The sequence below is a fragment of the Pyxidicoccus caerfyrddinensis genome, from assembly GCF_010894405.1.
In the GTDB taxonomy this organism is placed as follows: Bacteria; Myxococcota; Myxococcia; order Myxococcales; family Myxococcaceae; genus Myxococcus; species Myxococcus caerfyrddinensis.
Window position 1 is genome coordinate 169,427 of the sequence record NZ_JAAIYA010000021.1, and the last position, 45,639, is coordinate 215,065.

The 45,639-nt window shown below is 70.3% G+C and carries 34 protein-coding genes (1 of these 34 running past the window's edge); 15 read left to right on the plus strand and 19 right to left on the minus strand.

The genetic code is table 11. From position 1 onward, the window contains the following. Positions 1-3,577, minus strand: partial view of a protein kinase domain-containing protein gene (locus tag G4D86_RS53985; RefSeq protein ID WP_163999194.1) — the 5' portion only. Its footprint begins 158 nt before the window's first position; 3,577 of the gene's 3,735 nt are visible here — the first part of the coding sequence; it begins with the start codon at positions 3,575-3,577; its stop codon lies off the left edge, out of view. A gap of 80 nt (positions 3,578-3,657) precedes the next feature. Next, positions 3,658-4,659 carry a DUF1152 domain-containing protein gene (locus G4D86_RS38090; protein WP_240360691.1) on the minus strand — a complete coding sequence of 334 codons (1,002 nt, stop codon included), beginning with the start codon at positions 4,657-4,659 and terminating at the stop codon, positions 3,658-3,660. On the opposite strand from G4D86_RS38090, the gene G4D86_RS38095 reads away from it, so the two are divergent. The 5 genes from G4D86_RS38095 (at position 4,658) to G4D86_RS38115 (ending at position 14,503) form a co-directional block, all read left to right on the plus strand. Then, positions 4,658-5,617, plus strand: coding sequence for a Rossmann-fold NAD(P)-binding domain-containing protein (locus G4D86_RS38095; protein ID WP_163999195.1), 960 nt, complete (start codon positions 4,658-4,660; stop codon positions 5,615-5,617). The two genes, G4D86_RS38090 and G4D86_RS38095, sit on opposite strands and share 2 nt — an antisense overlap. A 299-nt stretch (positions 5,618-5,916) precedes the next feature. Further along, positions 5,917-8,766: an Ig-like domain-containing protein gene (locus G4D86_RS38100; protein ID WP_163999196.1), complete on the plus strand. Its 2,850-nt coding sequence runs from the start codon at positions 5,917-5,919 to the stop codon at positions 8,764-8,766. Positions 8,767-9,113: 347 nt separating this feature from the next. Continuing rightward, positions 9,114-10,844: a chloride channel protein gene (locus tag G4D86_RS38105; protein ID WP_275899194.1), complete on the plus strand. Its 1,731-nt coding sequence runs from the start codon at positions 9,114-9,116 to the stop codon at positions 10,842-10,844. Positions 10,845-10,856: 12 nt separating this feature from the next. Next, positions 10,857-11,150, plus strand: coding sequence for a hypothetical protein (locus G4D86_RS38110; RefSeq protein WP_240360692.1), 294 nt, complete (start codon positions 10,857-10,859; stop codon positions 11,148-11,150). Positions 11,151-11,647: 497 nt separating this feature from the next. Beyond that, the gene (locus G4D86_RS38115; protein WP_163999197.1) at positions 11,648-14,503 is read left to right on the plus strand and encodes an Ig-like domain-containing protein; all 2,856 of its coding nucleotides are present in this window, start codon (positions 11,648-11,650) and stop codon (positions 14,501-14,503) included. A gap of 18 nt (positions 14,504-14,521) precedes the next feature. On the opposite strand, the gene G4D86_RS38120 is transcribed toward G4D86_RS38115, so the two are convergent. From G4D86_RS38120 to G4D86_RS38135, 4 genes are all read right to left on the minus strand, one after another. Beyond that, complete coding sequence (locus G4D86_RS38120) at positions 14,522-15,058, minus strand: imm11 family protein (RefSeq protein ID WP_163999238.1); 537 nt, start codon at positions 15,056-15,058, stop codon at positions 14,522-14,524. A 51-nt stretch (positions 15,059-15,109) separates the two neighbouring features. Beyond that, a complete protein-coding gene (locus G4D86_RS38125; protein WP_240360693.1) occupies positions 15,110-16,414 on the minus strand; it encodes an AHH domain-containing protein in 1,305 nt (434 codons plus the stop codon). A gap of 111 nt (positions 16,415-16,525) precedes the next feature. After that, on the minus strand, positions 16,526-17,002 hold the full coding sequence (locus tag G4D86_RS38130; RefSeq protein ID WP_163999198.1) for a cupin domain-containing protein: 477 nt from the start codon (positions 17,000-17,002) through the stop codon (positions 16,526-16,528). A 27-nt stretch (positions 17,003-17,029) separates the two neighbouring features. Next, complete coding sequence (locus G4D86_RS38135; protein ID WP_163999199.1) at positions 17,030-17,518, minus strand: cytochrome P460 family protein; 489 nt, start codon at positions 17,516-17,518, stop codon at positions 17,030-17,032. Positions 17,519-17,856: 338 nt separating this feature from the next. Between G4D86_RS38135 and G4D86_RS38140 the strand changes: the two genes are divergently transcribed. Continuing rightward, positions 17,857-18,741 carry a DUF2381 family protein gene (locus G4D86_RS38140; protein ID WP_275899195.1) on the plus strand — a complete coding sequence of 295 codons (885 nt, stop codon included), beginning with the start codon at positions 17,857-17,859 and terminating at the stop codon, positions 18,739-18,741. Continuing rightward, positions 18,738-20,597 (plus strand): serine/threonine protein kinase, encoded by a 1,860-nt coding sequence (locus G4D86_RS38145; RefSeq protein ID WP_163999201.1) that lies wholly within the window; start codon positions 18,738-18,740, stop codon positions 20,595-20,597. Before G4D86_RS38140 ends, G4D86_RS38145 begins: the two co-directional genes overlap by 4 nt. A gap of 32 nt (positions 20,598-20,629) precedes the next feature. Here G4D86_RS38145 and G4D86_RS38150 read toward each other — a convergent pair whose 3' ends face one another. Continuing rightward, positions 20,630-21,019 carry a helix-turn-helix domain-containing protein gene (locus G4D86_RS38150; RefSeq protein WP_163999202.1) on the minus strand — a complete coding sequence of 130 codons (390 nt, stop codon included), beginning with the start codon at positions 21,017-21,019 and terminating at the stop codon, positions 20,630-20,632. A gap of 287 nt (positions 21,020-21,306) precedes the next feature. Here G4D86_RS38150 and G4D86_RS38155 point away from each other — a divergent pair, with 287 nt between their 5' ends. After that, positions 21,307-21,678, plus strand: coding sequence for a sensory rhodopsin transducer (locus G4D86_RS38155; RefSeq protein WP_163999203.1), 372 nt, complete (start codon positions 21,307-21,309; stop codon positions 21,676-21,678). 16 nt (positions 21,679-21,694) lie between these two features. Here the strand turns inward: G4D86_RS38155 and G4D86_RS38160 are convergent, their stop codons facing one another. After that, positions 21,695-22,234 (minus strand): hypothetical protein, encoded by a 540-nt coding sequence (locus G4D86_RS38160; RefSeq protein WP_163999204.1) that lies wholly within the window; start codon positions 22,232-22,234, stop codon positions 21,695-21,697. 250 nt (positions 22,235-22,484) lie between these two features. Here G4D86_RS38160 and G4D86_RS38165 point away from each other — a divergent pair, with 250 nt between their 5' ends. Next, a complete protein-coding gene (locus tag G4D86_RS38165; RefSeq protein WP_163999205.1) occupies positions 22,485-22,883 on the plus strand; it encodes a c-type cytochrome in 399 nt (132 codons plus the stop codon). Positions 22,884-23,470: 587 nt separating this feature from the next. Next, a complete protein-coding gene (locus G4D86_RS38170) occupies positions 23,471-23,746 on the plus strand; it encodes a hypothetical protein (protein WP_240360694.1) in 276 nt (91 codons plus the stop codon). 18 nt (positions 23,747-23,764) lie between these two features. Here G4D86_RS38170 and G4D86_RS38175 read toward each other — a convergent pair whose 3' ends face one another. Then, positions 23,765-24,139 (minus strand): response regulator, encoded by a 375-nt coding sequence (locus G4D86_RS38175; protein WP_163999206.1) that lies wholly within the window; start codon positions 24,137-24,139, stop codon positions 23,765-23,767. A 292-nt stretch (positions 24,140-24,431) separates the two neighbouring features. Between G4D86_RS38175 and egtB the strand changes: the two genes are divergently transcribed. Continuing rightward, positions 24,432-25,775: an ergothioneine biosynthesis protein EgtB gene (gene egtB, locus G4D86_RS38180; protein WP_163999207.1), complete on the plus strand. Its 1,344-nt coding sequence runs from the start codon at positions 24,432-24,434 to the stop codon at positions 25,773-25,775. Between the two features lie 4 nt (positions 25,776-25,779). Beyond that, positions 25,780-26,808 (plus strand): L-histidine N(alpha)-methyltransferase, encoded by a 1,029-nt coding sequence (egtD, locus tag G4D86_RS38185; RefSeq protein WP_163999208.1) that lies wholly within the window; start codon positions 25,780-25,782, stop codon positions 26,806-26,808. Positions 26,809-27,234: 426 nt separating this feature from the next. On the opposite strand, the gene G4D86_RS38190 is transcribed toward egtD, so the two are convergent. The 6 genes from G4D86_RS38190 to G4D86_RS38215 all read right to left on the minus strand — a co-directional run bounded on the left by G4D86_RS38190 (position 27,235) and on the right by G4D86_RS38215 (position 30,985). Further along, positions 27,235-27,429 (minus strand): hypothetical protein, encoded by a 195-nt coding sequence (locus tag G4D86_RS38190; RefSeq protein ID WP_163999209.1) that lies wholly within the window; start codon positions 27,427-27,429, stop codon positions 27,235-27,237. Positions 27,430-27,656: 227 nt separating this feature from the next. Continuing rightward, positions 27,657-28,118, minus strand: coding sequence for a CoA-binding protein (locus G4D86_RS38195; protein ID WP_163999210.1), 462 nt, complete (start codon positions 28,116-28,118; stop codon positions 27,657-27,659). A 78-nt stretch (positions 28,119-28,196) separates the two neighbouring features. Beyond that, on the minus strand, positions 28,197-28,742 hold the full coding sequence (locus G4D86_RS38200) for a hypothetical protein (protein WP_163999211.1): 546 nt from the start codon (positions 28,740-28,742) through the stop codon (positions 28,197-28,199). After that, entirely contained in the window at positions 28,742-29,188 is a 447-nt protein-coding gene (bacM, locus tag G4D86_RS38205) for a bactofilin BacM (RefSeq protein WP_163999212.1), read from the minus strand. Before bacM ends, G4D86_RS38200 begins: the two co-directional genes overlap by 1 nt. 3 nt (positions 29,189-29,191) lie before the next feature. Then, a complete protein-coding gene (locus G4D86_RS38210) occupies positions 29,192-30,088 on the minus strand; it encodes a ParB/RepB/Spo0J family partition protein (RefSeq protein WP_163999213.1) in 897 nt (298 codons plus the stop codon). A gap of 105 nt (positions 30,089-30,193) precedes the next feature. Then, positions 30,194-30,985: a ParA family protein gene (locus tag G4D86_RS38215; protein ID WP_163999214.1), complete on the minus strand. Its 792-nt coding sequence runs from the start codon at positions 30,983-30,985 to the stop codon at positions 30,194-30,196. 5,498 nt (positions 30,986-36,483) lie between these two features. Between G4D86_RS38215 and G4D86_RS38220 the strand changes: the two genes are divergently transcribed. Then, positions 36,484-38,964, plus strand: coding sequence for a PAS domain-containing sensor histidine kinase (locus G4D86_RS38220; RefSeq protein WP_240360695.1), 2,481 nt, complete (start codon positions 36,484-36,486; stop codon positions 38,962-38,964). Between the two features lie 183 nt (positions 38,965-39,147). On the opposite strand, the gene G4D86_RS38225 is transcribed toward G4D86_RS38220, so the two are convergent. Then, positions 39,148-39,810, minus strand: a complete 663-nt coding sequence (locus G4D86_RS38225; protein WP_163999215.1) for a hypothetical protein — start codon at positions 39,808-39,810, stop codon at positions 39,148-39,150. Positions 39,811-39,936: 126 nt separating this feature from the next. Then, positions 39,937-40,647, minus strand: coding sequence for a TetR/AcrR family transcriptional regulator (locus G4D86_RS38230; RefSeq protein WP_240360696.1), 711 nt, complete (start codon positions 40,645-40,647; stop codon positions 39,937-39,939). On the opposite strand from G4D86_RS38230, the gene G4D86_RS38235 reads away from it, so the two are divergent. Further along, positions 40,646-41,491 (plus strand): SDR family oxidoreductase, encoded by an 846-nt coding sequence (locus G4D86_RS38235; protein WP_163999216.1) that lies wholly within the window; start codon positions 40,646-40,648, stop codon positions 41,489-41,491. The genes G4D86_RS38230 and G4D86_RS38235 overlap by 2 nt on opposite strands. Before the next feature lie 10 nt (positions 41,492-41,501). After that, positions 41,502-41,891 carry a cupin domain-containing protein gene (locus tag G4D86_RS38240; protein ID WP_163999217.1) on the plus strand — a complete coding sequence of 130 codons (390 nt, stop codon included), beginning with the start codon at positions 41,502-41,504 and terminating at the stop codon, positions 41,889-41,891. 358 nt (positions 41,892-42,249) lie between these two features. Here the strand turns inward: G4D86_RS38240 and rsmG are convergent, their stop codons facing one another. Both rsmG and mnmG read right to left on the minus strand, forming a co-directional pair. After that, on the minus strand, positions 42,250-42,903 hold the full coding sequence (rsmG, locus tag G4D86_RS38245; RefSeq protein ID WP_163999218.1) for a 16S rRNA (guanine(527)-N(7))-methyltransferase RsmG: 654 nt from the start codon (positions 42,901-42,903) through the stop codon (positions 42,250-42,252). A 98-nt stretch (positions 42,904-43,001) separates the two neighbouring features. Next, on the minus strand, positions 43,002-44,849 hold the full coding sequence (gene mnmG, locus G4D86_RS38250; protein WP_163999219.1) for a tRNA uridine-5-carboxymethylaminomethyl(34) synthesis enzyme MnmG: 1,848 nt from the start codon (positions 44,847-44,849) through the stop codon (positions 43,002-43,004). Positions 44,850-45,639: the final 790 nt, after the last annotated feature.

Below are 45,639 nucleotides of genomic sequence, written 5' to 3' on the forward strand. Positions count from 1 at the left end.
CCAGCAGGGCGGCGCGCACGGCCAGCGCCTCCGCCCACGAGGGCCGCGCCGCCACCGCCGCCTCCGCCAGCGTCAGGCCCCGCTCCAGCACCGGCGTGGCGTCCCGTCCGGCCTGCGAGCGCCACGCGCTCCACGTGAGGCAGAAGCGGGCGAAGGCGGTGCGCGACTCCGGTCGCGCGGGCTCCAGGTCCAGGGCCTTCTGGAACGATTGGGCCGCGGCGTCGAAGTCCTCGTCGCGGCCCTGGCCGTTGCGCGCACGCCAGCGCGCTTCCACGGCCTGCGTCTCACCGAGGAGCCACCACGCCTGGGCCAGCCCCGGGTTGAGCGCGAGCGCCCGGCGCAGCGCGTCCGTGGCCTGCTTCAGGGAGCGTGTCGTCTCCTGCCCGCGCCGCAGCGCCTCCGCGGCCTCCACCCGATGCACCGCGCCCAGCCACATCCATGGCTGCGGCACGTCCGGCAGCAGCGCCACCGCCCGCTGGAGCGCCGCTTCCGCCGCGCGCACGCTCGGCAGGGGAGACCCGGCGCCAGCAAGCAGGACCTCCGCATGCCACGCGTGGACCTCTCCGACGTTGTTGTAGGCGAAGCCCTGCGTGGGAGCCACGGCGATGGCGCGCTCGAAGGCCTCCACCGCCTGGCGCAGCAGGGGCTCGGCGTCGTCACCCCGGTCCCAGGCCTCCTTCGCCTGCTCGAAGAGGATGGTGCCCACGCCGTTGTGCAGCGGCGGCAGCTTCGCGTTGATGGTGACGCCTCGGCGGTATGCCTCCAGCGCGCGCGTCCACTCGGGCCCCGCGTCCCTCCCCGAGTCCCGCAGGCGCCGGGCCCGCGCCTCGTACATCTCGCCCGCGTAGAACCAGGAGGAGACGAGGCTCGGGTTGAGGGTACACGCGCGCTCCATGGCCTCCGCCGCGCGGGCCAGGTCGCCGTCCGCGTCCGGCGCACGCGGGTGCGAGGCGCGGGCCACATAGGCCTGTCCCAGGTTGGTCCACGCCTCGGCGCGGCGCGGGTCCAGGCCCACGGCGGTGCGGAAGGCGTCCACGCTGCGCCCACGGTACGGGAGGGCGTCCGTGCCCGCGCTGTCCTCGGAGTCGGCCCACACCTTGAAGACGAGCCCGAGGTTGATGTGGAAGTCGAAGTCGCGCGCTTCCGTGGGAATGCGCGCGAAGGTGGCGGCGGCCTCGCGGAGCAGCTCGCGCACGTCCTGGCCCCGCTCCTGGCGGAAGTTCGCGCGCTGCCATGAGGCCAGTGCCAGCTCCGTCAGCGCATCCGGCTCCGACGGCGCAAGCGCCACGGCCTCGCGCGCCGCCGCCAGGGCCTTGTCCAGCACCGACTCCACCTCTCCGCCCTGCCGGGAGCGTTGCTCGGCGAGCCGGCGGTGGAGCGCGGCCTCCAGCACGTGGCTGAAGGTGTCGTCGCGAGCCGCCGTGAGCGCTCGCCCCACCGCCTCCACGCCGCGCGTGTATGGAGGCAGCACGTCGCCCTGCCCGTAGACCTCCATGATGAGTGCCTCGTACTCGAGCAGGGTCTGCGCCCGGTAGACGGCGGGCACGCTGCGGCCGATGTCCACCGCGGCGGCATAGGCGAGGCGGCCCGCGTCGAAGTCGGCGCGCGCGCCCTCACGGTCTCCGGTGCTTCGGCGCCGCACGGCCCGCGCCAGGTGGATGTCTCCGCGCAGCAGCGGGGCCTCGTGGAACCAGGGCAGCCGCGTGCCGAGCGCATCCAGCTTCGCGAGCGCCTCGTCGGTGCGGCCCTCGTAGAAGGCGAGCAGGGCCGCGACGTACTCGGGGGCGGGCACCTCCGCGCCCTCGCTGCGCCGCAAGAAGTCCAGCGCCGGGTCGCGGTAGCGGGCCTCCACCTCGCGCAGGCGGGCCTCGCGGCGGGTGGCATCCCGCAGGCGCTCCGCCTCCAGGCGCTGCTCCTGGTAGAGGTGGCCCAGCACCAGCGCCAGCGCGTACGCCACGCGAGGCTCCTGGTAGCCCTGCGCCCATGCGGCCTCCAGGTGCTCGCGGGCGCGGGGTTCGTCTCCGAGCGCGAGGAAGCCGCGTCCCAGCGCGTAGTGCCCTGGCCCTTCCGCCACCGGGCCCGCGTCGCGCATGGCGGACTCGATGTCGCGCATCCGCGCACGGAGGGCCTCGCGGTCCGCGCGCGTGTCGTGCAGCGGCGCGGTGCCGGAGTAGCGGGCCTGCGCTTCGATTCGCTCCACGCCCTCCGTGAAGCGGCGGGCCAGCGTCTCGCGCTGCGCGACCTCGCGGCGGGCGAGCACGGCCTGGCCCAGCGCGAGCGACACGGCCAGCAGCGCGACGGACGCGGTGGCCACGGCGCGGCGGTGCCTGCGCAGCCACTTGCGCGCGCGGTAGCCGGGGCCGGTACGCGCGAGCACGGGCTCGCCGTCGAGGAAGCGGCCCAGGTCCTCGGCCAGTTCGCGCGCCGAGCCGTAGCGAGCGGAGCGGTCCTTCTCCAGACACTTGAGGGTGATGGCCTCCAGGTCGGCGGGGATGTCCGCGTCGAGCGTGCGAGGCGGACGGGGCTCGGCGGTGGCGATGTTGCTGAGCACCTCCAATCCGTTGTCACCAGGGACAGGGGATTGTCCGGTGAGCAGCGCGTAGAGGGTGGCACCGAGGCTGTAGACATCCGCGCGGCGGTCCAGCCGTGTGACTTCGCCCCGGGCCTGCTCGGGGGACATGTAGTGCGGCGTGCCAAGCACCGTGCCGGTGGCGGTGACGCCCTCCTTCCAGTCGCGGGCGAGGCCGAAGTCCATGACGTAGGGCTTCAGGTGGCCTTCGGGGGTGCGCTCGACGAGGACGTTGGAGGGCTTGATGTCGCGGTGGATGAGGCCGGCGCGGTGGGCGGCGTGGACGCCCTCGGCGGCTTCGCGGAGGACCAGGGCCTTCTGCTCCACGGTGAGCGCGTCCACGAGCACGTTGAGCGGCTGCCCGTCCACGTACTGCATGGCGATGTAGACGCGGCCGTGGACTTCACCGACCTCGAACACACGGCACACGTGCGCGTGGTCCACGCGGGCCTGGGCGCGGGCCTCGGAGACGAAGCGGCGGGTGAGCTCGGCGTCGTCGTCACGGACGAACTTGAGCGCGACGTGGCGGCGCAGGCGCGGATCCCACGCGAGGAACACGCGCCCCATGCCTCCCTGTCCGAGGAAGCGCACGGGTTGGTAACGGTCCCAGCCGGGGACGGGGAACGCGGGCTCGTCGGCGCGAAGGGTGGTCGGTGCCAATGCGACTTCGGACTCACGGCCCGTGGTCGCGGCGGGTGGGGGCTCGGCGGCGGTGCCCGGAGGGGGCGTGTCTGCGAAACGAAGGTCCGCGTGCGGGGACTTGGGGCCGACGGCGGCAGGCGCGAGCGTGTCCGCGCCTGCTGTTCCAGAGGCCTTGCCCGCATCAGCCCGGGCTTCACGGCGTAGCGCGATGAGCGAGTCCTCGGAGAGACGTCCCTGCTCCCGCAGCAACTCCAGTGGTCCCAGTCCCCTGCGCGCGGCCTCCGTGCGCAGGGCCTCCACCTCGTCGCGGGACAGCACTCCCTCCGCGAGCGCATGGCGCAGCTCTGCTTCGTATTGCTCGCTCATGAGTGGATGGCGCCTCCACCCGCGAGCGTACCGGAGCGCCCTCGGCGCGCCCAACCCCTGCAAGGCACGCCGTCCTCACCTCACACCGGAATGTCCTTCCACGGCCGCACGGAGTGCAGGCGGTTCCGGAAGGACTCGATGCGCTCGGACACCTCCCACATCGTCCGCGTGTCCCGCAGCGCCTCCAGGTACAGGCACCGCCTTGCCAGGGCCGTGAGGTCGAACGCCCAGTACATGCTCATCAGCGGGTTGATCCACAGCTTGCTGCCCTCGGTGCGCACCGTGCGGTGCACGTCGCCGTACTCACCCTCGACGGCCGTCACCACCGACAGGGACACGATGCTCGGCGCGCGCGGCATCCGCCGGCACACGGAGTCCACCGCCTCTTTGTACAGCGCCACCTCGCCCATCGGCTCCAGCAGCGCCGTGACGCCCAGGTATCCGCCCTGCTTGCTGAGCGCCGCCACGGACTCCAGGAAGTGCGCGTGGCAGACGCCATGGTGGAAGTCCACCCCGAAGCCCAGACACACCACGAGCTTGTCGCGCAGCGCCAGCGCATCCACCGCGGCCAGGCTGCTGAGGTCCTCCTCCGGTGTCCCCAGCCCGACCTCATCCCCGCGCATCAGGATGTCCGTCCCCCCGTCCACCAGCACCACCGTGTCGAAGCCCAGCGCTTCCCGCAGTGCCTCATACGCCGTGCGCAGCGGCACCACGCCCGCGCGCTCGAAGCAGTACACCGGGACATGCTCACCCCGGGTGTCGAACCATTGCGCCAGCAGTCCTTCCGGGAAGTAGTGGACCGGACCTGGCGTGTGGCCATCCACCTCCACGAGTCCCGGCGCCAGCCTGCGCCCCTCCACCTCCTCCAGCCGCGTGAAGCTCAGGTTCGCCAGCGACACCTTCTTTCCCAGCGCCCGCAGCCGGAAGAACAGCGGCAGCCCGCTGAACACGTCAAAGCCTCCGCCCGCGCCCGCGATGAGCACGTGCTCCGCCCCCATGAGCCGCTCGAACAGCGGTGAAGTCGACAGGTCCACGTCACGACTCCCTTCCTGGCACCAGCCCTCGCTATATAGCCGCGCCATGCCCACCCTCATTCTCAGCGCGAAGGACCTGCGCGGCCTCTACACCGTCGAGCTCGGCCTGTCCGCCGTCGAGCGCGCCTTCCGCGCCCACGGCCTCGGCGAGGCCCTCATGCCTCCCAAGGTCTACCTCTCCCTTCCCAAGTACGACGGCGACTTCCGCGCCATGCCCGCGTTCCTCGACGGCTCCGCCGGCGTGAAGTGGGTCAACGCCCATCCGCGCAACCCCGAGAAGCACAACCTCCCCACCGTCCGCGCCCTCTACATCCTCAGCGACCCGGACACCGCCTCCCCCCTCGCCATCCTCGACGGCACCCTCCTCACCGCCTGGCGCACCGGCGCCGCGGGCGGCGTTGCCTCCAAGTTCCTCGCGAAGAAGGCCCCGCGCACCCTCGGTCTCGTCGGCTGCGGCGTGCAGGCCCGCGTCTTCATCGACGCCCACCGCGCCATCTACGGCGAGTTCGAGCTGCTCCTCGCCGACGCCTCCGAGGCCGCGGCGAAGGCCCTCCAGGCCGAGAAGGGCGGCCGCATCGTCAGCCTCCAGGAGGCCTGCGGCGCCGACATCGTCTGCACCTCCACCCCCGTGCGCTCCCCCATCGTGAAGCGCGAGTGGATCCGCCCCGGCACCCACATCAACGCGATGGGCGCCGACGCCCCCGGCAAGCAGGAGCTGGACGCGCGCATCCTCACCGACGGCCGCGTCTTCATCGACGACACCGAGCAGGCCACCCACTCCGGCGAGGTCAACGTCCCCCTCCACGACGGCCTCTTCAAGGAGGAGCAGATTGCCGGCACCCTCGGCGAAGTCGTCGCCGGCAAGAAGCCCGGCCGCGCCGGGGACGAAATCACCGTCTTCGACTCCACCGGCCTCGCGCTCCAGGACGTGGCCCTCGCCCGCGCCCTCTACGACGTCGCCCTCAAGCGCGGCGTCGGCCAGCAGCTCGACATCGTCGGAGGCTGAAGCCTCGCCCCAGCGCGGCCCAATCCCTGTCACAGACGCGTCTCGGGATAACGGGGTCAATCTCAACCCCAAGCGACCAGGGAAGTGTCCGAAATCCGGCTACTGGACACTTCCAGCTAATCTAGAGTATTCCGCAACCACGCGCTGACTGAGGGGGAAGTCCTTCCATTTCGCAGCAACCGCACCCGTCGGAGGGAGACCGCTTCTCCCCCGCGAGGGCCGTGCTGCGTCTTGTAGACCGCCCCGGAGGATTGGCGCGCGGTGTCAATTCCTGACACCCGGCGTTCCTTCGGAGAGTCATGCATCCCAATTCCTCACGTCGGCTCGCGCCGCGCCACACCGGCCTGCTCGGGCTGGTGGCGCTGGTCGTGTCCGTCCTTGCCCTTCCCGCGTCCGCCCAGACGCAGACCAACACCCAGGCCACGCAGCGCGCCATCAACTTCCTCAGCGCGGACGTGACGAACTGGACCAACGCCAACAACTGCGTGGCCTGCCACCGCCAGGGCGCCGTCGTCTACGGCATGGCCAACGCCAAGGCCAACGGCTACGACATGAACGTCGTCGTCGGAAACAACCGCACCAACACCCAGAACCTGGAGTTCCTCGCCCAGCGCATCAAGGTGGACCAGCTGGCGAACGGCTCGTGGATTCACGAGGGCACGTCGTTCCGCAACGAGAAGACGTCCTTCTCCACCTTCGGCCTGGCCGGGTACGACCAGAACGTCTCCACCCAGTACAGCGCGGGGCTCACCGCCGCGGCCAACTGGGCGCTCACCACGCAGGAGGCCAGCGGCCGGTGGCCGTCGGACCACGCCAACTTCCCGGTGGACCACGGCAGCGTGCCCACCACCGCGCGCGTCATGACGGGCATCGCCCAGGCGAAGCAGCGCGTGGACCCGGCGAAGGCCGCGCAGTACCAGGCCGCGCTGGACAAGGCCGCCGCCTTCCTGCGCGCCAACCTCAACAACGGTGACACCTCCGCCACCGGCAACGGCATGCCCTACACCTTCGAGGTGGCCTGGGCCATCGTCGGCCTGAAGGTCGCGGGCCCCGGCCCCAACGGCGAGAACACCGCCGCCATCAACACCCTGGCCGACCGCCTCATCGCCCGCGCCTCCACCGCCGGCGTCCCGGGCTGGGGCAACCTGGCCAACGAGGCGGCGAACGACTTCGCCACCGGCAGCGCCATCTACGGCCTGTGCCTCGCCGGCCGCGAGCCCGCCACGGACCCGCGCCTGCGCAGCGCGATTGAGTGGATGAAGACGCGCCAGTCCCCCGACGGCAGCTGGCGCACCGGCTCCGCGACGTTCGACATCCCCACCACCTTCGCGGCCCTGGGCCTGTCCTGCTTCGGCGACTTCAGCGTGAAGGTGTCCGTGGTGGGCTCGGACCGGAAGGAGCTGCTCATTGGCCCCAACCCTTCGCAGACGGCGACGTTCACCTTCCGCGTGAAGAACCACGGCTACCAGGCGGACACGTACACGCTGAGCACCCAGGGCGGCCTGCCGGGGTGGACGTCCGTGGTGAGCCAGCCCACGCTGTTCCTCGCCGCGGGTGACGAGGGCACCGTCAGCATCACCATCACCGCGCCCCCGGACCTGTTCCCGGCGCTCACCTCCGAGTTCACCCTCACCGCCGCCTCGGGTGGCGCGCCGGGCGTGTCCGACAAGGCCCGCGTCAACGCGTACACCCCGCCGCTGCCTCCCGTGACGGGCCGTCCCACCGTCACCGCCATCCAGACGCCCGCCACCAACGCGCACGTCATCATCGGCCAGGGCGCCACGCTGTCGGCGCGCGTGACGGATGCGGGCACTCCCGTCTCCGGCCCGGGCAAGGGCGTCGTCACCTTCTACGTCGCGGGCGTGCCCGTGGGCGCGGACCAGGACGCGGACGGCGACGGCCTCTTCACCACCCCGTGGAATCCCGCCGTGGACAGCTGGACGGTGACGGGCACGCAGGACTACCGCGCGGTGTACTCCGGCGTGGAGCTGCAGGCGCCGCTGGCCAACCTGCTGGGCAGCACCGACGCGCGCACGCTCATCATCGACCCGTTCCCGCATGAGACGCCGATGGTCACCATCGGCAACCCGCCGGCCTACACCCGCGAGACGACCCTGGACATCTGGGGCTACGCCACGCCGCGCGCCCCTGGCGCCTACGTCACCTACGCGGCCTTCATCGTGAATGGCGGCGCGCCCATCGTCCTGACGCCGGGCAACGGCGGCCTCATCTTCACCACCATCACCCTGGTGGAAGGCCCGAACATCATCACCATGACGGCGCGCGACAGCTTCGGCGGCGTCACCACCAAGCAGGTCAACCTCACGGTGGACCGCGTGGCCCCCATCCTCACCATCGTGTCGCCCGCGGAAGGCGCGGCCATCGGCTCGTCGGTGATTGCGGTGACTTCGTCGGTGCAGGACCAGACGCCGGTGCGCGTGGAGACGCAGTGGGCCAACGTGTCGCTGCTCGAGTTCGGCAACGGCTCCGTCACCCACAACGTGACGGTGAACTACGGCGACCAGGGCATCATGGTGCGCGCCACGGACAGCGCGGGCAACGTCACCGAGAAGTTCATCATCATCTGGTCGGACCCCGGCACGCCGGTGGTGAGCACCAACTTCGCGGACGGCCAGCTCTACGGCCCGATGCTGAATGACACGTTCAACTACGCCATCAACGTGCAGACGATTTCCGCCACCACCGTGCGCGTCAACGGCGGGCCGGTGATGAACCTGCCCCGCGGCGGCGGTCAAATCCAGACGACGGCGGCGCTGCTGCCGGGCGTCAACACGTTCAACATCACCGTGACGAGCGAGACGGGCGTCACCACCACCACCACCCGCCGGGTGAACTACGACGTGGCGCCGCCCCAGGCCACGCTGCTCAGCCCCGTCGCGGGCAGCACCGTCAGCGGCACCATCACCCTGAGCGCCCGCGTCACCGACAACTACGGGCCCATCGGCTTCGTGGGCTTCAGCCGCGACATGTCCGGCATCCGCTCCGGCACGCTGCAGCCGAACGGCACGTGGACCGCCGAGCTCGACACGCGCGAGCTGGTGGACGGCGCGCACACCGTGGACGTCTGGATGAACGACGGCGTCAACAACTTCACCGTGCAGAGCTTCAACTTCAACGTCGACAACTGACGCTGACACGGTGAAGTGAGAACGGGGCGCCGCGGAAGCTCGCGGCGTCCCGTTCCGCGTTTCAGGGGGCCGTGCGCGGGCGTGCGCCACTGTCCACGGGTGACGCGGGTCCGCTTCGGAGACGTCACTCCGGGGACCCGAGGGGACGCGGGAACGTCCGTGAGCGACACCCGGCGACATGGGTGGGGGACAGCCCGTGAAGGAGGTGGCAGTTTCAGCCGTGCCGTTCCTGCCTCCCCGCGAGGCGACCGGGCGGCCCCAGGTACCCGCCTGGGGGCTGGCACCCTCTGACTTGGAGTGACGTGAGCCGCGTCGACCCACCCAACGACGTCCACCAGCCTCCCGGCGTGGACGTCAACCGCCGCTTCTATCACTCGGTGCTGGGCTTCCTTCAAGGCCTCACCGGGATGGAGAAGCGCTTCTGGATTCTGGTGGTGACGGTGGGGCTCATCGCGGGGCTGGGCGCGGTGGCGCTGCTCAAGGTGCTCCGCTTCACCCAGCAGCTCTTCTGGCGCAACGGCGGGGAGGAGTTCCTCGCCGGCGTGGCCGCCGCGCCCACCTGGCGCCGCGTGCTCATCCCGATTCTCGGCGGCGCGCTCGTCACCCTGGTGTCGCTCGTCGTCGGCCAGCCCCTGCGCGGCCACGGCACCGCCGGCATCATCGAGTCCATCTGGGTGAAGTCCGGCTGGCTGTCGCTCCCCCGCGCGCTGCTGCGCGGACTCGTCTCCATCATGGCCGTGGCGCTGGGCGCTCCACTGGGCCGCGAGGGCGCGCTGCTGTCCACGGGCGCCGCGAGCGGCTCGGCGCTGTCGCGTGTGCTGCGGCTGGGCCCCGGGCAGGCCCGCCTGCTGGTGGCCTGCGGCGCTTCGGCCGGCATGGCGTCGGCCTACAACGTGCCCATTGGCGCCGCCCTCTTCGGGCTGGAGGTGCTGCTGGGCAGCTTCGCGCTGGAGATGTTCGGCCCCATCGTCGTCTCGTGCGTGGTGGCGACGCTGGTGTCGCGCGTGCTCATCGCGGACCACCCCAGCTATGTCATTCCCCACTACGCGCTCACGCACCCGCGCGAGCTGGTGCTGGCCATCGTGCTCGGGCTGGTGATGGGCGCCGCCTCCGCGCTGTACGTGCGGGGCATCAACGTGCTGTCGGACCTGCTGGACCGCGCGTCCGGAGGGTTCTCCGCCTTCCTCCCGCTGGTGGCCATGACGGTGGTGGGCGTGGTGGCGGTATGGCTGCCGCAAATCATGGGCAATGGCTACGACGCGGTGAACGCGGCGCTGCTGGGCCACGTGCCCCTGCTGATGCTGCTGCTCCTGCCCCTGGCGAAGCTGGCGCTCACCTCGCTGTGCGCGGGCGCGGGCGTGCCCGGAGGGCTCTTCACCCCGTCGCTCTTCTTCGGCGCGCTGTTGGGAGGCGCCTTCGGTGTGCTGACCGAGCAACTGGCGCCGGGAGGCGCGCCCAGCGGGGCGTATGCGCTGCTGGGCATGGGGGCGGTGCTCGCGGGCACCACGCACGCGTCGGTGTCCGCCGTGCTCATCATCTTCGAGCTCACCGGCGACTACCCGCTCGTGCTGCCGCTGATGCTCAGCACGGTGGTGGCCGCGGCGGTGAGCCGCAGGCTGGAGCCCGAGTCGCTCTACACGTCCGTGCTCAACCGCCGCAACGTGCGCATGCCCGCCACCGTGCCCCAGTGGCTGCGTCAGGAGGGCGCCCGCGCGCTGCTCATGCCCGTGCACCAGCGCGTCTCACCCGCGGCCCCGTTCCAGGAGGTGGTGGCGCTGCTGCTCGAGCTGCCCCCGGGCGAGGACCTCTACGTCACCGACGAGCAGGGCCGGTACCGCGGCGCGCTGGTGCTCGACTCGCTCAAGGGCCACCTGCCGGACCACACGCTGCTGCAGGCCACCATCGCCGAGGACATCCTCGACACGCGCGTGAGTCCCATCACCCCGGACCTGTCACTCGCCGAGGTGGCGCGGCGCTTCTCCGAGACGGCGCTCGAGCGGCTCCCCGTGGTGGATGGGGACTTCCGGCTGCTCGGCACCATCTCCAAGCGGGACGTGTTGAAGCAGGGAACGTTCTAGAGGAGGCACGACGTGGAAACGAGGCAGATGCCCCAGGGCCCGGCGCGCATCTGGAGCATCGCGCTCATGTCACTGCTGTGCACGGTGCTGACGGTGGTGCTGCTGCGCCACCCGGGGCCGCCCACGCCGCCGCCGCCCGACGTCCCCGAAGCGGCGGACACCTCCAAGCCCCTCACCGACGAGCAGCGGCGCGCCATGTACCGCGCGTGGCCCCTGTTCCAGGGCTGGCCACTGCCGCAACTTCCCGCCGGCCCGGGACCGCGCGACGCCGGCCAGGCGCCTCCCGCCCCCGACGCGCACCCCTGAGGCGTGCGCCGTTGGTTTTTGACAGCTCGCGGCAACGCGCGAGTGACTGCCATTTCCGCATGAGCGACGCGGGTTCGAGGTGGGTCCGAATGCACCGGTGCGCCTCGCTGAAGGCATGTGAAGACGGAGAAGCCTTGCAGGCGTGCGAGGACCGCACCTCCTCGAATGTCTGTCTCTCACGCTGGGTAAACACAGACATCCCGGCTCTGGCGCGGCAATGACGCAGCGCTCTCACGCCACACAGTGGACAGCCACTCCACGCGTGCTACCGAGGGAGGACGCGGGTCACCTCTGCCCGTGCTCGTGTCGAGAGTGCCTCGGGGTGGACATGGACTCGCATGGCTCGCCTGGGCGGCAGGTGCACAGGGCGGCAGGCATGCATATTTCTTCGCGGCCCTTTGCTCGTGTCTGGACTCGCGGCGGTATCCTCTCATTCCAGGCAGTCCGTCTCATGAGCGCGGGGGGCGCGCACGGGACGCCAACGCCACCGTGCCCCCATGCCCTCAAGCGTCGAGTCATTGCCATCACCTCGCACCCTGCTCACGCAGAGTGGGTGCCTCCTTGCCGCGCTGCTGGTGCTGCTCGTCGCGCCGCCGGCGCGGGCCGCCACCAACGCCGAGGCCGCGCAGCGGGCCATCAACTTCCTCAGCGCGGACGCCGCCAACTGGGCGACGCAGTTCGGGTGCACGTCGTGCCACCGCCACGGCGCGACGATGTTCGCGCTCTCGACGGCGCGCGCCAATGGCTATGACCTGGATGCGCTGACGTACAACCAGCGCACCAACCGGCAGAACCTGGAGGCCATCGCCGCGCGCATGCAGTCCGAGCAGCGCCTGGACGGCTCGTGGATTCACCAGGGCAACTGGTACCCCTACGCGAAGACGAGCTACTCCGCCTTCGGCCTCGCGGGCTACGACGCGAACGTGGGCACGCAGTACTCGGACGCGCTGGTGCGCGCCGCGGACTGGGCCGTGAGCACGCAGGCCGGTGGCCGCTGGAAGGAGGACTTTCCCTTCTACCCGGTGGGCTACGGCAACGTGGGCGCCACCGCGCGGCTGATGACGGCCATTGCGCAGGCGAAGCAGCGCGTGGACCCGGCGAAGGCCGCGCAGTACCAGGCCGCGCTGGACCAGGCCGCCGCCTACGTCATCGCGCACATGAATGATTTGACGGACGGCCCGGACAAGGACGGCCAGCGCTACACGCACCAGGTGGCGTGGGCCATCGTCGGGCTGAAGGCCGCGGGGCCGGGGGCGAGCGGGCAGCACACCACGGCCATGAACACGCTGGCCGCGCGGCTGCTCGCCACGCGCGCGCTCGGGGACGCGCCGGGCTGGGGCGGGCTGGCGGGCGAGGCCCCGGACGAGTACGCCACCAGCGTCACCCTGTACGCGCTGTGCGTCGCGGGCCGGAAGCCCGGCGCGGACGGGCGCATGGCCGGCGCCATCGACTGGCTCAAGTCGCGTCAGGCGTCCAACGGGAGCTGGGGCGCGGGCACGCGCTACCCGGACATCCCCACCACCTTCGCGGCCATGGGGCTGGCGTGCTTCGGGGACTTCAGCGTCGGCGTCTCCGTGGCCGGGGCCGCGCGCAAGCCGTTCGAGCATGACCTGCCGCGCGCGCAGAGCACCACGTACGTGCTCACGGTGCGCAACAATGGCTACAAGACGGACGCGTACACGCTGACGACGCAGGGCGGGCTGCCCGGGTGGACGGCGGCGCTGAGCAGGACGACGCTGGAGCTGGGCCCGGACGAGTCGGCCACCGTCACCCTCACCGTCACCGCGCCCGCGGGGCTGGCGGCGTCGCTGACGTCGGAGGTCATGGTGGTGGCGTCGTCGGTGGGCGCGGCCAGTGTGAAGGGCTCGGCGCGGCTGACGACGTACACCACCCCGCCGCCGCCCACCGAGGGCGTGGCGACGACGACGACGCTGCTGACGCCCGCGGACGGCACCCAGCTCACGGTGGCGCTGAACAACCCGCTGTCCGCGCGCGTGGTGGATGACCGCGGCTGGCAGGCGCAGGGCCCGGGCATGGGCGTCGTGACTTTCGTGGTGGCGGGCGTCACGGTGGGCGCGGACAACGACGCGGACGGGGATGGCGTCTATTCGATGGTGTGGCGGCCCACGACGGCGACGTGGGACGACCTGGGCCTCCAGGACGTGCGCGCGGTGTACTCGGGTGTGACGCTGCAGCCGGACCGGGACAACCGGCTGGGCAGCACGGACTCGCGGCAGGTGGAGGTGCTGGCCTCGCCGTTCCCGAATCCCTCGGTGACGCTGTGCGGGCTGCCGAGCTTCACCGAGGAGACGTCCATCGACGTGTGCGGCTTCGCCACGACGCCGGCCTCGGGCGCGGGCATCGAGTCCGCCGCCTTCATCATCCACGGGCAGCGCTACCCCGTGGTGCCGGACGACAACGGTGGGCTGGTGACAGAGCACCTTCCGCTGACGGACGGGCCCAACTTCATCCAGCTGGTGGCCGTGGACACGTTCGGTGGCATCGCGAGCGGCGAGGCGATGGTGATGGTGGACAGCACCGCGCCGGAGCTGACCATCGTCTCGCCCACGGAGGGGCTGGGGCTGACGGGGTACAGCGTGGACGTGCGGGTGGCGGTGCAGGACTGGTCGCCGGTGCGCGTGGAGACGAACTGGGTGAACGTCAGCGATGTTCCCGCGGGCGGCGGCACGGTGACGCACACGGTGTGGCTGGGCCCGGGGGAGAACGTCATCCTGGTGCGGGCGACGGACTCTGTGGGCCACGTCACGGAGAAGGAAGTGAATGTCTGGGTGGATGCCCAGGCGCCGTTCGTGGGCACGGGGCTGCCGGACGGGTGGCTCGTGGGGCCGCAGCCGGGGGATTCGCTGTGGTACAGCATCGGCGTGTACGCGGCGTCCGCGACGGTGGTGGAGGTGTCGCCGGGCGGGACGTACACGCTGCCTCGCGGCGGTGGCGGCGTGAACGCGATGCTTCACCTGGTGCCGGGGGTGAATACGTTCACGATTGATGTGACGGGCGAGACGGGACTGAAGACGTCACTGACGCGCACCGTGCGCTACGACAACTCGCCTCCGGAGGCGGAGCTGTTGGTCCCTGTGCCGGGCGGGATGTACAGCGGCGCGGTGACGCTCACGGCGCGGGTGACGGACTCGCTGACTGGCGTGCGGAGCGTGGCGTACACGCGGGATGGCTCGGGCATCCGTGGAGCGGAGCTGCAACCGGATGGCACGTGGACCGCCGAGCTGGATACGCGGGAGCTGGTGGACGGGGAGCACACGGTGGAGGTGTGGATGACGGATGACGCGGGGAACTTCGTCATCCGCTCGTTCCCGTTCTCCACGAGGAACCGGTAGTCACAGGAGCGCGGTGGGCTACACCGGTTCGAACTTCGTGCCGGTGATGCCCACGGCTTCCATCGCGTCCTTGAGGTCCTCGGAGACGATGAGGGCCACGTTCCAGCCCCATGGGCGGAAGATGTCGGCGTCGCCCACTTTCGTGGGGTCGATGCGCATGCCGGAGACGACGTGATATCGGCCCACCTTTTCGGGCTGGCCGTCCTCGGGTTTCCAGTACCGCACTTCCTCGCAACGGGCGTCATCGATGCAGCGGATGGTCCGCAGCGTGTTGAGGATGAAGTAGGGCCCCTTGTGGCCTTCGACCTGCACCGGGATGAACTGGACGTCCTGGACGCGTTGGTGCTGGAAGAGGTCGACGACGCGCTCGTGGACCACGGGGATGGCGAAGGAGGCCAGGGTGAAGTCCAGCGTTACTCCGTCAGGCCTCACGGGGAATCGATTGGTTCCCGCAGACTCAATCCGCTGGCCCTTGCGAAACAGCCAGGGGTCGTCGAGTGCATTCCCTCCCTCATCCACGGGGCCTCTCAAATGCCACCGGTGACGGATCCGCATGTTGTCCGTCAAGTCGAAGTAGCTGGGCATGGCGGAAGCTCTACATCCACTTCAAGGTTGAGTGACGAGTTGATGGAGTCGTGAACCTGGGGTGCAGACCTCGCCCTTGAGTCTCTTGAGCTCCTCCACGAACAGGGCCCTGCATCGAGATACTGTTCCGCAGTCTTGCAACACATCATCGAGCCGCTGGAAGACCTCCGCATGATACGCCTCGGGATGCGGCCCTTGATGATTCCTGAGATAGGCAAGGTTCGCAGGGTCATCCAAGGTCATCCCCACCCTTTCGAAGAGTTCCTCGAACCGGGGCGTCCACGGTCCACCGCGAATCTCGGAGGTGTCGTTCTTGTTCGTGGCGAGGTGGTGCCACTGGTGGTCGTCCTTCTTCACCGAGCCGTCCGTGCACGCGCTGCCCGCTCCGCCCGACGCGGAGGCCGTCGCCGTGCCCACCGCCACGCCGCTGACCACCAGCGAGCCGTCCGCCACCATCTGCACCGTCGTCGCGCTCTGCCACGTCAACCCTCCGGGCATCGCGTACCGCGACGGCGTGAGCAGCGACCACAGTCCGCCCTCGGGCACCTTCGGCAGTGCCTTGCCCACGCCGAAGCTGGCCACCAGCACCACGGCCCGCAGCGCCGTGCCTCCCATGGCCCGTCCGAAGCGCTCGGCCACTGCTTCCAGCTCTTCCACCGTCCTTGCTGCTTCCGCGTCCTTGTAAAGCTGGTAGCAGGCCAACCCCAGGTTGCGCAGTTCCAGCAGCCCCACCGCAATCGCCAGCCTCACCGTCAGCGCCGCCGCGAAGGCCTTGGAGAACACCGGCTCTGGCAGCGCCCATGCCGCCAGGTACACGACGACTGACAACGTCACGCTGGCCAGGAAGACGGGGGAACGGAACAACTCCTCCGCCGCGTCCCGGATGCCGGGGCCCATGTACCGAGGGGAGCGCTGCAGCGCGAGGAAGAGGCGGCTGTGCTCCAGCGAGCCCGGCAGCGGCAACCGCGAGGGGCCGTACTTCGCGAGGAACTCCTGTCGGAGCCGCAGCTCCCACTCGGCGGGTGCGCCCTCACTCGCGAGCGCTCGCTGGAAGCGGGGCACAGGCGTGTGGCGCAAGGCCTGGTGGAAGCCGGCCAGCACCGCGCGGGCTTCTTCCGGGCTCAGTGTTTCCCACGCAGGTGCGGCCTCCAACGGAGTGAAGGACAGCCGCACGCGGTCGCCAGACAGCCGCGTCGTCCGCACGACTTCGGGCCGGGACGGACTGCCTCCGTCATCCGCGTGCCCGTCCGGTGACGAAGCGCACGAGGCGAACACTATCGAGCAACAGAGCAGGGCCATGCGCAACAGCGGGGAAGCTGTCCTCATGCGCGGGCAGCTTGCACGACACGATGCCTGCGCGCACTTGGGCAGCGGACCTTCATGGCGTGGGCACAGCCGCTCCGGAATTTTCGAGCACCGCGAAGCGCCGCCGCGTCCCTACACAGCCTTCGCGAGCTGCCGCATCAGCTCCGCCTGCTCGGGGTACAGCTCCACCAGGGACTCCGCGGACGGCATCTCCCAGTCCGCGAAGTCGAAGCCCGGCGCCACGGTGCAGCCCACCAGCGTGTACTCCCCACGAGGCACCGCCGCCTGCAAGACGCCCGCGTGCACCACCACCTGCGGCTGCTCGCCCTTCGTCACATCCCTCCCGAGCACCACCGTCTCCACCCGGCCACTCGCGCCCACGAGGAGCAGCTCCAGTGGATGCCCGTCGTAGAAGTGCCACACCTCGTCCGAGGTCACCCGGTGCCATGCCGCGAACGAGCCTCTCGGCAGCAGGTAGTAGATGGCCGTGCCCGCCGAGCGCACGCCTCGCGGTGTCTCCACCGCCAGCGCCGCGCGATAGGTCTCCTTGTAGAAACCACCCTCGGGATGCGGCACCAGCCCCAGCCTGCGCACGAGCTCATCGACCATGGCCGCGCAGTGTATGCGCCCCGTGCCTCACTCCGGCAGCGGCGTGGCGACGTAGTCCCGGCCGCTGTCCTCATGACAGCCATGGCACGTCGAGTGGCCCCGGCCGTAGTAGTTGTCGCCGTAGTCCGGCCCCAGGCCCTCGAAGAAGATCCACGTGTCCTTCCCGGCCCCCTCGGACACCTTCACGTCGAGCGCATGGCCTCGCAGCGTCTTCCCCTCCGAGTCGTACAGCTCCTTCACGGTGATGCTTCCCGGGGGGTGCGTGGCGTTGCCCGCGCGCATCGACTCCGCCAGCACGTCGTTGAAGAACACGCGGACCTTCGGGCCATGTGAGCGCACCGAGTCCCTCGGCGCGGACTCGGCGAGCCACGTCGTGTAGCGCCCGTCGCGCACGAAGGCGGTGATGCCCGCCTCCGACGTGTCCAGGTCCCCCACCACGCCTACGTGCTCATCGACAGAGGACGAGGGACCACAGGCCGCGAGCAGCACGGTGACGGCAACGAACGACAGTCGCATGGAAGGGACCTCGTGACGGAGTACGGGCGCACGGCCCGCGATGGCGGCTGTCCCCGGTACGCCACGAGCACGACCCCGGTTACGGCGGAGCCGCTGGCCGTGCCCACAGCCACCCGCGCCGGTACGCACAGCGCTCGTGTCCGCGAGCCCGACCTCAGGGGCCGCGCATGACCATGCCCTCGCCCAATCGCAGGAAATCCCTGTCTCTTTCTCCGTGCTTGCGGGCCTCCAGCGGCCCGTCCGCGCTCCAACCTCGCGGGTCCCCGCGTGTCGCCCCTCCCTGTTAGGGTAGCGACCCAGGAGGTAGTCAGGGCTTGCTCCAACCATTTCCTCGGGTCATGCTGGTGCTGACCACCTTGGCAGGTATGACGGCGGTCGCGGGAGATACCGGGGTGGAGCGGCAGATGCGTCAGCGGCACATCACCCTCTCCGCGGAGAACCCGGCGACGATGCACGGGTTGCATGTCGCCGCGGGCACCGCCACCGTGCTGCTGTTCGACTCGCCCGTACTCCCCGCCAGCCTGGAGCTGGGTGCGTCGCGCGAGCGCTTCGAGCGCATCGACATCACCGAGCGCGCCCTCATCCTCCTGCCCCGACTGGAGCTCGCGCCCCACGAGCGCATTCCCCTCACGGTGCGCTTCGCGGACGGGCACTTTCCCCACCGCGCAACCTTCGCCCTCACGACCGAGCCGGGAGAGGTGGACCTCCAGGTCCGCGTCTTCCGCACCGCGCTCGCTCCCGAAGCGCTCGTGGAGCAACTGGGCGCCGTGCAGGCCCGCTGCGAGGACTCGGGACGCTTCTCCAACCTGCTCTTCACCCGGGACCTGGGGAACGGCATCGTCGTGAAGCGGCTGAACCCCCGTGTCGTCGTTGACGACGGCCCACCGCCCCTCAACGTCGTCGGCATGCGGGTCTTCGTCGCGCCGGGCCTCCTGGCCTTCGAGGTCATCCTCCTCCTCGCCGAAGGTCAGGCTCCCTGGCAGCCCGGAAGGATTGAGGTCCACAGCGAGACGACGGAGGAGCGGGTCCCGGTCCGGGCGGTGGACCTGGATGTCCAGACACTCCATCCCGGAGTCACGGGGAGGCTCGCCCTGGAGCTTCGAACGCGTCCCGCTTCGCCAGCCGAGCTGCTCCGCATCGACGTCCACGAGCAGGGTGGCGCACGCATCCTGCACCTTCACGAAGTGCGCATTCCGCTGCCCCCACCCGAGGTGACGCATTGAGTGCGGAGCACCCACTCACGCTCCGTCCGGGAATGACGGTGGGCCCCTGGCGCATCCTCGCTCAGGTGGGCTCGGGCTCCTTCGGCATCGTGTTCCAGGTCGAGCACGCGGGGCAGCGCCATGCCCTCAAGTTTGCCCTGCGAGGTCCGGGCAGCGACGACCTCAACCACACCGACGCTCGCGCGGCGCGGGAGCTGGCCTGTCTGCTCCAGGCCGTCCACCCCAATGTGGCGCGAGTCTGGGCGCATGGCCGCTGGCCGGATGCGCGGACGGGCTACCACTACGTGGTCATGGACTTCGTGGAGGGCCCCACCCTGGATGGTTGGATGAAGCGAGCGCGTCCGTCGGCCCGCGGGGTCGCGCACCTCTTCGCCCGGCTGGCGCGGGCCCTGGGTGAGCTGCACGCGCGCGATGTCTTCCACCGCGACCTCAAGCCGTCCAACATCCTCGTGCGCGACGCCGACGCACAGCCCGTCCTCGTGGACTTCGGCAGCGCGGACCATGCCGAGGCACTCCCGCTCACCGAGGGCACGCTCCCTCCCGGCACGACGCAGTACCGAAGTCCAGAAGCCCTCCGCTTCCACCGCGAGCACTCCGACCGGCCCGACGCGCGCTACCCCTTCCGCGCGACGGATGACCTCTATGCCCTGGGTGTGACGCTCCACGAGGTGCTCACGGGTGCTCCCACGTTCTCACCGACGCTGCCCCGGGAAGTCCTCATCGAGCACATCGAGGAGCGTCCGCCTCCCCTGCCTTCCGAAGTGAATCCCCGAGTCCCTGCATCGCTGGAGGCCATCGTCCTTCGGCTTCTCCGGAAACGGGCCCGGGAAAGGTACTCCCACGGCGAGGCCCTGCACGCGGCCCTCGAGGAAGCGCTGCGCACCGCCGGGCCCGAGTGGGACGAACCCCTGTTCCCGGAGGCGCAACCCCATTCGACAGTGCAGGCGAAGCTGGACCGCGCCAGGCTCGCTCCGCGCCCGCCCCCTCGCGAGCCCCCTCCCACGGCAGCCTCCGCCCACGTCTCCGGTCCAGCTCCCGCTCGCGACACGCCCGGGTTCCAACCTCCGCGTCCCGCTTCGTGGCGCCTGCTGGGTGCGGGAGTGCTCCTCGGGCTGCTGGCCATGCTCGGGTGGACGAGCGCGGGAGCGTCCCACACTCCGGGACGGCCGCTGGCTTCGGTGTCCACCCCGCCTCCAGGCGCGGACGGCTCTACCGGTGAGACTCCCTCGCTGGCGGATGCAGGTATGGATGTGGGGATGAGCGAAGAAATGGTGACGAGCCCGATGACACCTGGAACACCCAAGCCTTCCGCCGCGTCCCCGGGTGCATTGAAGCGCGCGCTGCCGGTCTGCCTCGCGGGAGTCGCCGCGGCCGCCAGCCTCCACTGCGCGAGCACGACCTATGCGACGCCCGTGGGAGAGCATCCCCGCAGGAACCAGCCCTGCTCTCCCAATGCCATGAGGAACATGGACAAGCTGCTACGGAAGTTCCGCGGCTCGTACAGCCTTCCGCTGATAGGCACCGCCCAGCTCGACTACCACCAGGACTACGTCGACGGCGACGTGCTCATTGGCGGCCTGAGGACGGGCGCCATCAGCAGCATCGTCCGGAATCCCGGTGCCTTCCCCTCCGGCACCGTCCTGTATGGCTGGGTGTGGGTGGACGGAGAGGATGCGGAAATCCAGTGGTTCGAGGCCGACGTCCCGCGCTTCGGGAAGGAGTACGCCAGCCGCATCACCGTCTGCGCCCGGGTGGGGGACGAGCAGCGCCGGACGGTGCGTCACGCACCGGGCTCCACTCCGAAGGCCCCCATCTGGGTGCGAACCGACGACTACGTGGTGGTCGACTCATGGTGACGCGAGCCACCTCCTCGGCGGCCCGCGCCCCGCTACTTCTTCTTCTGGTGCATGGCCGAAGCCACCAGGTTCATCAGCTTGAGCTGCACCGGCGACAGCTTGCGCAGGTTGCGCATCAGCCGGCGCATCTCGGGTGTGTCGTCCTCGCGAGTCTTCGCGACATTGGGCGCCACCTTGTCCTTCGCGGGCGGCGGGGCGGACAGGTCCTCGCCCAGGCCGAGCAGTTCGTGCGGTGGCACGTGGAGCACCACGCACAGCCGACGCAGGTTCTGCACGCTGGGCAGCATGTGCCCGCGCTCCAGCCGCCCGTACACCTCCGACGCCATGCCAATCCGCTCCGCGACATCGGCCTGCGTCAGTCCCATGCGCACCCGGGCGGCCCTCGACGCGGCTCCCAGCATGCTCGCCAATTCTGTGTCCATGCGTGTGTCAGTCCACGAAAGGAGGGGCCCCGCTCCAGGCGCCTCGGAGGCCCATAGATAACCCTCAAGGTCGGGTACTTTCACCATACCTTCAGCGTTTTTTCAAACAAGGCTCGGCCTTGCACCACGCCACTTTGCGGGCGCTGCGTGCCTTGCGCGGAGTCACGCGATTCCAACGTCCGCCCGTCGCTTTTTCCACGGACGGCGCCGCGCACGCTTCCGCGCGGAGCGGCGCGTGTCCACGCTCGCGGCGCCTTCCACTCACTCACGCACGGAGCCGCACGCATATGGATTCCATCGGACGCCGCAGGTGGGCCATCGCCGAGGGCTGGATTCCCAGCCAGAGCACCGGGCCCGCTCCGACGATGACGAGCCACGAGACGGCCTGCCTCCTCAACACGGGAGACCGCGACGCCCAGGTGGAAGTGACGCTCTTCTTCAAGGACCGTGAGCCCGTGGGGCCCTACCGCGTCACCGTGCCCGCGCGCCGCACGCTCCACCTGCGCTTCAATGACTTGAAGGACCCGGCGCCCGTGCCCCGCGACACCGACTACGCCAGCGTCATCCTCTCGGACGTGCCCATCGTCGTGCAGCACACGCGGCTGGACTCGCGCCAGGCGGAGAACGCGCTGATGACGACCATCGCCTTCTCGGAGTGACGCCCGGCGCCGCGCTTCACGTGTCCACGCCGCGCGCCTCGGCGGTGGCCGTGTCCTCCGCGTCCAGCAGCGCGCGCCTGCGCTCGGCCGCGGTGAAGAGCATGCCCAGCGGCAGGCCGAGGAAGACGGCGTGCAGCACCACCTGGGGGAACTGTGGCACGTCGAGGAACCACGGGTAGTAGCCGCGCCCGACGAACTGGAAGTTCAGCAGCCAGATGAACATGCCGAAGAGCATTCCCACCGCGGCCTGGAACTCCCAGCGGCCCCGGCCGTCCGGCGTCAGCATCGCGTCCAGGAAGGAGTAGAGCAGCCCGGAGAGGGCGGACAGCAGCACGTGGACGCCGAAGCCCACGAGCAGCGCCGTGCCGGCGGACACCTGCGGGGTGAAGGCCGCCGGCCCCAGCACCACTCCCGCGGACATGCGGACCGGACGCATGGCGCTGTCGCCCGCCGCCACGGCCAGCACCACCTCCGCCAGCGCCAGCACCACGCCCGCGGCGACGCCGAAGAGCAGTCCATTCGTCGCCGACCAGGGGGTGTACCTCCGCCGAGCCATCGCGCCTCCTTGTCGGGGCCGCCGCGCGCTCGGCCCCAGGCGTCAACGTGGACATGCGGCGCGCGGGCGGGCAGCCAGTGCGCGGCGGGTGCTCGGGGCTCTGCTTCCCCAGCGGCCGCGCGGGCAGTCCGCTGCCGGACGCGAGGCGACCCCCCCGACCAGTGACGGCCAGCGCCCCCGCTCCGCTATCCGGGAGGCAGGCGAGCCCTCCCCCGCTCCGGGTAACCGAGTGCCCGCCAGAGGAGACCGTATGTCACGCCTGATTGGCTGCATGGCCGCGCTTGCCTGCCTCACCCTCGTGCCCGGCTGCGACGATGACGACGACGATGACGGGGGCAATGACGACACGGTGGAGTGCCCGACGGGAGGCACGCAGCTCACCGAGCAGAACTTCGGCCGGGCCTTCCTGGACACCTACTGCACGCGCTGCCACAGCTCCACGCGCACCGGCGCCGCGCGCAACGGAGCGCCCGTGGGCTTCGACTGGGACCTCATCGCCTCCGTGCGCGCGCACGCGGAGGAGATGAACGAAGAGGCCGGCGCCAACGCGGATGGCAGCGTGAATACCGAGATGCCGCTGAACGACCCGCGCCCGTCCGACGCCGAGCGACGCCAGCTCTCCGAGTGGCTCGTCTGTGGGGCGCCCTGAGCCCGCGGCTCCGGCACGACGCGCGTCGAAAGGTCTCCGAGGGGCGCGGTGCCTGAGAGGTGGAGCGGCGCCCGCACGCCGCGCCACCTCGGAATCGGCACGGGCCTTCCGCCGCACGGCGCATGGCCACGGCTTCGCCCCACTGACGGCATCGCCGCACATCGTGCTCCCCGCCACCCGGAGCTTGGCCACGGCTTCGCCCCGCTGACGGCATCGCCGCACATCGTGAGCTCCGCCCCCCGGAGCATGGCCACGGCGTCGCCCCGCTGACGGCATCGCCGCACATCGTGCTCCCCGCCACCCGGCACAGGGCCACGGCTTCGCCCCCGCTGACGGCATCGCCGCACACCGTGCTCCCCACCACCCGGAGCGTGGCCTCGCGCCCACACCCCGGGGGCCGGCCTGGGGGCACGGCCCCCCACTCGGACTGCCCCTCCTGTCGTTTCTTCCGCGCCTCCGCGCCGCGGCCTGTAACTCCTTCACCCTGAGTCGCCGCACACCTGGGCATCTACCCGGACTCCCAGCGAGAGCGGGCAGGCACGCCATTGGCAAGGAGCGGACCCGGGAAAGGAACGACGAAACCGGGCATGCCGCAGCTCCGCCACCACAACCAGGGTCCGTACCGCGTGCACTATGCGCCCCAGGCCTGGCGCGAGGTGGGGCGCATGTCGGCGGAGACCTTCCTCGCGCTCCAGAAGGTGCTGGAGGGGCTCGGTGAAGCCACCGGGCGCGCTCCCGAGGCCACCAACGGACTTGGCCGGCATGCCCTGCCGGAGCACGGACTGGAGCTCGAGTACACCTGGGACGAGCGCTCGCACACCCTCACGCTGCTGTCACTCGTACGCGTGCCGCGCAAGCCGTGAGCGGCCCCGGCCGAGCGCTCAGGCCACCGTGCCGCAGAGGTTCTGCACCGCGTCCAGCAGCTCCTCGACGATGAACGGCTTGCGCAGCAGGCCGCGCGCGCCCGGCGGCGCCTCCGTGGAGACAGCGGTGAGCACCAGCACCGGCACGCCCTGCATGCGCGGCGTCTCGCGGATGCGCGCGAGGAACTCGTGGCCGTTCATCACCGGCATCATCAAGTCGAGCAGGATGAGACACGGCCGGCGCATGTGCTGGAGCTCTTCGAGCGCCTCGCTGCCATTGGCGGCGATGACGACGTCGTAGCCCTCCCCCTCCAGGATTTCCGCGATGGCGGCCCGGATGTCCTCGTCATCCTCCACGACGAGCACGGACCTGCGCGGCGCTGCGGTGGCCATGTGCGAAAGCATAGAAGCCCCGCAAGCCGCACCGCGACCCGCAGCGCCCCCCGAGCCAGCATTAGTGGACAGAAATCCGCCGCCTGGACGCTGAGATCAGCCCCCCTGGCGGACATTTCCGCTGAGCCTCGAAACGACGCTTTTTTGGTTTGAGGTCGAAACGGAAGAGAGGCTTGTTCATCCAGAAGGCCACGCCGGGATCCGGGGAGCGTGCAGTCCCTCACGGGAGGCTCGGGCGGCGGTGGGCCAGGGGTTACCTCCGCGTGGGGCGCCTCCCTACCTTGGAGCGGTCATGTCCCGAATCGCAGAGGGAACCAGGGTCCGAGGACAGGGAGGCGGCGAGGCACGGCCGTGGAAGGCACGGGCGTGGGCCGAGCTGGAGACGGCCCGGGCGCGCGTGCTGGGCATGCTCGCCGGGCTGCCCGAAGCCGAGCTGCTGCGCCAGCACTCGCCGCTCATGTCGCCGCTCGTCTGGGACGTGGCCCACGTCGCCAACTACGAGGAGCAGTGGCTGCTGCGCGCGCTCGGCGCCCCGGCCCTCACGGACCCCGCCTTCGACGCCATCTACGACGCCTTCCGGCATCCACGCGCCACGCGCTCGGAGCTGCCGCTGATGGGGCCCGGGTCCGCCTTCGCCTACGCCGCCCGCGTGCGCGAGGCGGTGCGCGAGCACCTGGACTCGCTGCCCGACACCAGCACGGACCCCCTGCTCGTGGGCGGCTACGTCTTCGGCATGGTGGCGCAGCATGAGCAGCAGCACGCGGAGACGCTCGCCGCCACGCTGCAGCTGATGACGACGGTGGAGTACCGCATCCCGTCACCGCGCGCCCGCCCGCGTCCCGGCGCGGTGCCGCTGTCGGAGGTGTTCATCCCCGGCGGCCCGGTGCGCCTGGGCAGCGACCACCCGTGGGCCTACGACAACGAGCGCCCCGCCTTCCTCACCGACGTGCGCCCCTTCCTGCTGGACGCGCACCCGGTGACGAATGGCGACTACCTCGTCTTCGTCGAGTCCGGCGGCTACGAGGACCCGCGCTGGTGGCACCCGAAGGGCTGGGACTTCGTCCAGAAAGAAGGGCTGCGCCACCCGCAGTTCTGGCTGCCTCAAGGTGGCCATGTCTGGCTTCGGCGGCGCTTCGGCCTGGTGGAGCCGCTGCCCAAGGACGAGCCCGTGCAGCACGTGTGCTGGTACGAGGCGGACGCGTACTCGCGCTGGGCCGGCAAGCGCCTGCCCACGGAGGCCGAGTGGGAGAAGGCCGCGCGCGGCAGCGACGGCACGCCGCGCGAGCACCCGTGGGGAGACGCGGCGCCCACCGAGGCGCACGCCAACCTGGGCGGAGACACGTGGGGCCCGGCGCCGGTGGGCAGCTACCCCGCGGGTGTCAGCCACGACGGCGTCTGGGGCCTGCTGGGCGATGTCTGGGAATGGACGGCGAGCGACTTCCGCCCGTACGCGGGCTTCGCCGCCTTCCCCTACCGCGAGTACTCCGAGGTGTTTTTCGGAGAGGACTACAAGGTGTTGAGGGGAGGAGCGTGGGCCAGTGCGCCGGTGGCGGTGCGCAATGGCTTTCGCAACTGGGACTTCCCCCACCGCCGGCAGATTTTCGCCGGCTTTCGCTGTGCACGTGACGTGAGGTGAGGCGATGCGGGTGAGGACGGCGCAGACGACGACGGGGACTCCGGGCGGCGGCACGCAGGGCGCCCCGGGGGTGAGGGTGGACGTGTACGTGCGGCCGGGCGACGCGAAGCGCGCGCTCCGCGCGGAAGCGCTCCAGGGGCTGTGCGGCAATCCCAAGGAGCTGTCTCCGAAGTGGCTCTACGACGAGCGCGGCAGCCAGCTCTTCGACGACATCACCCGGCTGCCGGAGTACTACCCGACGCGGCGCGAGCGCGAAATCCTGCTCGCCCACGCGGGCGACGTGGCGCGGCTCAGTGGCGCGGACACACTGATTGAGCTGGGCAGCGGCACCAGCGAGAAGACGCGCCTGCTGCTGGACGCCATGGAGGAGGCGGGCGCGCTGTCGCGCTTCGTTCCCTTCGACGTGAGCGAGACATTCCTCCGGCGCGCGGCGGACTCGCTGGCACGCGAGTACCCGGGCATCAGCGTGCACGCGGTGGTGGGCGACTTCGAGCGGCACCTGGGCCAGTTGCCCGGCGGCGGTCGGCGGCTGGTGGCCTTCCTGGGGGGCACCATCGGCAACTTCAAGCCGGCGCAGCGCGCGCTCTTCCTGCGCGAGCTGTCCGCGGGGCTCCAGCCGGGGGACGGGCTCTTGCTGGGCACGGACCTCATCAAGGACCGCGAGCGGCTGTACGCCGCGTACAACGACAGCGCGGGTGTCACCGCCGAGTTCAACCGCAACGTGCTCAAGGTCCTCAACCGCGAGCTGGGCGCGGACTTCGAGCCGGACGCCTTCGAGCACTTCGCGCCCTTCGACGAGAAGAACGCGTGGATCGAAATGCGCCTGGTGTCCAAGCGCGCGCAGGCGGTGTGGCTGTCCACGCTGCGGCGGCGCGTGGACTTCTCCGAGGGCGAGGTGCTGCGCACCGAGGTGAGCTGCAAGTTCGAGCGGCGTCAGGTGGAGGCGGAGCTGGCGGAGGCCGGCCTCACCCTCACCGAGTGGTGGACGGACACCGCGGGCGACTTCGCGCTGTCCTTGGCGCTCAAACGTTGAGATTCGAGAAAAATCTCGCGCGGGCGTCGCAACTTGGCGACGCTCGGGCCGAGAATCGTTTGATGCCGGACGGGTGTGGCCGGCAATCGGGGTCCAGGGCCGGGGACCCTTCTGGTCGCCTTCCTGAAGTGGGTTCGCGCGTCGGGGTGACACTCCTTCCTCCTGCCGGAGAGGGAGCATCGGGAGCCTGACGTTTTGCCTCCTGGCAACGGAGGCTCCCGGGGTCTTCTCGACCCGTTCGCGCACCACCGAGGGAAGGATGGGCCAACACATCCCGCCGGGGGGATGCATCGGGCGGGTGGCTGGGGTTCAACCCGCCGCCACGCCCGATGTCTTGCGGGACTGCCGGGTGCACGCGTCACGTTCCACGGAAGGACTCACGCGGAAGGCGCGGGCTGCGTGCAGGACTGACGAACCGGGGACTGACTAGCGACGCGGCGGGTTGCGGCGCGACGGTGCGCGCACGGGCACCGGCACGGGCTGCGCGTTGGGGCGCGTCCACGCGGCCCAGAGCCCGGCGACGACGGTGGCGATGACGCCGCCCGCGACAATCACCTGCTCCCCCAGAGGTCCAAGGTCCACGGTGGCGAGTGGGAGGGGGAGCATTCCGGAGAACGACATGCGGGGACTCCTGGCAAGGCACTGCGTGGGAGGTCCTGATGGGTCCGGGAGGGCACCCAACGCGGGCCGGGGAAGTGCAGGTTAAGTAACCGTGACAGAATGTGGAAGTCCCTCAGCGACGATGACGACGTGGCGTGCACGGAAGTGCACCCCTCGTCCTGTCCCGCAGGGCTTGCTCCCCGTCACGAATTTCATAATCGGTTGGACACGCGGCGCACGCCGGATGTTCACGCGGGCGCCACGCCTGCCTGCTCGCGCTCACGCTTCATCAATTCCACCTTCATGCACCGGTCCTGCACCACGCGGATGCCGGCGCGGGCCAGCTTCTCCGCGGCCGCGTCGTTGCGGATGCCGAGCTGGAACCACACAGCGCGCGGCTTCTTCTCGAGCAAATCCTCCACGTGCCCGTCGATGTCCTCGGGCTTGCGGAAAACCTGCACCACGTCCACCGCCCCGGGCACGTCCGCCACCGCCGAGTACACGGGCTGGCCGAGAATCGGCCCCTTCTCACCGTGCACCGACACCGGGACGATGTCGTAGCCGTGCGCCTGCAGATAGTGCGGCACCGCGTAGGCCGGCTTGTGCGCCTGGCTCTCCGAGCGGATGCCCAACACCGCCACGCGCCGGCTGCTCGCGAGGACCTCCTGTACTCCGGCATCGTCCTCGACGAGGTTGTCCTTCCAGTCCATGGCTGCCTCCTCGACGGAAGGTTGCCACGACCAGACCCGGCGGCGAGGGAGCACGTCACCCGTGCCCCCAGGCGGGACCTACTTCGGCGCGGGTTGGACCTCGATTTTGCGGCACGCCTCGGTGGCCTCGAGCACGTCCTCCGGCGAGGCACCGGGCAGGCTGGCACAGAGGAACAAGTCGTCCCCCAGTCGCCGCGCGCCGAAGAAGCCGGGCGTCTGGAGTCCCAGGCCACCATCCGCCAGCTTCGGCGCCATGGTGATGCGCAGGAGGGTGTAGCCCTCCGTCTCCTCCTCCTGGTCCAGCGACACCTCGAAGCCCTTCAGCTCCCCGCGAACGCGGTCCGCGAGGTCATCCGCCGAGGGCTTCTGCGTGCCCTGCCCGCGCCGCAGGTCCACCCGCAGCACCGGGCGGCCGGGCGGGCCCGCCTGGAAGCTGTCGTCGGGCGCCACCTGCGCGGACCAACCGTCCGGCAGCGGCACCTTGATGCCCGAGCGCATGGACGAGCCATGCGCCGAGCCATCCGGAGCGGCGGCGGCCGGCGCGGCGTCCTCCTGCTTGCAGCCCTTGCAGCCGGGCAGGAGGCCGAGCGCCAGCACCCACGCGATGTGCTTCCGCGAGCGCACTACTTCTTTTCGCCACCCGGGGGAGGCGGCTTCCCGCCACCGCCGATGTTCTCCATCTTCAGCGAGCCCTCGAAGATGACGCCGCGGTCCATGGACAGCGACGGCGTCTCGAGGTTGCCCTTCACGCGGCCGGGCGTCTTGAGCTCGATGACCTGGGTGGCCTTCACGTTGCCTTCGACCTGACCGTTGATGATGACGGTGCCGGCCTGGATTTCAGCGTTCACCTTCGCGCCGTCACCGATGACGAGCACGTCCTTGGTGACAATCTGCCCGTTGAACTTTCCGTCGATGCGGACCTGTCCCTCGAACGTGAGCTTCCCCTCGAACTCGCTCCCCTTGCCCAGGAGCGTATGCACCTCACCGGAACGCTGCGACACGGATTCCTCCTCCCGCCTGAACAAAGGCTTGCTGGGTGCTTCGTCTTTTTTGCCGCCAAGGAGCGCCACGTCCTACTCCTTCCTGAGAAGCTTCAAGAGCCGGTCGAGGTCATCGTACGAAAAGAAGTCCACCTCGATGGTGCCCTTTCCGGGGCTGCGTTCAGTGAGCCGAACCTTCGTCCCCAGTCGCCGCTGAAGCTCCTCCACCAGTGACTTCACCTGCGGGCTCTGCTTGGGCGGCGACTTGCCCGCATCCTTCTTGCCCGAGGAGCGACTCTGCTGGACGAGCCGCTCCGTGTCACGCACGGAGAGCTTCTTGTCCGCGACCTGCTTGGCCAGGTTCTGCAGCTCCGGCAGGCGCGGCACCCCGAGCAGCGCCCGCGCGTGGCCCATGCTCAGCGAACCGTCCGCCACCATGACCTTCACGTCGTCGGGCAGCGCGAGCAGCCGCAGGGCGTTGGCCACCGTCGAGCGCTCCTTGCCCACGCGCTGGCTGACCTGCTCCTGCGTGAGCTTGAACTCCTCGACGAGCCGCTTGTAGCCCAGGGCCTCTTCAATCGGGTTGAGGTCCGAGCGCTGGAGGTTCTCCACGAGGGCCAATTCGAAGGCCTGGACCTCCGTCACATCCTTGACGATTGCGGGCACTTCCTTGAGGCCCGCGGCCTGGGAGGCGCGCCAGCGGCGCTCGCCGGCGATGATGCGGTAGCCGTCACCGTCCTTGCGGACGAGGATGGGCTGGAGCACGCCCTGAGCCTTGATGGACTCGGAGAGCTCCTTGAGCTTCACCTCGTCGAAGTGCTGGCGCGGCTGCTCCTTGTCGCGGTGGATGGACTCGATGGGCAGCTTGAGGACGCCGGCCTTGTTGGCGGCCTGCTCGGCGGCCTTGTTGTTGGTCGCGGGGGAGGCCTGGGGGATGAGGGCGGAGAGCCCTCGGCCGAGCGCCCGCTTCTGCGTGTCTGCTTTCACCACGTCGTGACTCCAGCGCCGCGGCGACTTTCACGGCGGCCATGAACGACAAAGGCTCCCCGGCAACCTCGGAGAGCCCCCGCTGCTTCCGGAAGACTTCGGCTCACTTCAGGCCACGCGCCGGCGCGGCGACTTGGGAGTGTCGCGCTTCATGAGCTCGCGGCCGAGCGCCAGGTAGCTCTCGCAGCCCTTCGACTTGATGTCGTAGAGGATGATGGGCTTGCCGAAGGACGGGCACTCGGACAGGCGCACGTTGCGCGGGACGACGACTTCGAAGACCTGCTTCTTGAAGTAGCCGCGCACCTCGTCGACGACCTGGTGGGCGATGTTCGCGCGCGCGTCGAACATGGTGAGGAGGATGCCCTCCATCTGCAGGTCCGGGTTGAGGCCCTGCTTCACCAGGTCGATGGTGTGCGTGAGCTGCGAGAGGCCCTCGAGCGCGTAGTACTCGCACTGCAGCGGGATGAGCACGGAGTCCGCGGCGGCGAGCGCGTTGAGCGTGAGCAGGCCCAGCGACGGCGGGCAGTCGATGATGACGTAGTCGTACTCGGCGGCCAGGGGGCGCAGGGCATCGCGGAGGCGGAACTCGCGGCGCTCCTGGTTGACGAGCTCGACTTCGGCGCCAGTGAGGTCCGGCGTGGCGGGGATGACCTGGAGGTAGCGCAGCTCGGTGGGGTGGAGCAGCTCCTTGACGGGGCGGCCGTTGAGGAGCGCGTCGTAGATGGTGCCGTGGAGGTCGTCGCGCTTGAGGCCGAGCCCGCTGCCGGCGTTGCCCTGCGGGTCCATGTCCACCAGCAGCGTGCGGCGCTCGGCGGAGGCGAGGCTCGCGGCGAGGTTGATGGCGGTGGTGGTCTTCCCCACGCCGCCCTTCTGGTTGGAGATGCAGATGATACGACCCACGTGGCCCATCCTCTCTCTTCCCCGGCCTGTGCCAGGGCCCCGCGCGTGAAGCCGTGCACGGTTGCGCGCTGATCCACGCTCCTAGCACCCGCTTCGGGGGAGGATCAAATTGTCGGCGCCCCTCGCCTCCCTGCTCTCTTCGCCGTGTTTCCGCGAGGGAGGACGCGGACGGCGCGAGGGCACCACGGGCACGGTGGATGGGCACGATTCGGTGACGGCGTCATCGCGTGAGTCGGTGGGGTGGAGCTGTCCGCGGCAGGGGGCCGTGTGAGCACGGTCGCGGTGCCCGACTCGGGTTGAGTGCTCGCGTGTCCCGGGGTGCGGTGCCGAGGGCCCGTGGCTGGGCGGGGCCGTGGGTGCCGAGGCGGGTTGGTTCCCGCTCCCTATATAAAGGAGGTGGCGCCCGTTCCCGTCCTTGTGGCTAGAGGCAGGGTTCCACGGGTCGCTGGCCTGGGTGCTGGGGAGGCTAGGGGGAATTGGGCCGGGAATGGGCGGCTTCATTCCGGTCTGGTGGGCTTGGCTGCTTGGACCGGGAGGGCTCTCATGTCAGGCCCCTCTATGAGGATGCGGACATGCGGTCTGCTGCGGATGCGGTGGACCCTGGGCTGGCTCGCCGGCTGTGGGTCCGACCAGGGAAGCAGGCGAGTTCCTGTGAGCCGTGGGTGGTTCAAGGCGTCCGAGCGCGCCGCTGAGCAGCCGCCCGATGGACGGCTGCGTCGCACGGACTCGCGATGGAGGGGCCGCCGCGCAAGGAATCGCCACTGAGGAGCTTCATCGCAGCGGGTCTCGATGCGTGGCACCGGAGGTCGGGTGTACCGGGCCAGCTCGCGGTCGAGTCGGTTCGATGGACCGAGTGAGGCTCGGCTCCGTGTGATTCAAGCTTCGGACCTGTGAGACCTGCGCAGCATGCGGACCGAAGTGGAGGCGTGATGGCCCCACGCTGTTCCTGGCTGCCGGTGGGACCTGTGCGGTCTCGAGTTCGAGCGCGCGCGGTGAAGCATCGGCGCGTGGCCTGGCAACAGCCGCGCCTCCGCGTTGTCCGCGCGCAACGAGTTCCGATGAAGCTCGCGTCTCCCGGGCTATCGGGAGCGACTTCCATGCGTGGACTCGGGCGCGGTGATGCAGGTCATTGCCAGGCAGCCCAAGGTTTCCGGCCAACTGCCGGGGAGCCCATGCCCGGCAGTCCCCGCGGTTCCCTTCCCCATGCAGTGAGCCGCATGGGCGGACACGGATGGGATGCGGCTGCACCTGGACTTCGGTGAAGCCCGCGCTCCGGGTCGCCGCAGTGGCGTCACGTCGTGGCGGTGACGGCCATGTGAGCCGTGTTCCAGTCGCGGCATGCGCCCCAGTGCTGGCTCCTGCTCGCGGACCGCTCCCTGAGCAGAGGCATGCGCTGCCGGCATTCGGTCGGGGACTCCCGCCCCCTCCCCTCTGGTTCCGGCTCGCGTGCGACCACTGCCGGCCAGCGCACGGGGCTGAGCTTGAGCCGCGCGCTCCATTGGTCAGCACCCTGCCCATGAGCAGGCTTCCCGCCACGCAGTGCCGAAGCGACGTCATCCCCGGTTCCATGCGAGCCGCGTTCGCGCGCCGGACCGGGTTCCCGCGAGCATGAGGGTCAAAGGCCGACGCATCCGCAAGCCGCACGGCCCGAGATACCCAGGCGCAGTCCCCAGCGTCGACAGGGATGGACCGAGCCACCGCTGATGCGGGCACCACGGCGACGGAGGTCACGGAGTTCCTTGCCTGGAGGCCCCGGACTCAGGCTCGAAGCGCATGCTCCGGTCCCGGGTGAAGCGAGCTTCCGCCACCACGCATCTCCGCCCCGCCGCCTTCCCACCATGGGACGTCCGCAGGGCACTTCGCGCGGACTGCGGACCACCGTCGCTCTCCGGCAATGACTGACCATGCGCATGCGCGGTTCTCTCCCGCGAGGGCCCGGTCGTTGCGCTTGCGAAGAGCCCGAGGTCGAACGCGGCGTCAGCGCCTTCACTGCGCCGCACGACTCCGCCGCAAGTCGCGGTCGCTTCCTGAAAGCACCGCATGCCGTGCATCCATGTTCGGCGTGTCCCGCCTCGGGCCCCATGAGCCCGCGCAGCGATGGGTTGCGTCCCTTGGACGGCATCCGCGCGGAAACAGCCTGCGGCATGCAGCCCCCACCGCTTCATGCGGACCGCATGGCGGATGAGGCACGAATCTCGGAGCTTCACGGTGGATGGCTCCGCCTTCCCGAGATGCGGCATGCAGTGGTTCGGTAGCCACGGACCTGTCGCCCTGCGCGGGAATGCGGTGCCTCCACGTTCCACGTGGAACGGGTCAGTCCCCATCGGCGGCGCAGGCCTCGCTTCTGCGCGACAGGGGCCAGTGGCTGGGGGCACCCGGGGCATGCCGGAAGCCCTTGATGGAGTTCCTTCATCCGTCGGTCGGGGCGCGGCACCGAGCGCCTCGCCCCGACCGCAACGTCAGCGCCGTGGACGCGATGTGCTGGCAGGTGCAGGCGGATGGGCTCCCGTTCCACGTGGAACCCGACTCCGCCTTCCACGCCACCGTGGTGGCTCCGCCTCCAGACTTCGCGCGAAGGCGTCCACGGGACTCAACCAGCACCGCACGTGGACCGCTCCCTGTCCCGCCAACACTGCAGGGAGCGGCTGCGGCAGGACCCCAGGTTCCACGTGGAACGGGTCGCCGCGCGGTGTCTGCGTCAGAAGCGGCTGCGGCAGGACCCCACGTTCCACTTGGAACGGGTCGCCGCACGGTGTCTCCATGCAGAGCGACTGCTGCGGGACCCCACGTTCCACGTGGAACGGGCCGCTCGCTGCACGGTGTCTCCATGCAGAGCGACTGCTGCGGGACCCCACGTTCCACGTGGAACAGGCCGCCGCACTCTGCCTGCGTCAGATGCGGCTGCGGTGGGACCCCACGTTCCACGTGGAACGGGTCGCTGCACGGTGTCTCCGCGCGAACTGCCGGCGCCAGACCTTCACGCTCCAGGTGGCACGCCCCCAGACCTCTTGCCGCTGCACGGCGCCTGCGCGAAGCGACAGCCAACGGCATCCACGTTCCACGTGGAACGCTTCCGACATCTCGGCACCACGCGGTGTCTCCGTGTGAAGCGACGGCCAACGGCGTCCACGCTCGACGCGGCACATGCCCCGGACTGCTCGCCGCCGCACGGCGCCTCCGCGCAAGGCATGAACTGCAGGCCTCCAAGCTTCACGTGGACCGCTTCGTGCCCGACTGCCAGCGCGCGGTGTCTCCACGCGACGCGACCGCCAACGGCATCCACGTTCCACGTGGAACGCGCCCTGACCTCTCGGTTCCGAACCAGGCCTCCGCACGAAGCGGCGGCGTCAGGCTCCCATGCTCCAGATGGAGAGCGCCTCGCCCTCACCACCGCGAGCCGTCTCCGCGCATGAGTCGATGGCGAAGGGACTCCCTGTTCCACGTGGAACCAGACGCCGTGCACATCACTCTTCCCGGCATCGTGAGCACCAGCCCGCCTCCACGACAGTGCCGGTGATGAGCCATCGCGATCCACGTGGAACGTGCCCGCGTCGCTCCCCTGCTCCGCGCATGGGCTCCACAGGTCCGCATGAAGTCGCGACCACGGAGCACCGAGGTTCCACGTGGAACAGCCCCATGTCCTCAACCACGAATCGTGGCCGCTGAACCTGCTCCTGGCTGCCTGACAGCGTGGTTCAGGGGCGCGTCTGCGTTCCACGTGGAACACGACCGCGCTTCCGCAGGCCATGCCGCGAGGCCATCGCTGACTTGCTTCGGTCCGCGTGAAACTCGAAGTGAAGCCATCCACGTTCCACGAGGAACACGACCGCGCTTCCGCGGACCGCGCCGCGAGGCCATCGCTGACTTGCTTCGGTCCGCGTGAAACTCGAAGTGAAGCCATCCACGATCCACATGGAACGGGATGCCGCGAGGCTCAGTTCAGCGGCGGTTCGAACCAGCGTCGCCTTAGAGCTTCATCGCGCAGCTCACGCTCCACATGGGATGCCTCGCCACACCGGTCAGCCCCGCGGCGGTCTGAACCGGTAGGCGCAAAGCACCACGTGACGCTGACCACGTTCCACGTGGAACGCGAGGTCACACGGCCCGGGTTCGCGGGTAGCTGGCGTCGGTGCGCATGAAGCACTCGTTGAAGCGCATCGCGCTCCGCGAGGCTCGTGCTCCCGCACGATCCAGCCCAGCGAGAGGCTGGACCGGAAAGCACAACGCACGTGCTGAAGCCGGTAGCGCGGTGCCTGGAGCCCATGTCGTGCGGGTGGGCGTGATGACGGCTTGAAGCGATGCGCATGAAGCACTCGATGCACGTGGCCGTGTTCCACGTGGAACGTGATGCCGCGCGAGTTGATGCGGTGGTGGTTTGAACCGGCAGGCTTGAGTCCTCACCTGTCCGGCTGTGCGCCCCTGCACCTGACACCGCGCATGGCCGGCCGGAAGCAGTTCGCGGTGGATGGACTGAAGGACTGAGTGAAGCCGCCCGCGTTCCACGTGGAACACGCGCGGTGCTCGCGCGAACGCGGTTCGAACTGCTGTGCACGAAGGAGCGGATGGGCCACCTTCGTTCCACGTGGAACGCGACGGCGCCCGCGCGCGTGCGAGCGTGGTCTGAACTGCTGCGCCTGGCGGTGCGAATGGAACGGCCGTGTTCCACGTGGAACCTGGCGTCGCTCACGCCAGTGCGCACGCGGTCCGAATCGCTGCGCATGAGGGACCGGATGCGTCGCCGCGTTCCACGTGGAACCTGGCGTCGCTCACGCCAGTGCGCACGCGGTCCGAACCGTTGCGCCTACGGAACCGGAGGGGCCTCCGTGTTCCACGTGGAACCTGACGGCGCTCACGCCTGAGAGACCGTGGCTCGGAACCGGCGTGCTTGATGAAGCCACCCTCGTTCCACGTGGAACTCGCGGCTGCGTCGTTCAACTCAGCATCGGTTCGACCACGTGCTCTCGAGGAACGGGCTGGAGCCATCGCGCTTCACGCGGGACGCGATGTCATCCGCGCCCGTGGTTCGAACCGAGGTGCTCGAGGACGGAGCCGCCCGTGTTCCACGTGGAACGAGAACACGGTGCGGCGCAGTCACCGCGGACGCGCCCACTGCCGCGCATGGACGCGCTGGACCGGGCACCTCGTTCCACGTGAAACACCGTCCCTGCGCCGCGGCAGTTGAGCCATCTCCTCCGCCGCGCTCCGCCGGCCGCATGCTTCGCCGCACCAGGTTCCACGTGGAACAGCAGGACGCCATCGGCCGCGCGCATCCATGCGCTCGCCAGGAACACCTCCCAGTCCACGACGCGCCGTGGCCTCTCGCCATCAACACGCCACGAACACCTCACCGTCCACGCGCCTTGGACCGCCCGCGCGTGCCACGAAACCCTCACCACTCCGCGCGCCTCCCCTCCCGCCGCGCCAACGTCTTCTCCCTGACGGGCGCGCCCGGGCCTGTCGTTGACGGAGGTGCTCGCGTCGGGTCACCTCGAAGCCCAATGCCTGAGCGCTCAGCCCCGCCCGAACCTCCGACAGACGACGAGCTGCACTTCCGTACCTTCGCCGCGGCCATGCCCCAGATTGTCTGGACCGCCACCGCCACCGGCGAGACGACCTACTTCAACCCCGCCTGGCACGCCTTCACCGGACTGCCCACGCACGTGCTCGGCGCGGCGGCCTGGGATGCCGCACTTCATCCCGATGAGCTCACCTCGACCGTGGCCATCTGCAGGCAGGCCGATGCCACGGGCTCGCCCTTCTCGCTCGAGCTGCGCCTTCGCCGCGCGGACGGCACCTGGCGCTGGCACCACACCCAGTCCATGCCCGTGAAGAACCCGGACGGCTCCGTCCGCTTCCGGCTGGGCACCGCCATCGACATCCACGAACAACGGCTCGTCCGCAGCCGGCTCGAAGAGAGCGAGCAGCGGCTGGCCCTGGCACTCGAGTCCTCCTACCTGGGTACCTGGGACTGGGACATCGCCACCGACTCGCTGCGCTTCGACCCGCGCTGCGAGCAGGTCTTCGGCATCGCACCGGGCTCGTTCCGCGGCACCTTCCGTGCGGACTTCATCCAGCTCGTTCACCCCGACGACCGCTCCCGCGTCGTCGCGCATGTCGAGGCCAGCATCCGCGAGCACTCCTCCTACCGCCTCGAGTACCGCACCGTCTGGCGCGACGGCGGCATCCACTGGGTCCAGTCGCTCGGCCGCGCGTACTACGACGCGGTGACGGGCCTGCCCACGCGCATGGCCGGCACCGTCACCAACATCGACGAGCGCAAGACGCAGGAAGCTCGCTTCGAGCACCTCGTGCAGACCGCCGGACTCGGGCTCTGGTACTGCGACCTGCCGCTCGACGTCATGGACTGCAACGCCATCTACCGCCAGCAGCACGCTCTCCCCGCCGAAGGCCCGGTGACACGAGCGCGGTTGCACGAGTGCGTCGCCCCGGAGGACGTGCCCCGAGTGGCCGAAGCCTTCCAGCGCGCGCACTCGGAACGGGTGCCTTATGACGTCCGCTACCGCGTGCTCGTGCCCCGCGACGAGGGCGGCGGCGTCCGGGTCCGGTGGGTCCACGCCCAGGGCCGCGTCTCCTTCGACGCGCACGGCACGCCGAAGCGGTTCGACGGACTCACGCGCGATGTCACCGCCGAGCAGCAGCTCGAGGAGTCCCTACGCCAGACGCTGCAGGAGAAGAACGAGTCACTCCAGACGCTGGAGCTGGTGAACTCGACGGGCCAGGCGCTGGCCGCGGAGCTCCAGCTCGAGAAGCTGGTGCAGGGCGTGACGGACGCGGCGACGCGGCTGACCAAGGCCGCGTTCGGCGCGTTCTTCTACAACGTGCTCAACGAGCGTGGTGAGTCGTACATGCTGTACACGCTCTCCGGCGTGGCGAAGGAGGCGTTCTCGAAGTTCCCCATGCCTCGCTCGACGCCCGTGTTCGAGCCCACCTTCAAGGGCACGGGCATCGTCCGCAGCGATGACATCACGAAGGACCCACGCTACGGCCACAACCCGCCGCGACGCGGAATGCCCGAGGGCCACCTGCCCGTGCGCAGCTACCTCGCCGTGCCCGTCATCTCGCGCTCGGGCGAGGTGATGGGTGGCTTGTTCTTCGGCCACCCCACCCCGGGCACCTTCACGGCTCGCGAAGAGACGCTCGTCGCGGGGCTCGCGGCCCAGGTCGCCGTGGCCATGGACAACGCCCGGCTGTTCCAGCGCGCGCAGGAGGCCATCGCTTCACGCGACACGTTCCTGTCCATCGCCTCGCACGAGCTGCGCACGCCCATCACCTCCATGAAGATGCAGGCGCAGTACGTGCGCAAGCGCATCTCCGCGGGCGACCCGGCCGCCTTCGAACCCGAGCGCGTCACGCGGCTCGTCGAGCAGACGGAGCGCTCCATCGGCAGGCTCAGCCGGCTCGTCGAGGACATGCTCGACATCTCCCGCATCGCCACGGGGCGGCTGAACATCCAGCCCGAGCCGGTGGACCTCGCCGAGCTCACCGGTGACGTGGTGGAGCGCTTCCGGCAGCAACTCACCGAGGCCGGCCATGGGCTCGAGCTGCACCTGGCGTCCGGCGTCGTTGGACGGTGGGACCGCTACCGGCTGGAGCAGGTGCTGACGAACCTGCTCACCAACGCGCTCAAGTACGCGCCGGGCACGCCACTCAAGGTGACGGCGCAAGCGGTGGGGAGCTCGGCACGGGTGGAGGTGCAGGACCGCGGACCGGGCATCCCTCCCGAGTTCCAACACCGCATCTTCGAGCGCTTCGAGCGGCTCGTCGGCGCGAGCGAGGTCAGCGGGCTCGGCCTCGGACTGCACATCGCCCGGCACATCGTCGAGGCACACGGAGGCACGTTGCGCGTGCGCAGCGCGGTTGGCGACGGCGCAGCCTTCATCGTGGAGCTTCCCGTCGCGGGGCCTGCGGACTTCGCGGCCCCGACTCAGGAGCGCGGCGCCACGAGCTCCGCGACGTAGGCCTGCTCGTGCCGGGGCTTCGGACGTCGAAGTGCTCGCTTACGCGCGCGGCGTCACGGGCTCCACGAAGTACGCCTGCTTGTGCCGGGGCTTCGGACGTCGAGGTGCTCGCTCACGCGCGCGGCGTCACGGGATTCATGAAGCAGTCCGCTTGTGCAGGGCCCCGGTCGCCGCGGCTCCGACTCAAGAGCGCGGCGCCACCGGCTCCACGAAGTACGCCTGCTTGTGCCGGGGCTCGGCGTCGTACGCCGCGGCGAGCTTGCGCGCGACGTCCTCGCTCGGATGCACGGCCACTTCCACACGGTTGCCGTGCTCATCCTGGCGGATGACGGCCCAGCCACTTCGCGGCGGCTTCGACTGCGACTGCGGCGGCGGTGTTCCACGGGCCTCGACGGCGTACCACTGCTTGTGGGCCCGGGCCTCCATCAGCCGCGCGAGGCACTCGGCACGGGCGCGGACCTGCATCACGCAGACGTCATGGCGATTGCCCGTGTCGTCCTGCCGGTAGACGGCCCAGCCGTTCCTCGCGCGAGGCTTCCCCTCATCCGCGCGCCACTCCACTTCCGCGCTCCACCAACCGAGGTGCGCGAGCGCGTGGTCGATTTCCTCCGCGTCCGTGAAGACCTGGAACGAGTCAGTACGCTCGCGGTAGAGGGCCACCACCGTCAGGCCGCAGTCCGCGCGCCAGAGCCAGAACTCCGTCGGCCCGAGCCCATCACCTTGCGCATCCCTTCCGTGCGGCGGCCCGAGGCGTCGCTCGAAACCGGCACGCGACTCGCGCGCGAGCACGTCGTGGTTGCGGTCGTACATCCAGACGAGTGGCCCTTCCGTGCGCAGCGGCTTCATCCGTGGCACCCCCACCACGAAACTAACGGTGGGCCCGCGCCGCGCCACTCGCGCGGCGCTCCGTCACGCCCTTCGCTGAAACGTGCCAACAGTTCCGCGAACGGGCACAGCGCCGCACCTCACCTGTCACTTCCCCGCGTGGAACAGATAGCCGGCCGCGAGCTGGTACAGCTCCCGCTCCAGCAGTCCGCCCTTGAGCAATTCGGGGCGCTCGGTGACGGCCTTGTGGGTCAGCGCTTCGAGTGCAGTCTCGAGAATCACCGCCGCGACCGCGGGCTGCATGCCCCTGGGCAGACGCCGCGCGTGGGCGCGGAGGAACCGCTCAATCAATTCCGTGATGCGCCGATTCGTGTCCATCACCTCCGCGATGCGCCCCACGCGCGGCACCTGCTCGAAGAGGATTTTGTGGAGCGAGGGAGAGATGCGGTGCGTATCCACGCCGAGACGGATGATGGCGCGCAGGCCGTCCTCGAGCGATGCACCTCCCAATCCGGCGAAGGCTTCCTCCGCGACCTGGACCATCTCTCCGGCGTGACGCTCGATGAGCGCGGCGACCAGGGCCTCCTTGCTCGGAAAGTATTGGTAGAGCGAGCCCACGCTCACGCCGGCCCGCTCGGCGACTCGCGCGGTGGTCGCCTTTTCGTAACCGTGTTCCACCAGAACCTGAGCCGCCGCTTCGAGCAACGCGTCCACCGTCGCCCGTGAGCGCGCCTGACGCGGCAGTTTCCGAGGGGTTGTCTCGACGGACGTCATGCGTTTCGGGCGCTCCTGAATGCGAATACCGAATGTGACGAAACATTCGCATATTGCTTCCGCGTCAACAACGGAGGCACGCATGGAAGGTCGAAGCACTTCGGAAGCTCGGAACAACAACGGCAAGGTGGTCCTGGTGACGGGCGCATCCTCGGGCCTCGGCCGGGCCACGGCGGCGCGGCTCGTCCAGCGCGGCCACCGCGTCTACGGCACCAGCCGGCAGCCGGCGGGTGAGACGGACTGGCCCATGCTCACGCTCGACGTGTGCTCGGACGGTTCGGTGGAGGCTTGCGTCGGTGAGGTGCTCGCTCGTGAAGGGCGCATCGATGCGCTGGTGAACAACGCCGGCTACGCCTTCATCGGCGCGGTGGAGGAGACGCGCCTGGAGGATGCGCGCGCGCAGCTGGAGACGAACTTCTTCGGCGCGCTGCGGATGATGCTGGCGGTGCTGCCGACGATGCGCGCGCGGGGCTCGGGGCACATCGTCAACATCAGCTCGCTGTCGGGTGCGGTGGCGGTGCCGTTCCTCGGTGCGTATGCGGCGAGCAAGCACGCGCTGGAAGCCATGTCGGAGGCGCTCGCGCACGAGCTGCGCGACACGCGGCTCCGAGTCACGCTCCTCGAGCCCGACGGCATGCGCACGCGCATCGGCTTCCACCATCCCCACGTCGAGCACCCGGAGCTCGCGCCCCGGCGCAAGCGGCTGGTGTCCCTGCTGGAGCGGGCGACGCGCGAGGAAGGGAATGACCCCGACCTGCTGGCCCGCGTCGTGGAACAGGTCATCGAAGACAGTGCGCCGCCGCTACGCATCGCCATCGGCGAGGGGGCGAAGCGGCTCATCGAGGCCCGCCGCACCTTGTCCGAAGCTGAGTTCAGCAAGCTGCTGGCCACGGCCCTCCAGCTCGACACCGACACGGTTGCAGCTTGAGGAGGCGGTGATGACGGGCCTGTGCTTCACCATCGCCACGGAGCTCGCGGCGATTGCCGACCCTCGTCATGCCCGGATGCTCGGTGACTTCGCAGCGCCGCGCGACGCGATGCTCGGCGTCATCCGGATTGGCGTGGAGGGAACGGAGGGCTTCTGGGAGCGCCATGACGGAGGGGACGAGCTGCTCGTGCTCGTCTCCGGGCGCATGACGATGACACTGCGTCCGGCGAGCGGACCGGACCAGGCGCATGACCTCGGTGCGGGAGACGCGCTGCTGATACCGAGAGGCGTGGCCCACTCAGGGCGGCTGCACACGCCCGAGGTCCACATCCTGTTCGTCACGCCCCGCGACGGGAACGAGGCGTGGACCGAACATCCCGAGGGAAAGCGCCGGCACTGAGCGGCGCACCGCGCGGGGGAGCGGCCCGGGTCCTCGCTGTCATGCGAGGGCCCGGGTCTGTTCCACGGAGCGGGCATCCGCGAGCCTCCGGGGCGGAGTACCTGGTTGGCGCCCCCCTACCCTGCTCTGGCGTGCGCACCGGAAGGAACGTTCCTTCCACGACGGGCGCCGCCGCCCGGCCCTCCTCCGACTCGGGCACCGGAAGGAACGTTCCTTCCACGACGGGCGCCGCCGCCCGGCCCTCCTCCGACTCGGGCACCGGAAGGAACGTTCCTTCCACGACGGGCGCCGCCGCCCGGCCCTCCTCCGACTCCGGTACCGGAAGGAACGTTCCTTCCGCGACGGGTACCGCCCTGCCCTACTCCTTCGCGAACACGGCGACCTGCCGCTCCGCTCCGGAGAACGGCAGCCGGTACGCCCGCGCGGACACGACGCGCAGCTGCCGCTCCGCCGCGCGCGCCGCCAGCTCCGCATCCGTCTGCGCCTTGCCGAGCATCGCCACCACGCGCCCGCCCGGCGCCACGTACCCCGGCGCCAGCGCGAGCCAGTCCGGCAGGTCCATGAACGCTCGCGCAATCAGCAGCTCCGCGCGCGGAATCCCCTCCGCCTCCGGCTTGCCCTCCGCTCGCGCGTGCAGCCCTCGCACGCCCTGCAACCCGAGGCTCGCCGCCGCCGCCTTGATGAACGCCACCTTCTTCCCCACCGCGTCCACCAACGTCACGCCCAGCGCCGGCAGCGCCAGCTTCAACGGCAGCCCCGGGAAGCCCGCGCCCGCGCCCAAATCCAGCAGCGTCGCCGCGCCCGTCACCTCCGGCAGCACCGCCAGCGAGTCCAGGAAGTGCTTCTCCAGCACCTCCTCCGGCGCGGTAATCGCCGTGAGGTTCACCTTCGCGTTCCACTTCAGCAGCTCGGCCATCAGCCGCTGCAGCTGGGGCCCCACGCCCTCCGGCACCACCACGCCCAGCGCCCGGCTCCCGGATGCCAGCAGATCTACGAACCGCGCGTTATCCACAACGCCTCCACAGCCAACAGGCCCACAACCCCCCGGAATCACTCAGGTGGCGACGGCCCTCAAAGTTTCCCACACGTTATCCACAGCCCGGTTCCTGATCACTCCACCGGCTGTCCACAGCCGCCAGACGCCCCACTGCCCCGCTTCAGCGCCACCAGCAGCAGCGACACCGCGGCCGGCGTCACCCCCGGAATCCGCCGCGCCTGCCCCACCGTCCCGGGCCGGTGCGCCGTGAGCTTCTCCACCGCCTCCGAGCTCAACCCGCGCACCTCCCGGAAGGCGAAGCCCTCCGGAATCCGCCACCGGTCCGTCGACTCCGCCTCGCGCGCCGCCGCCCTCGCCGCCTGGGCAATGTAGCCCTCGTACTTCACCTCCACCTCCACCTCGTCGGCCACGTCCTCCGGCAGCGCGGGCCAGTCCGCCCTCCCCTCCCCCAGCTGCGCATACGTCACCTCCGGCCGCTTCAGCCGCGCCGCCAGGCCCGAGCGCTTCAGCCGCGCCACCTCGTCCGCCACCGCGCGCGCACGCGCCTCGGCCCGCTCCAGCGCCTCGCGAGGCAACAGGCCCACGCGGTGCCCGTGACAGGCGAGCCGCAGGTCCGCGTTGCCCTCGCGCAGCTTCAGCCGGTGCTCCGAGCGGCTGGTGAACATGCGGAACGGCTCGTCCACGCCCTTCGTCACCAGGTCGTCCACCAGCACCGCGCCGTGCGCCTCGTCGCGGCCGAGCAACAGCGGCGGCTCGCCCTTCACCGCGAGCGCCGCGTTGATGCCGGCCCACAGTCCCTGGAAGGCGGCCTCCTCGTAGCCCGAGGTGCCGTTGAGCTGCCCCGCGAAGTACAGGCCCGCCACGGCCTTCGCCTCCAGCGTGGACTCGAGCTGCGTGGGCGGCGCGTAGTCGTACTCCACCGCGTAGCCGTAGCGGACCACCTCCACCTGCTCCAGGCCCGGAATGGTGCGCAGGAAGGTGAGCTGCACGTCCGCCGGCAGGCTGGTGGACAGGCCCGCGGGGTACACCAGCGGCGACGTGGGCCCTTCGGGCTCCAGGAAGACCTGGTGACGCTCGCGCGCGGCGAAGCGCACCACCTTGTCCTCCAGCGACGGGCAGTAGCGCGGGCCCCGGCCGACAATCTCCCCCTGGTACAGCGGCGAGCGGTGCAGGTTGTCGCGCAGCACCTGGTGCGTCTGCAGCGTCGTCGCGGTGATTCCGCAGACGACGTCGGGCTGCCTCGGGAACGGCGCGCCCGCCGCGACTTCCCCCTTCGTGCGCCAGGAGAACGGGCGCGGTGGGAAGTCCCCGGGCTGCGGCTCCACCGCGTCCCAGTCGATGCTCGCGCGCGCCAGCCGCGCCGGCGTGCCCGTCTTGAAGCGGCCCAACGTGAAGCCCAGCGCGCGCAGCGAGTCAGACAGGCCGCGCGCGGCGTCGTCACCCAGGCGCCCGCCGACCTCCTTCTTCTCGCCCACGTGCATCAGCGCCTGGAGGAAGGTGCCCGTGGTGAGCAGTACCGCGGCGGCCTCCACCTGCGTGCCGTCTCCCAGCACCACGCCCGCCACCCGGCCGCCCTCGGCGACGATGGCGGACACCTCGCCCTCGCGCACGGTGAGGTTCGGCTGCGAGAAGAGGACGGCCCGCATCCCCGCCGAGTACGCCTCGCGGTCGCACAGCACGCGCGTGGCCTGGACGGCCGGGCCCTTGGAGGCGTTCAGCGTCTTGAAGTGCGTGCCGGCCGAGTCCGCCGCGCGGCCCATCTCGCCGCCCAGCGCGTCCAGCTCGCGCACCAGGTGGCCCTTGGCGGTGCCACCCACGGCGGGGTTGCAGCTCATCACCGCCGCGCGGTCCTTCTTGAGGGTGAGGCCCAGCGTGGCCAGTCCCATCCGCGCGCAGGCGAGCGCCGCCTCGCAGCCCGCATGGCCCAGGCCCACCACGATGACGTCGTATCGGAGTCCCATCGCTCACGAGGGTCGCCGAGGGACACCGGCACCTGACAGCGCCCCGGCTTCCGTCCTGGCGCCCGAGCACCCTGGCTCCGCGCGCCGCGACCTTTCGCGCCTCCGTATGTCTCCGGCGCGAGCCCTTGGCAAGCAAAGGCCCTACTCCAAGGGGCGTCCGACGGGACGAGCGCCCCACCCTTCCCTCTCCTTTGGGATTTTACGGGAGCGCACGAGGCAGGCAGTGGGAGGGGTTGAGGCCTGCCTGCCTCGCGCGCACCGGCCACCCTCCGGAAGGCCGAGCCAGAACTGCTGGCTTCGGCCCCCCGGCCTGGACGGCGTCTTGAAATGTCTCGCGGGACGGTCCGGGTGCGCGTCGCCCTCCCCCGGTGGGCGACACACCTGCCGTCAATGCGGCCCCGAGGGTCCGCCCGCGCTGGCACACGACGCTCCGGGGTCCCCCCAAGGACCGGAGAAAGACGTGCGCCGTCTCCACGCGAGGCATCCCCGGCCCGCGCGGCGAGAGTCTGGTGTCGCGCGACACGGAAGGCGGACCAATCCGTGCGGTGAGGGCGCAAGGGTGGACGCGAGCTCGGGCCTCTAGGGTCCGACGCCTCCGTGTGCGCGACGGGGATATGAATAGCCGAGGGGTCTGACATGCCGGCTGGCGGGGGGCCGGTGCCCCAGGGGAATCGCATCTTCATCCGCGGGGTGGGGCAGGCTTCCGCTTGGAGGGTCTGGGGGTGTAGGCGCCCTTCACCCCCAGCAAGTGGACCAGGTAGCGCTCGTCCCAGCCGGCCTTCTTACGGCG

Excerpts from the sequence above, each read along its gene's own strand:
- G4D86_RS38095 (WP_163999195.1), top strand. The coding sequence starts at position 4,658 with ATGCCCACCCTCATTCTCAGCGCGAAGGACCTGCGCGGCCTCTACACC.
- G4D86_RS38090 (WP_240360691.1), bottom strand. The coding sequence starts at position 4,659 with ATGGCGCGGCTATATAGCGAGGGCTGGTGCCAGGAAGGGAGTCGTGAC.
- G4D86_RS38100 (WP_163999196.1), top strand. The coding sequence starts at position 5,917 with ATGCATCCCAATTCCTCACGTCGGCTCGCGCCGCGCCACACCGGCCTG.
- G4D86_RS38115 (WP_163999197.1), top strand. The coding sequence starts at position 11,648 with ATGCCCTCAAGCGTCGAGTCATTGCCATCACCTCGCACCCTGCTCACG.
- G4D86_RS38120 (WP_163999238.1), bottom strand. The coding sequence starts at position 15,058 with ATGCGGATCCGTCACCGGTGGCATTTGAGAGGCCCCGTGGATGAGGGA.
- G4D86_RS38125 (WP_240360693.1), bottom strand. The coding sequence starts at position 16,414 with ATGAGGACAGCTTCCCCGCTGTTGCGCATGGCCCTGCTCTGTTGCTCG.
- G4D86_RS38130 (WP_163999198.1), bottom strand. The coding sequence starts at position 17,002 with ATGGTCGATGAGCTCGTGCGCAGGCTGGGGCTGGTGCCGCATCCCGAG.
- G4D86_RS38135 (WP_163999199.1), bottom strand. The coding sequence starts at position 17,518 with ATGCGACTGTCGTTCGTTGCCGTCACCGTGCTGCTCGCGGCCTGTGGT.
- G4D86_RS38140 (WP_275899195.1), top strand. The coding sequence starts at position 17,857 with ATGCTGGTGCTGACCACCTTGGCAGGTATGACGGCGGTCGCGGGAGAT.
- G4D86_RS38150 (WP_163999202.1), bottom strand. The coding sequence starts at position 21,019 with ATGGACACAGAATTGGCGAGCATGCTGGGAGCCGCGTCGAGGGCCGCC.
- G4D86_RS38155 (WP_163999203.1), top strand. The coding sequence starts at position 21,307 with ATGGATTCCATCGGACGCCGCAGGTGGGCCATCGCCGAGGGCTGGATT.
- G4D86_RS38160 (WP_163999204.1), bottom strand. The coding sequence starts at position 22,234 with ATGGCTCGGCGGAGGTACACCCCCTGGTCGGCGACGAATGGACTGCTC.
- G4D86_RS38165 (WP_163999205.1), top strand. The coding sequence starts at position 22,485 with ATGTCACGCCTGATTGGCTGCATGGCCGCGCTTGCCTGCCTCACCCTC.
- G4D86_RS38170 (WP_240360694.1), top strand. The coding sequence starts at position 23,471 with ATGCCGCAGCTCCGCCACCACAACCAGGGTCCGTACCGCGTGCACTAT.
- G4D86_RS38175 (WP_163999206.1), bottom strand. The coding sequence starts at position 24,139 with ATGGCCACCGCAGCGCCGCGCAGGTCCGTGCTCGTCGTGGAGGATGAC.
- egtB (WP_163999207.1), top strand. The coding sequence starts at position 24,432 with ATGTCCCGAATCGCAGAGGGAACCAGGGTCCGAGGACAGGGAGGCGGC.
- egtD (WP_163999208.1), top strand. The coding sequence starts at position 25,780 with ATGCGGGTGAGGACGGCGCAGACGACGACGGGGACTCCGGGCGGCGGC.
- G4D86_RS38190 (WP_163999209.1), bottom strand. The coding sequence starts at position 27,429 with ATGTCGTTCTCCGGAATGCTCCCCCTCCCACTCGCCACCGTGGACCTT.
- G4D86_RS38195 (WP_163999210.1), bottom strand. The coding sequence starts at position 28,118 with ATGGACTGGAAGGACAACCTCGTCGAGGACGATGCCGGAGTACAGGAG.
- G4D86_RS38220 (WP_240360695.1), top strand. The coding sequence starts at position 36,484 with ATGCCTGAGCGCTCAGCCCCGCCCGAACCTCCGACAGACGACGAGCTG.
- G4D86_RS38225 (WP_163999215.1), bottom strand. The coding sequence starts at position 39,810 with ATGAAGCCGCTGCGCACGGAAGGGCCACTCGTCTGGATGTACGACCGC.
- G4D86_RS38235 (WP_163999216.1), top strand. The coding sequence starts at position 40,646 with ATGGAAGGTCGAAGCACTTCGGAAGCTCGGAACAACAACGGCAAGGTG.
- G4D86_RS38230 (WP_240360696.1), bottom strand. The coding sequence starts at position 40,647 with ATGCGTGCCTCCGTTGTTGACGCGGAAGCAATATGCGAATGTTTCGTC.
- G4D86_RS38240 (WP_163999217.1), top strand. The coding sequence starts at position 41,502 with ATGACGGGCCTGTGCTTCACCATCGCCACGGAGCTCGCGGCGATTGCC.
- mnmG (WP_163999219.1), bottom strand. The coding sequence starts at position 44,849 with ATGGGACTCCGATACGACGTCATCGTGGTGGGCCTGGGCCATGCGGGC.